At 39.6% G+C, this 56,647-nt stretch carries 69 protein-coding genes and 1 other annotated feature (2 of these 70 only partly in view); of the genes, 19 read left to right on the top strand and 50 right to left on the bottom strand.

What is annotated here, in order from left to right:
* Positions 1-130 (bottom strand) — a binding site (T-box leader); it reaches 102 nt to the left of the window's first position.
* Between the two features lie 55 nt (positions 131-185).
* The gene (locus ACFPZG_RS05310) at positions 186-950 is read right to left on the bottom strand and encodes a TrmH family RNA methyltransferase (protein WP_283732368.1); all 765 of its coding nucleotides are present in this window, start codon (positions 948-950) and stop codon (positions 186-188) included.
* A gap of 92 nt (positions 951-1,042) precedes the next feature.
* Between ACFPZG_RS05310 and sspI the strand changes: the two genes are divergently transcribed.
* Positions 1,043-1,255, top strand: a complete 213-nt coding sequence (gene sspI / locus ACFPZG_RS05305) for a small acid-soluble spore protein SspI (RefSeq protein WP_283732369.1) — start codon at positions 1,043-1,045, stop codon at positions 1,253-1,255.
* A gap of 98 nt (positions 1,256-1,353) precedes the next feature.
* On the opposite strand, the gene ACFPZG_RS05300 is transcribed toward sspI, so the two are convergent.
* Together ACFPZG_RS05300 and argF are read right to left on the bottom strand one after the other, a co-directional pair.
* Positions 1,354-1,692, bottom strand: coding sequence for a hypothetical protein (locus ACFPZG_RS05300; RefSeq protein WP_283732370.1), 339 nt, complete (start codon positions 1,690-1,692; stop codon positions 1,354-1,356).
* Positions 1,693-1,710: 18 nt separating this feature from the next.
* Positions 1,711-2,679, bottom strand: coding sequence for an ornithine carbamoyltransferase (argF, locus tag ACFPZG_RS05295; protein WP_317941148.1), 969 nt, complete (start codon positions 2,677-2,679; stop codon positions 1,711-1,713).
* A 105-nt stretch (positions 2,680-2,784) separates the two neighbouring features.
* Between argF and ACFPZG_RS05290 the strand changes: the two genes are divergently transcribed.
* The gene (locus ACFPZG_RS05290; RefSeq protein ID WP_381426429.1) at positions 2,785-3,039 is read left to right on the top strand and encodes a hypothetical protein; all 255 of its coding nucleotides are present in this window, start codon (positions 2,785-2,787) and stop codon (positions 3,037-3,039) included.
* 5 nt (positions 3,040-3,044) lie between these two features.
* Here ACFPZG_RS05290 and ACFPZG_RS05285 read toward each other — a convergent pair whose 3' ends face one another.
* Positions 3,045-4,133 carry a M42 family metallopeptidase gene (locus ACFPZG_RS05285; protein WP_283732372.1) on the bottom strand — a complete coding sequence of 363 codons (1,089 nt, stop codon included), beginning with the start codon at positions 4,131-4,133 and terminating at the stop codon, positions 3,045-3,047.
* A gap of 68 nt (positions 4,134-4,201) precedes the next feature.
* The gene (locus ACFPZG_RS05280) at positions 4,202-5,185 is read right to left on the bottom strand and encodes a diaminopimelate dehydrogenase (RefSeq protein WP_283732373.1); all 984 of its coding nucleotides are present in this window, start codon (positions 5,183-5,185) and stop codon (positions 4,202-4,204) included.
* Between the two features lie 158 nt (positions 5,186-5,343).
* Between ACFPZG_RS05280 and ACFPZG_RS05275 the strand changes: the two genes are divergently transcribed.
* A complete protein-coding gene (locus tag ACFPZG_RS05275; RefSeq protein ID WP_283732374.1) occupies positions 5,344-6,498 on the top strand; it encodes an MFS transporter in 1,155 nt (384 codons plus the stop codon).
* A 72-nt stretch (positions 6,499-6,570) separates the two neighbouring features.
* Here the strand turns inward: ACFPZG_RS05275 and recQ are convergent, their stop codons facing one another.
* Both recQ and ACFPZG_RS05265 read right to left on the bottom strand, forming a co-directional pair.
* Positions 6,571-8,397, bottom strand: coding sequence for a DNA helicase RecQ (gene recQ, locus ACFPZG_RS05270; RefSeq protein ID WP_283732375.1), 1,827 nt, complete (start codon positions 8,395-8,397; stop codon positions 6,571-6,573).
* A gap of 2 nt (positions 8,398-8,399) precedes the next feature.
* Positions 8,400-8,585 carry a hypothetical protein gene (locus ACFPZG_RS05265; RefSeq protein ID WP_283732376.1) on the bottom strand — a complete coding sequence of 62 codons (186 nt, stop codon included), beginning with the start codon at positions 8,583-8,585 and terminating at the stop codon, positions 8,400-8,402.
* Between the two features lie 300 nt (positions 8,586-8,885).
* On the opposite strand from ACFPZG_RS05265, the gene ACFPZG_RS05260 reads away from it, so the two are divergent.
* Positions 8,886-9,431 (top strand): hypothetical protein, encoded by a 546-nt coding sequence (locus ACFPZG_RS05260; RefSeq protein ID WP_283732377.1) that lies wholly within the window; start codon positions 8,886-8,888, stop codon positions 9,429-9,431.
* An 86-nt stretch (positions 9,432-9,517) separates the two neighbouring features.
* On the opposite strand, the gene ACFPZG_RS05255 is transcribed toward ACFPZG_RS05260, so the two are convergent.
* The 4 genes from ACFPZG_RS05255 to ACFPZG_RS05240 all read right to left on the bottom strand — a co-directional run bounded on the left by ACFPZG_RS05255 (position 9,518) and on the right by ACFPZG_RS05240 (position 12,048).
* Positions 9,518-10,087 (bottom strand): dihydrofolate reductase family protein, encoded by a 570-nt coding sequence (locus tag ACFPZG_RS05255; protein WP_283732378.1) that lies wholly within the window; start codon positions 10,085-10,087, stop codon positions 9,518-9,520.
* A gap of 95 nt (positions 10,088-10,182) precedes the next feature.
* On the bottom strand, positions 10,183-10,617 hold the full coding sequence (locus tag ACFPZG_RS05250; RefSeq protein ID WP_317941142.1) for an SMI1/KNR4 family protein: 435 nt from the start codon (positions 10,615-10,617) through the stop codon (positions 10,183-10,185).
* Positions 10,618-10,719: 102 nt separating this feature from the next.
* Positions 10,720-11,376: a nucleoside/nucleotide kinase family protein gene (locus ACFPZG_RS05245; RefSeq protein ID WP_283732380.1), complete on the bottom strand. Its 657-nt coding sequence runs from the start codon at positions 11,374-11,376 to the stop codon at positions 10,720-10,722.
* A 195-nt stretch (positions 11,377-11,571) separates the two neighbouring features.
* Positions 11,572-12,048 carry a hypothetical protein gene (locus ACFPZG_RS05240; protein WP_283732381.1) on the bottom strand — a complete coding sequence of 159 codons (477 nt, stop codon included), beginning with the start codon at positions 12,046-12,048 and terminating at the stop codon, positions 11,572-11,574.
* Between the two features lie 508 nt (positions 12,049-12,556).
* On the opposite strand from ACFPZG_RS05240, the gene ACFPZG_RS05235 reads away from it, so the two are divergent.
* Positions 12,557-13,573, top strand: a complete 1,017-nt coding sequence (locus tag ACFPZG_RS05235; RefSeq protein ID WP_317941149.1) for an aminoglycoside phosphotransferase family protein — start codon at positions 12,557-12,559, stop codon at positions 13,571-13,573.
* A 505-nt stretch (positions 13,574-14,078) separates the two neighbouring features.
* Here ACFPZG_RS05235 and ACFPZG_RS05230 read toward each other — a convergent pair.
* From ACFPZG_RS05230 to ACFPZG_RS05185, 10 genes are all read right to left on the bottom strand, one after another.
* Positions 14,079-14,924, bottom strand: coding sequence for a pirin family protein (locus ACFPZG_RS05230; protein WP_381426428.1), 846 nt, complete (start codon positions 14,922-14,924; stop codon positions 14,079-14,081).
* Positions 14,925-15,165: 241 nt separating this feature from the next.
* Positions 15,166-15,453 (bottom strand): hypothetical protein, encoded by a 288-nt coding sequence (locus ACFPZG_RS05225; protein WP_283732383.1) that lies wholly within the window; start codon positions 15,451-15,453, stop codon positions 15,166-15,168.
* A gap of 32 nt (positions 15,454-15,485) precedes the next feature.
* A complete protein-coding gene (locus ACFPZG_RS05220; protein ID WP_283732384.1) occupies positions 15,486-15,677 on the bottom strand; it encodes a DUF6366 family protein in 192 nt (63 codons plus the stop codon).
* A 43-nt stretch (positions 15,678-15,720) separates the two neighbouring features.
* Complete coding sequence (locus ACFPZG_RS05215; RefSeq protein ID WP_283732385.1) at positions 15,721-16,254, bottom strand: hypothetical protein; 534 nt, start codon at positions 16,252-16,254, stop codon at positions 15,721-15,723.
* Positions 16,255-16,337: 83 nt separating this feature from the next.
* Positions 16,338-16,481: a hypothetical protein gene (locus tag ACFPZG_RS05210; protein ID WP_283732386.1), complete on the bottom strand. Its 144-nt coding sequence runs from the start codon at positions 16,479-16,481 to the stop codon at positions 16,338-16,340.
* A 176-nt stretch (positions 16,482-16,657) separates the two neighbouring features.
* On the bottom strand, positions 16,658-17,038 hold the full coding sequence (locus tag ACFPZG_RS05205; protein WP_283732387.1) for a hypothetical protein: 381 nt from the start codon (positions 17,036-17,038) through the stop codon (positions 16,658-16,660).
* A gap of 80 nt (positions 17,039-17,118) precedes the next feature.
* A complete protein-coding gene (locus ACFPZG_RS05200) occupies positions 17,119-17,295 on the bottom strand; it encodes a hypothetical protein (protein ID WP_381426427.1) in 177 nt (58 codons plus the stop codon).
* A 306-nt stretch (positions 17,296-17,601) separates the two neighbouring features.
* Complete coding sequence (locus tag ACFPZG_RS05195; RefSeq protein ID WP_283732388.1) at positions 17,602-18,375, bottom strand: Cof-type HAD-IIB family hydrolase; 774 nt, start codon at positions 18,373-18,375, stop codon at positions 17,602-17,604.
* A 93-nt stretch (positions 18,376-18,468) separates the two neighbouring features.
* Positions 18,469-18,717 (bottom strand): hypothetical protein, encoded by a 249-nt coding sequence (locus ACFPZG_RS05190; protein WP_283732389.1) that lies wholly within the window; start codon positions 18,715-18,717, stop codon positions 18,469-18,471.
* A 15-nt stretch (positions 18,718-18,732) separates the two neighbouring features.
* Entirely contained in the window at positions 18,733-19,137 is a 405-nt protein-coding gene (locus ACFPZG_RS05185; RefSeq protein WP_283732390.1) for a GNAT family N-acetyltransferase, read from the bottom strand.
* 103 nt (positions 19,138-19,240) lie between these two features.
* On the opposite strand from ACFPZG_RS05185, the gene ACFPZG_RS05180 reads away from it, so the two are divergent.
* Both ACFPZG_RS05180 and ACFPZG_RS05175 read left to right on the top strand, forming a co-directional pair.
* The gene (locus ACFPZG_RS05180; RefSeq protein WP_283732391.1) at positions 19,241-19,660 is read left to right on the top strand and encodes a DUF3888 domain-containing protein; all 420 of its coding nucleotides are present in this window, start codon (positions 19,241-19,243) and stop codon (positions 19,658-19,660) included.
* A gap of 464 nt (positions 19,661-20,124) precedes the next feature.
* Positions 20,125-20,688, top strand: a complete 564-nt coding sequence (locus tag ACFPZG_RS05175) for a hypothetical protein (protein WP_283732392.1) — start codon at positions 20,125-20,127, stop codon at positions 20,686-20,688.
* A 150-nt stretch (positions 20,689-20,838) separates the two neighbouring features.
* On the opposite strand, the gene ACFPZG_RS05170 is transcribed toward ACFPZG_RS05175, so the two are convergent.
* The 4 genes from ACFPZG_RS05170 to pssA form a co-directional block, all read right to left on the bottom strand.
* A complete protein-coding gene (locus ACFPZG_RS05170; protein ID WP_283732393.1) occupies positions 20,839-21,111 on the bottom strand; it encodes a YesK family protein in 273 nt (90 codons plus the stop codon).
* A gap of 79 nt (positions 21,112-21,190) precedes the next feature.
* Positions 21,191-21,745 carry a hypothetical protein gene (locus ACFPZG_RS05165; protein ID WP_283732394.1) on the bottom strand — a complete coding sequence of 185 codons (555 nt, stop codon included), beginning with the start codon at positions 21,743-21,745 and terminating at the stop codon, positions 21,191-21,193.
* Between the two features lie 252 nt (positions 21,746-21,997).
* Complete coding sequence (locus ACFPZG_RS05160; protein ID WP_283732395.1) at positions 21,998-22,783, bottom strand: helix-turn-helix domain-containing protein; 786 nt, start codon at positions 22,781-22,783, stop codon at positions 21,998-22,000.
* 248 nt (positions 22,784-23,031) lie between these two features.
* A complete protein-coding gene (pssA, locus tag ACFPZG_RS05155) occupies positions 23,032-23,565 on the bottom strand; it encodes a CDP-diacylglycerol--serine O-phosphatidyltransferase (protein ID WP_317941145.1) in 534 nt (177 codons plus the stop codon).
* Positions 23,566-23,585: 20 nt separating this feature from the next.
* On the opposite strand from pssA, the gene ACFPZG_RS05150 reads away from it, so the two are divergent.
* From ACFPZG_RS05150 to ACFPZG_RS05135, 4 genes are all read left to right on the top strand, one after another.
* Positions 23,586-24,413 carry a phosphatidylserine decarboxylase gene (locus ACFPZG_RS05150; RefSeq protein ID WP_381426426.1) on the top strand — a complete coding sequence of 276 codons (828 nt, stop codon included), beginning with the start codon at positions 23,586-23,588 and terminating at the stop codon, positions 24,411-24,413.
* Between the two features lie 35 nt (positions 24,414-24,448).
* Positions 24,449-24,937, top strand: coding sequence for a DedA family protein (locus tag ACFPZG_RS05145; protein ID WP_283732397.1), 489 nt, complete (start codon positions 24,449-24,451; stop codon positions 24,935-24,937).
* A gap of 209 nt (positions 24,938-25,146) precedes the next feature.
* Positions 25,147-26,637, top strand: coding sequence for a catalase (locus tag ACFPZG_RS05140; RefSeq protein WP_283732398.1), 1,491 nt, complete (start codon positions 25,147-25,149; stop codon positions 26,635-26,637).
* A 153-nt stretch (positions 26,638-26,790) separates the two neighbouring features.
* Positions 26,791-27,129 carry a DUF5658 family protein gene (locus ACFPZG_RS05135; protein WP_283732399.1) on the top strand — a complete coding sequence of 113 codons (339 nt, stop codon included), beginning with the start codon at positions 26,791-26,793 and terminating at the stop codon, positions 27,127-27,129.
* Here ACFPZG_RS05135 and ACFPZG_RS05130 read toward each other — a convergent pair.
* Entirely contained in the window at positions 27,122-27,940 is an 819-nt protein-coding gene (locus ACFPZG_RS05130; RefSeq protein ID WP_317941146.1) for a DUF368 domain-containing protein, read from the bottom strand. The genes ACFPZG_RS05135 and ACFPZG_RS05130 overlap by 8 nt on opposite strands.
* 182 nt (positions 27,941-28,122) lie before the next feature.
* Here ACFPZG_RS05130 and ACFPZG_RS05125 point away from each other — a divergent pair, with 182 nt between their 5' ends.
* From ACFPZG_RS05125 to ACFPZG_RS05115, 3 genes are read left to right on the top strand one after another with little or no spacing between them, the layout of a single operon-like run.
* Positions 28,123-28,323, top strand: coding sequence for a helix-turn-helix transcriptional regulator (locus ACFPZG_RS05125; protein ID WP_283732400.1), 201 nt, complete (start codon positions 28,123-28,125; stop codon positions 28,321-28,323).
* A gap of 3 nt (positions 28,324-28,326) precedes the next feature.
* Positions 28,327-28,809: a hypothetical protein gene (locus ACFPZG_RS05120; RefSeq protein WP_317941147.1), complete on the top strand. Its 483-nt coding sequence runs from the start codon at positions 28,327-28,329 to the stop codon at positions 28,807-28,809.
* Between the two features lie 14 nt (positions 28,810-28,823).
* On the top strand, positions 28,824-29,273 hold the full coding sequence (locus tag ACFPZG_RS05115) for a hypothetical protein (protein WP_283732402.1): 450 nt from the start codon (positions 28,824-28,826) through the stop codon (positions 29,271-29,273).
* A 237-nt stretch (positions 29,274-29,510) separates the two neighbouring features.
* Here the strand turns inward: ACFPZG_RS05115 and trhO are convergent, their stop codons facing one another.
* Positions 29,511-30,488, bottom strand: coding sequence for an oxygen-dependent tRNA uridine(34) hydroxylase TrhO (trhO, locus tag ACFPZG_RS05110; RefSeq protein WP_317941240.1), 978 nt, complete (start codon positions 30,486-30,488; stop codon positions 29,511-29,513).
* 171 nt (positions 30,489-30,659) lie between these two features.
* Positions 30,660-30,875, bottom strand: coding sequence for a hypothetical protein (locus ACFPZG_RS05105; protein ID WP_381426425.1), 216 nt, complete (start codon positions 30,873-30,875; stop codon positions 30,660-30,662).
* Positions 30,876-31,021: 146 nt separating this feature from the next.
* Here ACFPZG_RS05105 and ACFPZG_RS05100 point away from each other — a divergent pair, with 146 nt between their 5' ends.
* The 3 genes from ACFPZG_RS05100 to ACFPZG_RS05090 all read left to right on the top strand — a co-directional run bounded on the left by ACFPZG_RS05100 (position 31,022) and on the right by ACFPZG_RS05090 (position 34,104).
* Positions 31,022-32,518: a polysaccharide deacetylase family protein gene (locus ACFPZG_RS05100; RefSeq protein WP_283732403.1), complete on the top strand. Its 1,497-nt coding sequence runs from the start codon at positions 31,022-31,024 to the stop codon at positions 32,516-32,518.
* Positions 32,519-32,605: 87 nt separating this feature from the next.
* On the top strand, positions 32,606-33,001 hold the full coding sequence (locus tag ACFPZG_RS05095; protein ID WP_317941241.1) for a GntR family transcriptional regulator: 396 nt from the start codon (positions 32,606-32,608) through the stop codon (positions 32,999-33,001).
* Positions 32,998-34,104, top strand: coding sequence for a DUF1648 domain-containing protein (locus tag ACFPZG_RS05090; RefSeq protein WP_317941242.1), 1,107 nt, complete (start codon positions 32,998-33,000; stop codon positions 34,102-34,104). The genes ACFPZG_RS05095 and ACFPZG_RS05090 overlap by 4 nt, the downstream gene beginning before the upstream one ends.
* Positions 34,105-34,136: 32 nt before the next feature.
* On the opposite strand, the gene ACFPZG_RS05085 is transcribed toward ACFPZG_RS05090, so the two are convergent.
* From ACFPZG_RS05085 to ACFPZG_RS05075, 3 genes are all read right to left on the bottom strand, one after another.
* Entirely contained in the window at positions 34,137-35,120 is a 984-nt protein-coding gene (locus ACFPZG_RS05085; protein WP_317941243.1) for an NAD(P)/FAD-dependent oxidoreductase, read from the bottom strand.
* A 276-nt stretch (positions 35,121-35,396) separates the two neighbouring features.
* A complete protein-coding gene (locus ACFPZG_RS05080) occupies positions 35,397-35,684 on the bottom strand; it encodes a DUF6509 family protein (RefSeq protein WP_283732407.1) in 288 nt (95 codons plus the stop codon).
* A 39-nt stretch (positions 35,685-35,723) separates the two neighbouring features.
* Positions 35,724-36,191: a hypothetical protein gene (locus ACFPZG_RS05075; RefSeq protein ID WP_317941244.1), complete on the bottom strand. Its 468-nt coding sequence runs from the start codon at positions 36,189-36,191 to the stop codon at positions 35,724-35,726.
* Between the two features lie 104 nt (positions 36,192-36,295).
* Between ACFPZG_RS05075 and ACFPZG_RS05070 the strand changes: the two genes are divergently transcribed.
* Entirely contained in the window at positions 36,296-37,993 is a 1,698-nt protein-coding gene (locus tag ACFPZG_RS05070) for a M3 family oligoendopeptidase (RefSeq protein ID WP_283732409.1), read from the top strand.
* A 39-nt stretch (positions 37,994-38,032) separates the two neighbouring features.
* Here ACFPZG_RS05070 and ACFPZG_RS05065 read toward each other — a convergent pair whose 3' ends face one another.
* The 5 genes from ACFPZG_RS05065 to ACFPZG_RS05045 form a co-directional block, all read right to left on the bottom strand.
* A complete protein-coding gene (locus ACFPZG_RS05065; RefSeq protein WP_317941245.1) occupies positions 38,033-39,577 on the bottom strand; it encodes a GGDEF domain-containing protein in 1,545 nt (514 codons plus the stop codon).
* A gap of 104 nt (positions 39,578-39,681) precedes the next feature.
* The gene (locus ACFPZG_RS05060; RefSeq protein ID WP_317941246.1) at positions 39,682-41,361 is read right to left on the bottom strand and encodes a formate--tetrahydrofolate ligase; all 1,680 of its coding nucleotides are present in this window, start codon (positions 41,359-41,361) and stop codon (positions 39,682-39,684) included.
* A gap of 205 nt (positions 41,362-41,566) precedes the next feature.
* On the bottom strand, positions 41,567-42,301 hold the full coding sequence (locus tag ACFPZG_RS05055; protein ID WP_381426424.1) for a metallophosphoesterase: 735 nt from the start codon (positions 42,299-42,301) through the stop codon (positions 41,567-41,569).
* A gap of 123 nt (positions 42,302-42,424) precedes the next feature.
* A complete protein-coding gene (locus tag ACFPZG_RS05050) occupies positions 42,425-42,919 on the bottom strand; it encodes a helix-turn-helix domain-containing protein (RefSeq protein WP_317941248.1) in 495 nt (164 codons plus the stop codon).
* 84 nt (positions 42,920-43,003) lie between these two features.
* Complete coding sequence (locus ACFPZG_RS05045; RefSeq protein WP_283732414.1) at positions 43,004-43,489, bottom strand: dUTP diphosphatase; 486 nt, start codon at positions 43,487-43,489, stop codon at positions 43,004-43,006.
* A gap of 91 nt (positions 43,490-43,580) precedes the next feature.
* Here ACFPZG_RS05045 and ACFPZG_RS05040 point away from each other — a divergent pair, with 91 nt between their 5' ends.
* On the top strand, positions 43,581-43,964 hold the full coding sequence (locus ACFPZG_RS05040; RefSeq protein ID WP_283732415.1) for a sigma-w pathway protein ysdB: 384 nt from the start codon (positions 43,581-43,583) through the stop codon (positions 43,962-43,964).
* A 22-nt stretch (positions 43,965-43,986) separates the two neighbouring features.
* Here ACFPZG_RS05040 and ACFPZG_RS05035 read toward each other — a convergent pair whose 3' ends face one another.
* The 14 genes from ACFPZG_RS05035 to polA form a co-directional block, all read right to left on the bottom strand.
* Positions 43,987-44,286 (bottom strand): DUF1294 domain-containing protein, encoded by a 300-nt coding sequence (locus ACFPZG_RS05035; protein WP_283732416.1) that lies wholly within the window; start codon positions 44,284-44,286, stop codon positions 43,987-43,989.
* Between the two features lie 139 nt (positions 44,287-44,425).
* The gene (rplT, locus tag ACFPZG_RS05030; protein ID WP_317941249.1) at positions 44,426-44,785 is read right to left on the bottom strand and encodes a 50S ribosomal protein L20; all 360 of its coding nucleotides are present in this window, start codon (positions 44,783-44,785) and stop codon (positions 44,426-44,428) included.
* Positions 44,786-44,834: 49 nt separating this feature from the next.
* Positions 44,835-45,035, bottom strand: coding sequence for a 50S ribosomal protein L35 (gene rpmI, locus ACFPZG_RS05025; RefSeq protein ID WP_041075504.1), 201 nt, complete (start codon positions 45,033-45,035; stop codon positions 44,835-44,837).
* A 26-nt stretch (positions 45,036-45,061) separates the two neighbouring features.
* Positions 45,062-45,568, bottom strand: a complete 507-nt coding sequence (infC, locus tag ACFPZG_RS05020; protein ID WP_283732418.1) for a translation initiation factor IF-3 — start codon at positions 45,566-45,568, stop codon at positions 45,062-45,064.
* A 695-nt stretch (positions 45,569-46,263) separates the two neighbouring features.
* Complete coding sequence (gene thrS, locus ACFPZG_RS05015) at positions 46,264-48,201, bottom strand: threonine--tRNA ligase (RefSeq protein WP_283732419.1); 1,938 nt, start codon at positions 48,199-48,201, stop codon at positions 46,264-46,266.
* Entirely contained in the window at positions 48,179-48,433 is a 255-nt protein-coding gene (locus ACFPZG_RS05010; protein WP_283732420.1) for a hypothetical protein, read from the bottom strand. Before ACFPZG_RS05010 ends, thrS begins: the two co-directional genes overlap by 23 nt.
* A gap of 355 nt (positions 48,434-48,788) precedes the next feature.
* Complete coding sequence (gene dnaI / locus ACFPZG_RS05005) at positions 48,789-49,733, bottom strand: primosomal protein DnaI (protein WP_283732422.1); 945 nt, start codon at positions 49,731-49,733, stop codon at positions 48,789-48,791.
* A gap of 1 nt (position 49,734) precedes the next feature.
* Positions 49,735-51,093 carry a replication initiation and membrane attachment family protein gene (locus ACFPZG_RS05000; protein ID WP_283732423.1) on the bottom strand — a complete coding sequence of 453 codons (1,359 nt, stop codon included), beginning with the start codon at positions 51,091-51,093 and terminating at the stop codon, positions 49,735-49,737.
* A complete protein-coding gene (locus ACFPZG_RS04995; RefSeq protein ID WP_283732425.1) occupies positions 51,023-51,232 on the bottom strand; it encodes a hypothetical protein in 210 nt (69 codons plus the stop codon). Before ACFPZG_RS04995 ends, ACFPZG_RS05000 begins: the two co-directional genes overlap by 71 nt.
* Entirely contained in the window at positions 51,229-51,699 is a 471-nt protein-coding gene (nrdR, locus tag ACFPZG_RS04990) for a transcriptional regulator NrdR (protein ID WP_283732427.1), read from the bottom strand. The genes ACFPZG_RS04995 and nrdR overlap by 4 nt, the downstream gene beginning before the upstream one ends.
* 177 nt (positions 51,700-51,876) lie before the next feature.
* Positions 51,877-52,887, bottom strand: a complete 1,011-nt coding sequence (locus tag ACFPZG_RS04985) for a glyceraldehyde-3-phosphate dehydrogenase (protein WP_283732428.1) — start codon at positions 52,885-52,887, stop codon at positions 51,877-51,879.
* A 127-nt stretch (positions 52,888-53,014) separates the two neighbouring features.
* Positions 53,015-53,611 carry a dephospho-CoA kinase gene (coaE, locus tag ACFPZG_RS04980; protein WP_283732430.1) on the bottom strand — a complete coding sequence of 199 codons (597 nt, stop codon included), beginning with the start codon at positions 53,609-53,611 and terminating at the stop codon, positions 53,015-53,017.
* Between the two features lie 13 nt (positions 53,612-53,624).
* Positions 53,625-54,497 carry a bifunctional DNA-formamidopyrimidine glycosylase/DNA-(apurinic or apyrimidinic site) lyase gene (gene mutM / locus ACFPZG_RS04975; protein ID WP_283732431.1) on the bottom strand — a complete coding sequence of 291 codons (873 nt, stop codon included), beginning with the start codon at positions 54,495-54,497 and terminating at the stop codon, positions 53,625-53,627.
* 9 nt (positions 54,498-54,506) lie between these two features.
* Positions 54,507-56,647: the 3' portion of a DNA polymerase I gene (gene polA, locus ACFPZG_RS04970; RefSeq protein ID WP_283732432.1), read on the bottom strand. 484 nt of this gene lie beyond the right edge of the window; 2,141 of the gene's 2,625 nt are visible here — the last part of the coding sequence; the start codon falls outside the window, past its right edge; it ends in the stop codon at positions 54,507-54,509.

Here is a 56,647-nt window from a genome sequence, read left to right as displayed (position 1 = left end):
AGTAAAAACTGGTCCAAGCGGCAGCTCTCGGGGTGAACTTCAACGGTCATTCGCCTATCTGCACTCTCAGTCACGGTGCAAATTTCCTGTTGGTTGCAAACTGTCTACTTTTCCCGGTCACAGCTTTTAATTTTATTTACAGCATTACTATACCCGATTTCCTTCAATACTTCAACTTGCCAAAATCATTTCTTGCCATAAGCGTAGAGAAGAATTCCTGTAGCGATGGCTACATTTAATGATTCAGCTTTACCGTAAATCGGGATTTTAACGATCTCATCTGATTTCGACAAATAGTCAGCAGAGACGCCACTTCCTTCATTTCCAACGATTATCGCAAATTCATCTAATGGCCCAACGCTATAATGGTCAACGGCGTTTTGCAAACCAGTGCCGATAAGTTTAATATTGGCTGATTTCACTATTTCTATCCAATCGCCGAGTTCTCCTTTTACGATTGGAAGATGGAAATGGGATCCCTGGGCAGAGCGGACGGTTTTCGGATTGTAAGGATCCGCACAACCTTTCCCTAAAATTACGGCATCAATCCCTGCAGCATCGGCAGTTCTGATCATTGTCCCTATATTGCCAGGATCTTGGACAGCATCGATGAACAAATATTTTTTCCATGAATCCGTTGTAGCTTCTGAATAGTTAGGTTGGCGGCAATGAGCGAAAACTCCTTGCGATTGTTCTGTTTCCACTAATTCTTTCGCAACCGCCTTAGTCACTTCAATCATTTGAAGGTTATCAGTTTTCCAATTGGTCGGAAGTTCAACGTCCTCCCTTACGATCAAATGAATCACAGTGCCTTCGGATTTAATAGCTTCTTCGACGAGATGAAATCCTTCAACGAGGAATTCTTCCGATTTATCTCGGTCTTTTTTAGAGGTTGCAAGTTTTTTCCAATGCTTAACAAGTGCGTTTTGAGTCGATTCGATTCTTTTCATTTATTTCAAGACATCCTTTTTCTTTTCAGTGTAACAAATGTCCGTATAGTTGGCGATCATTGTGTCCAAAATGAGTGCAGGAGGATGATATCATGAATTTTCAAATACGCGACGCAATTACTGCAAACATGACGAATAACTCAGCGACTGATATACGCAACGTCGTGGAAGATGCACTGCAGCGTGGAGAAGAGCATTTACTGCCAGGTCTTGGTGTGTTTTTTGAAAAGTTGTGGGTCAATGCGGATGAGCAAGAGAAAACTAAAATTACCGGCGAACTTGCACAAGCATTTGCAGGACGATGAATATGTAATGATAAAAGAGCTGTCCAGGTAGTCGACTGGACAGCTTTTTTTGTCCTATCTTGTGTTAATGAGAACTTTACAATGAAGAATGAGAACTCTTAATTCATGAACGAGAACTTTTCATCGAAGAACGAGAACTCAAAGCTTGTAAACGAGAACTCTTTAATGAAGAATGACAACTCCAAGCGCTTAAACGAGAACTCTTCACGAATAAATGAGAACTTCAAGCGCTTAAACGAGAACTCTTCACGAATTAATGAGAACTCCAAGCGCTTAAACGAGAACTCTTCACGAATTAATGAGAACTCCAAGCGCTTAAACGAGAACTCTTTACGAATTAATGAGAACTCCAAGCGCTTAAACGAGAACTCTTCACGAATTAATGAGAACTCTAATCGTGTAAACGAGAACTCCCACGCTACTACAGGTTCCTCCACATTCCGGTCACTTCTCTTTTATTTCAAAAGCGTAGCTAATACAGCCTTCTGTGCATGCAACCGATTGCCTGCCTGTTGGAAAACATAGGAATTCGGGCCGTCGATTACGGAAGCGGAAACCTCTTCCTCACGATGTGCAGGTAGGCAGTGTAAAAACATGTAATCCTTTTTCGCATGACCGACCAGTTTGTCATTAATTTGAAAATCCTTAAAGACCTCCAGTCGATGAGCCGACTCTTCTTCTTGCCCCATGCTGGTCCAGACGTCCGTATAAACAACATCCGCATTTTCGACAGCCTCAACCGGATCGTAAGTTTGAATAACCGACCCACCGTTTGCGGCCGCTATTTTTTGCACCATTGCGAAAAGCTTTTGATTGAACTCGTATCCAGCAGGTGTTGCAACCGCAATATGCATTCCCATGTTCGCTGCGCCGATGACTAATGAGTGTGCCACATTATTTCCGTCTCCTACGTAAGCGATTCTTTTACCGACAATTGAGCCTTTCACTTCAATCATTGTCAATAAATCCGCAAGTGCCTGACATGGATGGAAAAGATCCGTTAATCCATTGATGATTGGAATAGATGCATGCTTCGCAAGTTCCTCAACGGATTCATGGGAATTTGCACGTATCATAACCCCATCGAGGAATTCGGATAATACTTTTCCTGTGTCATGTATCGACTCGCCACGGCCAATTTGTAAATCTCTTGCATTCATGTACATTGCATGCCCGCCAAGCTGAACCATACCGACTTCGAAAGAAATCCTTGTTCTTGTGGAATGTTTTTCAAAAATCATGCCGAGAGTTTTCCCCGGTAAAATGGGGGGCATTTTGCCTGATAGTGTTTCTTTTTTCATGACTAATGCTTTGTGCAATAAATAAGTGATTTCCTCATTCGTATAATCTAACAACGTTAACATGTCGCGTCCTTTAAGCTGATCTTCTATATTGTGCCCGATATTCACTGCCGATAAATGCATTTTCACCAATTTGATCATCTCCATTCCTTATAATGTGATGTTAGAAATAGTATATTCATGCATAAATATAAAGTCAAATGAATTTTTATGAAATTTTAAGCATAAATGTTTCATGCGGTCCTATTGGAACTCTTCATGCATCTACAGGAAGTCAACACAGTTCTATGGGAACTCAACATGCATCTATGGGAAGTCCACCCGGTTCTACGGGAACTCCAAACACTTCTATGGGAAGTCCACCCGGTTCTACGGGAACTCCAAACACTTCTATGGGAAGTCCACCCAGTTCTACGGGAAGTAAAAACTAAAACGACACAATACAAAAAACCGCACCCTCGTCAAAAGGGTGCGGTCTTTTAAAAAACTTATTCAAATGTAATACGGTGTACAGTGTCCTTATCAAGCTTTTTAATGACTTCAACAATCAGTTTCACTGCATTTTCGTAATCATCTCTATGCAACATTGCCGCATGAGAGTGGATATACCGTGTAGCGATACAGATTGCGAGTGAAGGAACTCCGTTTCCGCTCACATGGATTGACCCAGCATCTGTTCCGCCGCCAGGGATCACGTCGAATTGATAAGGGATGCCGTGCTCTTCCGCTGTGTCAACGACAAGATCACGTAAACCTTTATGGGATACCATTGAAGCGTCAAAAAGAAGAATCTGAGGACCATCGCCCATTTTACTTGACGCTTCTTTAGAAGTCACTCCAGGTGTATCTCCAGCAACACCAACATCAACTGCAAACGCAATATCCGGCTTGACTTTCGCAGCGGCTGTTTTCGCGCCACGCAATCCGATTTCCTCTTGGACAGCGCCAACACCGAATACGACATTCGGGTGGTTCTCGTCTTTCAATGCTTTCATGACATCAATTGCAATTGCACAGCCGATTCGGTTATCCCATGCTTTTGCAAGCAAATATTTGTCATTGTTCATGACTGTGAATTCAAAGTAAGGAACGACCATGTCTCCAGGCATTACTCCCCACTCCATAACTTCCTCTTTGGAAGTGGCACCGATATCGATGAACATGTCCTTAATATCAACCGGCTTCTTACGCGCTTCCGGAGAAAGGATATGTGGTGGCTTCGAACCGATAATACCAGTCACCGTATCTCCTTTACGCGTCACGATTGTAACCCGTTGAGCAAGCATAACTTGGGACCACCATCCGCCAACAGTTTGGAAGGAAAGGAATCCTTTGTCGTCAATCTTAGAAATCATAAAACCAACTTCATCCAAATGACCTGTAACCATTACTTTTGGACCTTCGGCAACACCTGTTTTTTTAGCAATTAAAGAACCAAGTCCATCATATTCGATTTCATCAGCAAACGGCTCGATATATTTCTTCATTACTTCGCGAGGCTCGCGTTCATTCCCAGGAATTCCTTTCGCGTCCGTCAAGTCTTTTAACATCACTAATGTTTCGTCAAGTTTCCCCATTCATTTCGCCCTCCTAAATAAAAACCACATTTTCAGTATAGATGAAATAACAGATATTTGAAAGAAATTTATAGCAACTCTTTTCGAAGTTCGTGAGCACTCTTCGGTGATAGTAATCCGGGTGCAACGTCGAACACAGTTCTTGCGCCGGTTTCTCCGTTTTTATTCATCTTATAAGCCGCACGTGCATAAGCAACAAGGACACTCGAAGTGAATTCAGGATTACTTTCCAACGTTAGGGAAAATTCCATTACCTGATTGTTAGACTCGCCTGTTTTGCCGCTTCGAATGACAAAACCGCCATGTGGCATTGCTGCATGCTCCTCTTTCAATTGCGCTTCGCTTATGAAATTCACTGTTGTGTCATAGTCCGCAAAGTAATCAGGCATTGTCACGATGGCCTGTTCAACTTGAGCAGCATCCGCCCCTTCTTCAAGAACAACAAAGCATTCACGTGTATGTTTTTCACGAGTGGAGAGTTCAGGTTGGGAGCCACTTCTCACTTTATCCACCGCTGCCTCTACAGGGATTGTATACTGGACAGCTCCTTTAACTCCTTTAATCCTTCTGACAGCATCCGAATGACCTTGGCTTAAACCTTTACCCCAGAATGTGTAGGTTGCACCCTCTGGAAGAATTGATTCACCATATAGGCGATTGATGGAAAATAATCCTGGATCCCAACCAACAGAAATGATTGCAGTTTTTCCGTTCGGTTTGGCTGAAGCGTCGACTGCTTCAAAATACTCAGGAATTTTCGCATGCGTGTCGAAGCTATCAACTGTATTAAATAATTTAGAAAGCGCAGGACCTTGTTCCGGCAAATCATTTTTAGATCCACCGCAAAGAATTAATACATCGATGTCATTTACATAGCTTTCAATGTCATCCAATGGGAGAACTGGGACACCGCTATGCACTTTCAGCTCTGCAGGATTCCTTCTTGTAAAAACAGCTGTAAGTGTTAAATCATCATTTTGAGAAATCGCTGATTCTACACCTTTACCTAAATTGCCGTATCCAACAATTCCAATTCTTGTTTTTGTATCCATTTTTAACAACATCCCTTTCGCCCAAAGTATTCTTACATTTTAACGTTACTCCTATTAATTTGCTAATTTTTCTTTTGTCAAAATCTATCCTTTTATCTATTTCGATTTAAATGGTACAGTAGTAGGGTAGATATAACTAAATGGAATGAGGATTTCATATGCGTGCGTTTGTTTATTTAATCGTTTTCTTCTCATTTTTTGATTTGTTTTCACAGCTTCCGATAATGAGTCCATTCGCGTTTTCGTTAGGCGCATCGTCTTTCATGACCGGTCTCGCAGTGGGTATGTATTCATTTTCAAATACAATCGGAAATGTCATTTCAGGTTTTCTGACAGATAAAAGAGGACCTTTCATCATCCTTTTGGTCGGTTTGTTTGCGTCGGGAGCATCGCTGCTACTATATACATTTGCCATCGGACCTACCTCGCTTTTAGGTATCCGATTTGTCCATGGATTTATGGAAGGGTTAATCGTTCCTGCAGCTTTTACATTTCTTGCAAATCGTGCAGAAGAATCTAAGAGAGGTAGAAGTGTTGCAATTTCTGGTGCGTTTGTTGGAATGGCGGCGATTTTCGGACCAGCTTATAGTGGAATTGTTGCTACGAAAACAAGTGCTCCTTTCATCATGTCAGTGAATGGTGTTATTATGTTCATTCTTGCCATTGCAGCTTTTTTCCTATTACGTTCATTTACATACGAGAAAAAACAGCATTCAAAGTCGACGAAGCATTTCAGGGTGCGGTATCTATTCAAACATCCAGGAATGGTAAGAGCATTTGCAGGAGCCTTCTTCCTGATGTTTTCGCAAGGGGTATTGGCATTGATACTTCCCTTGAAAGTTGAAGCGCTTGGATTTGATACAAAAACGACAGGTATGCTGCTTAGTACGTTCGGTGTCGTTGCTATACTGATTTTCCTATTGCCGATTAACCGTATTTTTGACAAAGTACGTCCAATGATCACATTGGCATTCGGAATTTCCATGATGGGCTTGAGCATGCTATTCCTAAGTCAGATTACGGAACTTTCACTTCACTATGTAGCTATGATGCTATACGGAATCGGTTTTTCTTTCCTATTCCCATCGATTAATTCCTTACTGATCGACTCATCTTCCGCCGAATTCCGCGGGAAAGCCTATGGCTATTTTTATGCATTCTTTTCGATCGGCGTCGTTGCAGGCTCAAGTTTAATCGGTTACTTGGATTTAACGTTCAAAGGCGCGTTCATGCTTACTGGCATAATCCTATTGGCCGTGGCACTGTATACGATACTTGGTATGAAAAGAAACCTACAATTGACATCAGAATGATAGGCTTAACTTGATTAATCTAAAAAACAGGTGGAGGGAACTATTCCCTTCACCTGTTTTTTCTTTTTCATATTATACCAGTTCTGCAGAATAGGATTTGATCTCCTCCATGAATACTTCCCCATATCTTTCGAGTTTTGCAGCCCCTACTCCGTTGACTTCCAAAAACGCTTCTTCTGTGACAGGCATTTTTGCAGCCATATCACGTAATGTCTTATCGGAAAAGACAACAAAAGGAGGTACCCCTGCTTCTTGGGCAAGTTTCATGCGAAGTGCGCGCAATTGATTGAACAACGGATCTTCCTTTGTAATCTGTTTAGTTTCAACGGATCCTTTACGGAAAACCTTCACTTTGCCGGTCAATACATCCTTCCCTTGCTCAGTGACGTATATAATCGGAAATTGACCATTCTCCACGCCTAAAAAGTTTTCGGAGATGATGAATTCGATAAAATCGGAAACATCCTTTGCATTCCGTTCTTTCATCAAACCATATGTTGTCAGTTTGTCAAAACCGAATTCCAACACTTTCTTGTTACGGGAGCCAGTCAACACTTGAGCAATCATCGTCTTACCGAATCGCTGCCCCATTCGTATCACACATGAGAGTACTTTCTGAACCTCAACAGTCACTTCGAAGCGTTCCCGTGTATCCGTACAATTTGCACAGCGGCCGCAATCTTCAATTTCGCTTTCACCAAAATAGGCGATGATGAATTTTTGCAAGCAGGATTCAGTATGGCAATAGTCGATCATCGACTGTAGTTTTTCAAGTTCCGCGGGGATTCGTTGGCTATCCTGCGATTGGTCAATCAGAAAACGCTGTGTTATAACGTCTTGTGAAGAAAATAAGAGCGTACATTCACTATCAAGTCCATCCCTACCGGCACGACCTGCTTCCTGATAGTAGCTTTCCATATTTTTTGGCATTTGATAATGAATGACATATCTTATATTACTTTTGTCAATTCCCATCCCAAAGGCATTTGTCGCTACCATGACAGTCGCTTCATCCATTAAGAACCGATCCTGCTCCGTTTGCCGGAAAACATCCGAGAGGCCAGCATGATACCTTGCCACCTTCACCCCGGTCCGTTCGAGCATCGCATGAACTTGGTCTACGGCTTTACGAGTGGCGGCGTAAATAATACCCGCTTCCCCTTCATTTTTCTTCACATAGTCTTTAACAAACTTTTCTCGATCTTGACCCTTAATGACGGAAAAGGTAAGATTGCTCCGTTCAAATCCGGTCATTACAGTATGATCGCTTTCGATATGCAACTGTTCGCAAATATCGTCACGGACGGCTGGTGTCGCTGTAGCAGTCAGCGCTAAAACAACTGGTCTTTTTTCAAATGATTGAATGACTCTGCTCATCATCCGATAACTTGGTCTGAAATCATGACCCCATTGAGAAATACAGTGTGCCTCGTCAATCGCGATCATAGGAATTTTCATTCTGTTAATTTGCTGTACGAAGGATTGGGACTCAAACCGTTCAGGAGCAACGTATAGCAGACGATATCCACCCTCCGCAGCAATTTCCATCGTACCGAAATATTCCTCTGTTGATAATGTGCTATTTATATATGCTGCAGGGATTCCAATTTGATGGAGCGCATCGACTTGGTCCTTCATCAATGAAATTAAAGGGGATACGACTAAAACAGTTCCCTCCATAACCAAAGCCGGAACTTGATAACAAACGGATTTTCCACCGCCTGTCGGCATGACGCAAAGTGTATCCTTTCCTTCCAAAACATTATTAATGGCATTTTCCTGGCCTGTCCGAAAGGAAGTATATCCAAAATAAGAAGATAATATGGACAATGCTTTATCGATCGGGATCACCTCTTTCAATTCATCAAAGAAAAAAGCACCTTCGCTGGCGCTTTTCATTTTTATTTTTCAAGCAGCAATCGTTCTTCGTCGCGGCTATGTATTTCATTGACAACTAATAATGCATAGAATTTCTGCAGAACAGTTGGGCTGATTTTCTCTGGTTCACGTAGCTCTTCTATATCTTTTACAATTATCCTGATTAAATCATGATCTCTCGTAAGTTGGATGATCGCTTCTCCTTTCAACTAGATGCTTTTCCTATAGAATAACAGAGATTTGCTAAAGGCACCAAGGGAATGAATTAATCGGGTGAAATCGTTGATTTTCGTTTTAGGCGGACGCTTTCCCAGGGCGGGCGGAGTCGCCGCCTTCCACTACAATCAACTAAGTGAGCGCTTCTAAATGTAATTACGCCTGATTATGCAATACCATATTAGATGAGGAATCTATGCTAAAATAAATTAAAGTTTGAGAAACGATGCCCAACACCCAACGGGGCAGGTTAACATATTTCAGCGTTATAACATAAATAAGGTGGTGGGAAAGTGGATAATCAAATAAAATTGGCATTTAATAAATCTAAATCGGGCGATAAAGATGAGCGTTATGAAGCCTATCAAATTATTTTAAAAGCAACTGATCAACAAGTTGATTGGGCTTACGAAGTATGGAATCAACTAATAAAGGACTTAACTCATAAAGATAACCATCAACGCTCTCGTGCAGCACAATATTTAGCCAATCTAGCTAAAAGCGACCCCGAGATGAGAATTATGAAGGATTTCCCTGAATTGTGGAAGGTAACTAAAGATGAAAAATTTGTTACAGCTAGACATAGTCTCCAATCTATATGGAAAGTCGGAATTGCAGGTACAGCCCAACTAAAAATGGTTATGGAATTTATGGTTGAGCGCTTTAAAAAATGTGAAGATGAAAAAAATTTCACTTTAATTCGTAATGACATTATTCAAAACATGAAAAATTTATTTGACTATTACAATGATGAGTTTATTAAACAAACGGCACTGGATTTAATTGATATAGTTGACGACAAAAAATACAAAAAAAAATATATGGATATATGGAAGTAGTTTAGCCCTTCATAGATTATAAAGCTGAATATTTGAGTGTATTCGGCTTTATAATCATCTTAATTTAATCTATCGTGTAGTACAATTTAATTTCTTTTCAAATGGTAGATTAGTTGAACAACTCCGGAGGAGAAAGTTCTTGTATTAATTAATTCCAAATTCAATCTCTGTTTAATATCAATAAACATCGGTCTTCCCTCTCCCAAAACCACAGGATGTACAGATAGTCTAAATTCATCAACAAGGTCTAAATTGATAAAGGTGGATATAAGATTTGCTCCACCATATAACCAGATGTCTTTACCGGGCTTATTCTTTATTTTATTTACTTCTTCAAGAATATCTTCATTTATGAATACTGCTTTTTCGTCAGTCCCTTTTTGCGTTTTTGAAAAAACATATTTAACTTTACTGTGAACTAATCCCCACATTTCTTTTTCAGCTTCAGTATCTTCAATTGTCGGAGTATATTGTCCCCACAAATCGTAACTTTTTCTTCCATATAAAATAGTATCTATTTGATTTAGGAAATTAGTAAACCCCATCTCAGAGTCCATTATGCACCAATCAACTTCACCATTTTTCCCTTCAATAAATCCATCTAAGGTTACTGCTAAATCTAAAATTATTTTCCTTGACCTTACTTCATTGGACATTATTTTCCCTCCCTTGGTTGAAGAAAAAAGAGCCGACTAAGCCCTACGATCTTCAGGTAAAGCACCTTGTTACTATAATAAGCAAATACCTTTATCTAAGTAGTAATTTCACCAGTAATCCAACCTTTTATAAATACTTCCAATGATGAAGCAACCCACGTTCTGCTGTCATCTTCGTGGTTCCATACATAAATATCTTCTGTTTGAATGCTACCATTTAATATTTTAAAGCCAAATAGGTCACCACAGCCGTTATCTGAAAAAAATAACAAGTGGTCAAATGGCATATAAATATCTTTATAGTCACCAAAATTCCTAAAAAACAAATTATCTTTTACTATTTGTGAAGTTGACCATATTAAAGGACAGTCGAAACTATCGAACACTCCATTTGTTTCATTATATAATTCAAACATTTTTTTTGATATTTCCACGTTTAGTTCCTTTGTAATTTGAATTATTTCAGCCTTAGTTGCCGGTGGTTTGAAAGAATAATCTTTTGATATTGAACTTATATAGTCCTTCCACATCTATTTATCACCATCCTTAAAAACATCTATTGGATAATAATTCACCATTAATAATAGACATTCCTTCTTCAACTAAAGCACCTGTTGAAGTATAAATTTCTTTTAAACAATAAATGGGTTATCTAAATCATTATTATTTATAACTATATCTGCATCAAGTTGCGGTGTGTGTTGTTCTAAATAGAGTTTCGAAGCAACGTGATACCTATTTAGGAACATTTCCTCTGCTTTTGTAAAACTTCCAAATGCCTGTTCTTCTCTCTTAGCTCCTCTTTTTCTGGCTAACTCAAAGTCAGTTTCAACAAATATTTTAACATCGAATAGGTTATATAAATCCTTTTTAAATAAGAAAGTTCCATCAATAATAAAAATCATATCTATATTTGCTGTTTTTATTTCTGGGTTCACATATTCATCCGTTGCCAAATCTAAAGATTTTATTTGATAATGAAGGTTTCCTCCGGGACCTAAAGGTATTAAGAGTTTCTGTTTAAAGGAATCATAATCGTGAGCATCTTCGTAATAACCAATAGCTGATTCCCTTCCTTGTCTGTATCGAATAATTCTTGGATTATGAAAATTGTCTATGCTAATCCTAATTACATCCACCTTTCTACTTCGAAGTTCTTCCATAAGCTCATTAGCAAACGTTGTCTTTCCAGATGCCGTTATTCCACTTACTCCTACTCTAATTGGATGGAGCCTTTTTAAACTTAAGATTCTATTTGCTATATTTGAAACAAGTACACTCCTTTCCATATATCTCCCCACTTTCCTATCATATCTTTTTAGAACTTTTCAATTTAAATAAGGATACCCCTTGCCAAAAGTGTACAGCGCTAAGTTCTGTTAACTGTTTTTAATTTCACTCCAAATTTTGACTGCAATTGGATAACAATTATTAATCGAATGCGCTTCGCTTATTCCTTAAAGATTATTGTTGTTGCAGAAGAGTCATTCATTTTTCGTTAGAAGAATAACGTTATCCCCTCTTATAACCTGAAAAATCAAATCATCTTCAAAACTAAGTACAGAAGCAGAAGTCGAAACGTCTTTACTTTTGCTGTGAAAGAAAATTCCATAACCATTATTTGCGGGATAACCATATACATAGCAAACCACTTTTTTATCTTTCATAAAAACTAATTGATTCATACCACCGTTTATCGTTTCACTAATTGAATCCCACTTATAGCCAACGGTTCGATAAATTGTATCTTTAGATGTGTACGGGTCAAAAGAATACACTAAATCCCACTCAAATGGAGTGACATCGGATAAATTTACTAACTCGTTGGAAACACCAATATTCATTACCTCTTGTTTCAAAAGTTCTTCATTAGCATCCCATACGTCTTTTTTTAATACTTTCATTAAAATAATTGATAACATAATCGCGGCAACTACTATAATAGTTTTTCTTCTTGTCATTTGGTTACCCCTTTCATTATCAAAGCAGTGGAATCTTTACATAAATTCAAACGAATTCTATACAAGAAGGTTACATAACTGATTCAACTAAATACCTGCGCCGTCGGGAATTGATTTACTTTTCAAAACGAGTTATTCTATAGATAGCTTAGCAAAAGCCAAGTTCCTGACACGAAGGGAGATGTGTTTAAATGGCAACTACTTATATGGTGGTTTGGTCTTAAAACTGAATAGTAGGCATTCGCGAAAATGCGGGAAACGCCCGTATTATTTGGTATGCCATCCAAAGTAACCTTTCGTGAATATTGCTGTTTGCGAGATACGATATAGGTCGTATCTTTTTTGCGTCCTGATGCCGCGCGACACAGCTTCTATAGAGGCTGCTTGTCCGTGGCATTTTTGCGTCCGAAAATCAACATTAAATGAGCTACTTTATCGACAAGAGGGGTCCAAACAAAATGTTCACCATGTGGAGCGAGCAAACGAAGAAAACGGGGGAATAGAAGAAATGATTATTAAATACGAAACGCTGATCTATGCCTTAAGCCAACAATTCAAAAAGGAAATCGTTTATGCCGACTATCAAACCACACAGTTACAGGGCGGAACTGTGGGAAATGTATATCTAATAACGGGGATCGCCGAAACCGCGGATGGTGAAAAATCGCCGTACAGTACAGTACTGAAAATCCAGAAGAAATGGGAGCGTTACGGAGATTTAGGTTCATGGCGACGGGAATATGATCTATATGAGTCCGACTTAGAAGCGACGTTCTCGGATTCCTTCCGCTGGCCACTTTGTTATCACGCCAAGATGAATGCCGAAGAAAATGAATTTCAGCTGTGGCTGGAATATATCGACGGCGTAACCGGTTTAGACTTGACCGGTGACATGTATGAACAAGCAGCACTTGAGTTAGGACGCTACCAAGGTAAACTGTATGCGGAACAGCCCGCTGCACTACAAAGTCTGAACAACCTGAGCCATGCAGATCTGATGAAGAATACGTATCTGCATTACCGGTCATGGCCGGTCGTCTACAATTATATACGCTCGGAAGACTGCGAATTGCCGCAGCACTTGCGGCAAATGCTCATTGACATCGATAAGTACGCAGACGAGATACTATCCCGCATCGAGAGACTGCCCCTCGTGCTTTGCCACCGGGACTTCTGGGTGACCAATCTGATCTATGCCGACGGGAAAATTGCACTTATTGATTGGGACACATCTGGATGGGGGTACTTGGGAGAGGATCTCGCGAGCTTGATTGCGGATGAAGCGGATATCAATCACATGGTTGAATACTACCAGCGATGCGTTCCCGCGTATTATAAAGGCTTTTCGGAGTATGTAGATGTATCCCATATCGCTGATCATTGCGTCTACGAGATGATCCTTCTCATATTCGGATACAGGCTTGTGGAATCGTACCTTTACGCAGAGGACGAAGACGAGAAGACAAATCTTGTTACTACGCTCCAAAAAATTAATGAAATGAAGGCCATCTCTGTGCAGGTTTGACTTCTAAAAAAGAAACTCCAAAAACCCTAAATTGTAGTGGGTTTTTGGAGTTTCTTTCATTACTCCCATTCGAACGTCGCCGGCGGCTTGCTCACGATGTCCTAAACACCGCTGAAGGGTATTTCTGAGAAGACTTGGTTGGACTATCTTGATATTATGGAAGCTCACGGCGATACTCAGTTGATTATGCTACACAAGATTTAGTCAGGTCGAATGAAATAGGCTATGGTTGGAAGTAAAATTATGACGAATATACTTTGGAAAAAAGTTAAGATTATATCCTTCCTCCAAGTATTTTTGGGGTAGCGATTCGCAAGCCGTTGAAAAAATAGCAAAGCTATCCACCAAAACAACCAACCTAAAACTATCGAACTGAAACTACCATAGAAATCATTGTACATTTATAGCCCCCTCTCCCCCCATGATTTTCAACAATCCGACCCAATTGTTGTAACGGGAAGCGCGAATTAGTATTTTTAGACCCTTTTGCCTTTAATTCCCTGCATTAGTCCAGGAATGTCCCATTTCTATAATCAGCGAAGGCTTGAAGAATTTCTTCTTCTGTATTCATAACGAATGGACCTCTTGCTGCAACAGGTTCGCCAATCGGTTCTCCTGCATACAGCATGACATGCATATCTTCTTCAGCTTTGATTTTAATATCACTTATTTCTGCAGATTTACCTAAACCAAGCCACAATACCTCACCAGCTTTACCAGGTGTATGCTCTGAACCAAAAGTGCCTGAACCTTTTACAACATATAAGAATCCATTATAAGACCCTGGAATTTCTGGGGTACTTTCACTTCCTGCTGCAATTTTAAATTCAACCATCGTAACTGGTGTTATATTCAATGTTGGTGCAGTTAAACCATTTACTGAGCCTGAAAACACCTTAGTAGATACACCATTTTCCACTTTTTGTGGCATGGAGTCTTTTCGAAGGTCTTGATACCGAGCTGCCGTCATTTTTTGCTTTGCTGGAATGTTGACCCAGAGTTGAAGCAGGTTAACCAATTCCCCAGGAGCAGCATCTTCAACATGCTCAACGCCTCGTCCTGCTGTCATCCATTGTGCATCCCCAGGATGAAGGACCCCTGTACCGTGTTTGCTATCATAATGATTTAGGTTACCGTCAATCATATATGTTACTGTTTCAATTCCACGGTGGGGGTGTACTCCGAAGACACCGCTTCGCATCTGGTCATGTGCCATAACCAAAAAGGGATCATGTTGCTCCCATTGTTCTGGTTCAATTACCCAAGCCATTGTATGAATATCACTATTACGTTGGAATTCAGGGGTGTATTTATGACTAATTGTTCTATTGTAAATTTTGCTATTCAACATTAATTCCTCCCTTTAATTTGTTTGTGTCTATGGAACCTATTATCTACCCTAACCCTCAGAATGTTAAGTACGCACTTTAAGGTGGCGTAGTTTCTTTTAAGAAACTATGGATTACGTAGGAAGTTTTAGGCAATAAAAACTTTAATTTTCATTGGAAAAGGTTAGCTTTTAAAGATGTTTGCAAATAAAAAAGCAATCCTTCTTAATGAAGAACCGCAATATCTCTCTATTAAAATGTATTTTATTGAGTTATTACAACGTAACCAAGCCAGCCAAATACTAATAGTACTGGCAGGATTAACAAAACCGATAACCACATAATATTTTTCCTAAGCGATAAAGCTGAACCAAGATAAAAAAACGGCAGGATTAACCCCCACCATTTAAATAGCGGTGTTGCAGCTAAGTAAAGTGAAAATGGTATGATTAACAAGAAAGAAATAACGAGAAACAACGGCTTTTTCTTACTTAAGGCAATTAATGAAAAGACAATTGAAGCGAGCATGAAAGGCCAAAAAAGTAAAAACACATTCTTCCTCCTTTCTTTAAAAAGTATCCTTGTTAACGGAAAAATATGGAGTACATTACAAAACCAACTATTAATACAAGAATCATTATTCCAGTACCCTTCAACCCTAAACCACCAACAAGATCAGACAGGTTACTTCCGCGAATACTACTGGAGGGATGCTTTAATTCTTTTTGCCTTAGCCTCTCTCTTCTTTTTTCAGGAGTTTCGTTATCTCTACCCATGTCCTTCCTCCAGTGCCTTTCGTTTTCCTTTTAAAGCGCCCGTTCAATGCCAACCATTCTTTTCTGTTCCGTCCATATAATTGACTTTTACTTCGGGATCATAATTAATTGGGAGCTTCGAAAAGCAATACCAAATTCGTCCCTTACTTGTTTCTATGATTGTAGCCTCGGCAAAATCTTTGTCTTTATATTTAATCTCAAGTGACTCTATCAAAGGATCATTAATTACCCCGAAAGTCAGGGATATTAGTTCTTTATTCGATTTTTGATTAGTGGACTCTATGTTACTAAACGCCCTTGTCAACATTCTATCCTCTTCATTGAATAGCTTACTTCCCGCCCCAAACACCCACCGATAGCCGAGAAGGGTCTTTTCAATTGATGCCACAGATAAAACATCACCATCGCCATAAAAAATAATCTTGTAATCATCAAAGTCAATAGTATGGAAAACCTCATCAACTTGAACATTCGATTCGCTGATAGCTTCATCAAAATCCTTATAGTTTACCTTATAGTAAATGAAAATAATGAAAGTCATTAATAGCAAAAATAAAACAGTTAATTTTGTTTTCATATACTATCCCCCTATTGTAGTAGGGCCGCACATCCTTGTTCCGGAATTGCGCCCGTTTCGCGAAAGCCAGTCATAAATACAGGTTATATTTTTCTTTTAGCTATTCCATCTAATAGAATGCCAATGCCAAACAAGATGATGCCTATCGCGAATGCGTATTGGAAATAAATTGAATCAGATACTCCGAGCTTATAAAGTAAACCTACCAAACTTAATACTATCCCCAATAGAATACATAAATCCCCTATAGATTTCATACTTTCCCTTCAAATACACCATATTTGCTGTAATAATTATCCCTGCAACTTGTTCTAATCCCCGTGTATCATCCTACAGTTGTTTTCACAATTAGGTTACATCAGCATTTTAACTTTTGGCCATATTGCAATATATTATTGGCCTTTTATTCACTAAAAGGAAGGCGCGGTTTTTCATCTTTATATCTGGAGTATGTCCATTCACCATTTTCCATTGTCTCGCATTCCTTACTGCTACAAGAGAATATGAATGTTTGTTTATCAGTCCGGACACTAACACCGAAATAATAAGGGAACTTCCCACCTTTTCTCTTGTCCATACTCGCTTCTATAGCCACTATATTCTCATCTTCAGCAATCCTCTTAAAGTCTTCGCTCTCGACTGTCTTTTGGATCATTTCGCTTAAAATAATCTTTTCCTCTGAAGATGGTGTATACCATTGCTCAATTAGTAACCATTTTCCTAAAATAAACAAATTCAGAGCTATGCTGAGCATCAATAGAGTCACGACTAATTTAAATTTCAACTGACAAACACTCCTGACAAAATGGCCCGCATGAGGCGCAACTGATTTGCGACAACTGCACCCGTTTGCTTAATTATGTTTTATGAAGAATATTTATTCTTGCTCATTCCCACGATTGAAAGAATTAGACCTAAAATAACAATACTGTACTCATATCCATTAAAGTCTATATTGTCATCGAGAACTAATATTCCACCAATCAATGAAACTTGTATTCCGAACAGAATATACTTTTTCCCTGAATCAGTGTTCTTCAACATTACAAAAATCAGGTAAGCTGAATAGATAAACATAGGTATTACTATTAAAACAAAAATAAAAATATTGACGATTGGACTCATATTCATTCCCCCATCTATTTATCATTTATAGAAGAATCGAGTTGAATAAGATTCAAACTAACCGAGCGGCCTACCTCGTTTTATTTTATTGATATTGAATGCGCTCTCAAGACTTCTTTGATTTACGAAAAGTCAGCATTTATCAGACCATTCAATCCATTCGTCTCTAACTTGCCAATTATATTTAAACAATTCATATAACATTGATCCAATCCCCCGATATTAGATTAATTGAAGATAGCGTAATGCAAATTCAATTCCATCTTCATTTGACTTTTTCGTTACGAAGTCAGCACTCTTTTTTAATTTATCACTTCCATTTCCCATGGAAATACCATAGCCTACCATTTCTAACATATCGATATCGTTATCCCCATCACCAAATGCGATTGCCTCGCTATAATGTATATTGAAATACTTCAACACCTCTTTAATGGCAATTGATTTTGACACATCCTCATGCAAAACATTGACGATATGTGGATGCCAGCGTTGAAATATTAAATTTGGGAATTGTATTTCATAATCTCGGATGATTTCTTCTCCGGCATATAAACACATTAAGTATATCTCTTCATTATGATTTTCTTCATTTAGCTTAGGATATTCCGTTAATGAAAGTGTCTCACTCATCGCTTGGAAGGTAAGAGGACTCTGTATTCCGTTCATTGTTAATTCTTCTGTAAAAAAAGAAAGACTTTGTTTATTTTCTTCCGCGATTTCTTTTACGGAATGAACAATGTGTTTTGGTAATGGTATTTTATGAATCACTTCATCTTGGTGTTTAGTATACGCACCATTCGCTGTGATAAAGGTTTCTATTCCTAAAGTTTTTAACTCCTGACACATCGATAATGGTCTACCGGTTGCTGCTACTAATTTGATTCCTTTACTTTTCAGCGTTCGTATAGCGTTCTTTGTACTTGTAGAAATACAACCATCTTCATAATTTATAAGTGTTCCATCAACATCAAAAAATATAATCTTATAATTCATCGTAAACTCCTTTTGAATTATTTCGCCGTGAATTTCCACAAGAATACTATGAAATTTATGTCATTACCGCAATATGGACTGATTATATAAAGATTAGATAGTAGTTTCCTTTTTACGTTTTAATTCCTCATACTCTCCCCATGCGATATATAAAATACCTACAAGTAAAGACAATAGACTAAAAATGTTTAAAGTATTTCCAACATAAGAGAGCATCGCATCAAATAACCCCTTATCCCAACTTGCAACTCCAGAACCAAAAATTGCAGCACTTATATACTTAACCGATATTAAAAAAGCAGATATCGCAATAAATGCAATTCCAGCACCACGTTTTGCCATCTTAACGTCCCCCTACTATCGATTTATTTTTCGCGACATACCAACAGTAAACTTCTCAAATCCAAAATTTTCATAATAGGACTCTAAATGCTCTTCACACATGAGTTGGGGAATAACCCGATTACATTCACAATGTTGAATTAGACGATTCAATATTGCTTTGCCTATACCATTGCGCTGATATTTCGGTAGAACGCCTAATCCACAGATGATTCCAGTAATCACACCATCCGATATGACGCGTCCCGTCCCCACTAATTGTTCCCCTTCAAAGGCATAAATTGTATACCAACTTCCGAGACACATTTGTTTTAGCTCGCTAATCGTCAAATTAATTGAGTTCCATCCCAGTGATTCATATAGGGATTGCATTTGCTTGAAATCTTCAGGGGGTTCGATTGTATAGTCTATTGTTTGCATATGAACACTTCCTCTTAATTTAGTAACCTCTGATTACGATATTCACCCGATAAGCATAAGCGCCGTCATTTAGGGAATTATATCTCAAAAGGTGGTGTTCCGGATGAATAAAACTATGCTCCCCGCAATAATTCTTACATTTCTTCTGCTCAGTTTCGGTGGGACTCCAAAAGCAACTGCAGATACTGAAATAATCCCTCAAGATCAATTTCCAAGTTTATTGGAAGGGGCATTTCTGAGAAGTCTTGGTTGGACAATCCTTGATATTATGGAAGCTCACGGCGATACTCAGTTATTCGAAAACGAAAGAATTGAAAAAATATCCCAAAATAATGGCCAATACGATGTCACATTACGGGTCATCGGATTCGAAGGTGCACATAGTCCACCCTACAAGTTAATTCGCATGACGATTCGTTTCCCTGGTAACGGGGGGAATGCCAATTATAGTGTTATATCGTATTCTCATCGGATTATCTCGGACAAGGAATTTGAGGAGTTAACGAAAAATGCCATGAAGTAAGTGGCTATAGGCGCTGATTCTAATTCAAGAATCGCGTCTTTTTATTTTTATTGATTGGAAGGATGGTTCCCTCAAATAATGTGCGAATTATGCATAGGTAACGCTCCCTTAAAATTCCTTTAAGCTATTATATCATGAGTGTTACACCTGATTTCAAAATCTTCATTTAAAACAAAAAAACACACCTTCACAAACCAAAGAAGATGCATGACTACCGCAACTCAATATTCAAAAGTTACAACAACCCTGCTAAATTCCTCCTATCTTTTGATGATGGCTGGTACACTAATCTATAGAATGGAAATCGAATTCGTTACATGAAGTGCCAAATTGTTTTCATAAAAATTAAAAAAGCATATTATAGCTGTTAGACGGTACTTTTCTTGTTCAACTATTGGAGTAGGATTGTTCTATAAGAAGAACGGAATTGTTATCAAAAGCAAAATTGAAGGGGGATGGGAGTTTTGAAACGACAATCTGTTTTGCTTATTAGACTCTTGATCATGATGACCATTGTACTCCTGCTGACGGGCTGCAGCAAGACAAGTACGGATATCGATGAGTACCTGAACACGGGTACCGCAATGGATGCGGAAGCAAAAGACGTGATGCCCGCTCTTGACGAATTGCCAACATACAAGGACATCGAATACCGACATACGCAAAAAAAGATATTCTTCTTCGAGGCCAACTCGGTAGTGCTTGTGATCGAATATGACATGCAAACCTATGAAAGAGAAAAAGGGAAACTCGCAGAAGACTACGTGATCTCCAACCTAAAAGCCACGTCTGAAACGAGCGTTGATACAAGTAGTCCGGATGTTGATTTCTCACTAAACAGCTATGTGTTCCGAGTGTTGGAAGGAAACGGCTATCTGAAATCCTTTGGGATGATTGGTACTTCCGATGAACACCAACGTATCGCGTATTTGTACTTCTATGATTTTGATTTGGACCAAATTGGCGAACCAGATGACAGAAACCGCATGTCTAAATTCGTGAAAAGCTATTTCGAATATGATTTCTGATGTCTTATTGCAAGTATTCCTATTTCTATATACCTTGTAATTAAACCATCTCTGAAACAATTCGAAATTCAACGAGGATCTTGCACCTCACACTTACTGAGAGGAGAATTTCAACTTCCGCGGTTAGTGAAAATGGGGCGCAATTCATCTTCAGTTATCTCGCCTAATAATTTGATATTCCCTGTCACTTTTTAGAGCAATAATGATACCAGTAAGAATCACAAAAATTAACATTCCTAAACTAACAACCCCTATCCCCATTCCCACCCAAGAACCTATAATAATAGAGACAAATAAAACCACTAAAAAGGCAATTAAGCAAATTAATAATGACCGTTCATTTTTTTGTCTTAAACTTTTAGATACTAAAAAGACAACTAAATTTACAGCAATTCCAAAACCAATAGGCAATAAAATATCCATTATAAAACCTCCAAAGTCCCGGTTGGACAATCCTTGATATTATGTACATTTATTCAGCTACTGGTCCGTTTGTTAAAAGTCAATTACTTGTTTGAATTTCCTCAATTACATCCCCTTCAAAAGAAATCGCCATGATGGTAGCACCTAAAAGTTCCTCTCCATTTGAAATTAGGAACCAAAAACTATCATCATCATTATTATATTTTCTTACTGTAGCTTGATATTTTATTCCGTTCTTTGTAATAACATTAACTCTTTCTATCTTAGGGTCGGTTATTTTCCCTCTTAGTAAATCTGTATAATTCGATAAATTATCTCGCAGATCTAAATGTCCCCAATTTACCTTTGATTCCTCTAACAGATACAAACTTCCTCCGTTAATTATCTCCCAACCTAAAAGTCCTTTTTTTAAGAGTACACTCCCAAATGAAGATTCTTCACCACGACCCCATTCATAAAACGCTACCGCGCTATTTTTTTCAAGTAGTTCAATATGGGCTACCCTTAACTCTGGTTTCTCTAATGAAACAACAACTTTTCTAATTTCAACCATATCGTCTTTGGATGCTACATTTAAAAGATAAATACCTACAACACTAACAATAAATACAAGTATTATTATTATTTTCTTCACTGTACAAATCCCCTTTGAATTACCACAATATATCCAACCTGTAAACTTTAATTAAGGTAGCAACATCTTTTTTAGAGCTGATATTGATGCCGATTACCACTACCTTAAAAATCCATTAGTCATTTATTATAACATGAATCAACCTTTCAATTTCAAAAGGTTCAGTCAAAAGCAATAAATATACTTTCTAAACCAAGGATGGAAGACATTACGGCTACCCAGTCATTCAGCAGAGGCTAAGCTATATCCTTTTCAGTTCCATACCGGCTTATCATATAGCATGAAAATGTCCTTGAAATATGTTTCATCGATCAATTTATCTAAAACACCCTTGAAATACCCCGGCAAATTATGGATTACTTTCTTCTTCGTTGCCATCACTGTGATCATCAATGCACGATAAGCAAGGTCTTCGAATACATGTCCATCTTCTTGATAAATTTCATATTTCATCATCCGTCCGGAGATAGCCCTGTGAATTCCGAAGAACTCACGGGCTAATTTACTTTCACCAATTGTTCCAGCAAGCAAATCTTTCATCCGACCAAATAGACTTGTGGATAACCTTGACGGTTCTTGCTGAGACGTGTAGTTAAGATCTTTAGATTTTAATAGAGATTTAGAAAGAAGAGCTTGACCCTCTGAAATCCCCTTGGTTTCCTCGTCCTCATGCGGTTTGTCGTCATGGTCACGGTCGTCCATTTTCCCCTGTTCATCGAAAGGCAAAATGATGTAAATGTTAGCGCCGAGTCCGCTCATTACTGGGCGGATAAAGTGGATTTTATCAATGATGCCTAAGCTTACAAGCTTGCTTATGGCGCGCCTCACCGTCACGTTCGCTTTACCGATAATCTCCTCGATTGTTCTGTGTTTCAAATGTGCTGCGCCATATTTTACCGAATACCGACGAATCACTTCGAGAACCTGACGATCTGATTTCGTCAGTTCATCCCAATGTTTCATTAAATGCTGTTCGGTAGCTGCGTCCATTTCTTCAATTGTTGAGAAGCGTGCGTATTCCTTTAGATAGTATGTCATTCATGACTCCCCCTTCACCATCTATATAGATAGAAAAGATCAAAAGGGATACTCAACTTGGAATGTTTTTTAAAACAGGCCTAAATGCTCATTTCGATCAACAATGGGACGAGCAGCAACGATTCCTGAACCTACTCTCGGATTTCCCTAGCGCAAGTTTTTTGACGGTTAGTTGATATCGTCATTTAAAATTAGGTATACGAGTACACAAAAAAACAGGCGAAGGAAATTCCCTCCGCCTGTCAATGTTATACTTTAGCAATACGGATATTACTTATCATCGCAAATCCAAGAACGACCATGATGATTACGAAAAACTGAGGTCCGATGTATGGACTCAGGAAGTAACATAATGTTAAGAGTACACCCGCCACTGTAATCGGCACACCATAAAACGCACCGTCGAATTCCTTGACGTTATATCGAGCTAATCTGATAGCACCCGCAACAATATAAAATACAGTAGCTGCAATCCCTACCCATAGCATCTCGGATAAGTCAGTCATATAGATTAGAAGCGCCGGGGCAACACCAAAAGAAACTAAATCGCTTAACGAATCAAGTTCTTTACCGAACAAAGACTCGGAATGGAAATGACGTGCGACCATTCCATCGAAACGATCGAAAAGAGCAGCGAGGAAGATGAAAACTAAACTCATATGACTAAGTTCACGTGCAATAAGGATAATCGCTATTATTCCAAAGCTGAGATTTATAACAGTAATTGCATTAGCCAATTGACCTTTAATTTTAGTATAATCTAAGTATCTCGATAAAAACATAATGATTCCTCCATCTTAGTATGGTTGATTTATTTAAAGCATTGGAGACTGATGGAATGAAAAAAGCATTGTTCAAATACTTTGTAGAACTAACCGGGCATCCTGTTTCTTCTTCGCTATTAAAGTCCGTGACAAGCTCTCGGTTTAGTCGAAAGCTGATAAAACCTTTCGCTCGGACATATACTATCAATGAGGAAGAAGCTGAGTTTCCTATTGAACATTATGATAGCCTTCAAGCCTATTTTACGCGAAATTTAAAACAAGGTGCACGTCCAATCGACTTTCAAGATGAAATATTGATATCCCCGGTAGATGGAATTCTGAGTGCTTCCGGTACAATCGAGCGAGATCAGACTTTCATGATCAAAGATTATCTATATAGTATAAAACAAATTTTGGGAGATGACCAGATAGCAAATGTCTATGAAGGTGGATTCTTTTATGTATTTTACCTTTCACCAAGAGATTATCATCATTTCCACTATCCATACGACGGCAAATTGTTATCTCGATACGCTCTTGGCACAACTTCATTTCCAGTAAATGATTTAGGGCTGCGTCTTGGCAATCAACCTTTCGCTACAAATTATCGGCTCATTTCTGAACTATCGACTTCGCACGGCAAAATCGCAATGATTAAGGTGGGTGCCCTTAATGTCAATAGCATCCACATAAATGATTCATCGAAGGAATGCCGAAAAGGAGAGGAGTTCGGTTACTTTTCTTTTGGTTCTACAGTCATTTTATTACTTGAGAATAAAAACGCATTCCAATCTACCATCTCGACAAATTCTGAGGTAAGATTGGGACAGTCGATTGGAGAATGGAAGCTTACTCCCCGCACCTAAGAATCACGGAAATCTTCACAAGAAGGGGGAAAGATATGCTACAATTCAATGATTTTATTCTTCATTATGGTTATTTTGCTGTTTACTTCTTTTTAGCTTTAGGCATATTCGGATTACCCCTTCCCGACGAACTCGTAGTTGCATTCATTGGACATTTAACTTCGATTGGGACATTAAATTATCCTGCCGCATTAATTATTACCATTTTAGGTGTGATGACAGGAACAGTTTTCACCTATGCTTTGGGTAGAAATCTAGGAAAGCCTTTATTGACTAAATATGGAAAATGGTTCAGACTATCCCCTAACCGGCTTCAGCGTGTGGATCGATGGTTTGAAAAATATGGACCATGGGCAGTAACTTTGGGGTATTTTGTACCTGGGATGAGACATATCATCTGTTATTTATCAGGAAGTGCTGAAATGGATATGCGGCGATATTTGATTTTCGCATCAATTGGTACTGGTGTTTCAACGGTTATTTGTTTATCAATTGGTTATTGGATCAAATTTCCATTTCAGTAAATAAAGAAGCGATTTAGCGAAGGTACCCTTTGGTTGGGTACCTTCATTTTTTATCATCCTATAATTGATAACTCTTGGACTTCCTATTATTCAGATATAAATAGCCATTCTTTATCGATAATTATTATAAATAACTGTAGTATTCATATACTACATATGCTATAGTTGGAGGTGAAGATACAAGACTATTAGTCAAGGAGGCATTATCAATGACGAATAATGATAATCATTCTCAAAGAAGGTTGACTACCGCAGCTGGTGCTCCAGTAGTCGACAACCAAAACTCTATGACAGCAGGTCCACGCGGTCCAGTCCTTTTACAGGATGTATGGCTACTTGAAAAACTTGCCCACTTTGATCGCGAAGTCATTCCTGAGCGCCGCATGCACGCAAAAGGTTCAGGTGCATATGGAACATTTACGGTAACTAATGATATTTCTAAATATACAAAGGCCAAGCTCTTCTCTGAAGTTGGAAAACAAACAGAGATGTTTGCCCGCTTCTCTACTGTAGCCGGCGAACGTGGTGCGGCTGATGCTGAACGTGATATCCGTGGTTTCGCTCTTAAGTTCTATACAGAAGAAGGTAACTGGGATTTAGTCGGAAACAACACACCGGTTTTTTTCTTCAGGGATCCACTTCAATTCCCTGACTTGAACCATGCCGTTAAACGGGATCCACGTACAAATATGCGTAGTGCAACAAACAACTGGGATTTCTGGACATCCCTGCCTGAGGCACTACACCAAATTACAATCGTCATGAGTGACCGCGGAATTCCACAAACATATCGTCATATGCATGGATTCGGCAGCCACACATACAGTATGATCAATGCTGATAACGAGCGTGTATGGATCAAGTTCCATTTCCGTTCCCAACAAGGAATTGAAAATCTGACTGACGAACAAGCTACAGAGTTGATCGGTACTGACCGTGAAACACACCAACGCGACCTGCTTGAAGCAATCGACAATGGGGACTTCCCGAAATGGAAGATGTATATCCAAGTAATGACAGAGGACGAAGCATTGAACATGCCTTATAATCCATTTGACTTAACTAAAGTTTGGTATAAAGGTGACTTCCCTCTTATTGAAGTTGGTGAGTTCGAATTGAATCGTAATCCTAACAACTACTTTGCAGAAGTTGAACAAGCAGCATTTACTCCTGCAGCTATCGTGCCTGGGATCGGTTTCTCACCAGATAAGATGTTGCAAGCAAGATTGTTCTCATATGGCGACGCACAAAGATACCGTCTTGGTGTAAACCATCACCAAATTCCTGTAAACGCACCGAAGTGCCCATTCCATAGTTTCCACCGCGATGGAGCAATGCGTGTTGACGGAAATCACGGAGGCAGAACTTCTTATGAGCCAAATAGCTTCGGCGAATGGAGAGAGCAACCGGACTTCAAAGAGCCACCACTTAAAGTATATGGAGATGCCGCACATTGGGATTTCCGTGAAGACGATGATGACTACTTCACACAACCTGGTAAATTGTTCAACTTGATGGACGATGATCAGAAGGAAAGACTTTTCGGAAATACTGCACGTAATTTAGGTGATGCACCTAAGGAAATTAAGTACAAACATATTCGACACTGCTATCTTGCTGATCCGGCTTACGGAGAAGGAGTCGCGAATGCATTAGGCATTCCGATGAGTGATGTTTTAGAACAAGAAACTGTAAAATAAGAAAACGCCAACGTACGGGGAGCCTCTCCCCTATCGTTGGCGTTTTCTTTAATTTATCTTCTTGCCAAATAATTGGCCCGCATGGAATAAAACCCTCTTCCACTTCATATCCTAACAGTTATAGAAAGTTACAAAACAGGAGAGATGATGAAGATGGAAACAGCAAAAACTCTTCCACAATCCAAGGATCGATTATTGAATACATGTTTTCTTCTTTTTTGTTTATGTTTGATGGATGCCCTCTTCACTGATCTTGGATTGCGCAATGGTCATATCCAAGAATCGAATCCATTCGTTAGATACATATACGATTTAAGCATTGTTCTTTTTTATTTTGTAAAATTAAGTCTGCCATTTTTCTTATTCACATTAATGCGTTTCGTAAAACCATCATCTAATTTGAAAAACTTAATCGTCATAGCGATTATCGTCTATGTTGTGGTAATTAGCATTCATATTTCCTGGATTGTAATTATGACAGCTTTCATTTAGATGAAGGACTTGCTGAATTGAAGATATTGGCAACAATCAGCCCCGTGATGAGTGCAATAATGCTCATCACGAACGGGGTTCCGCTTTCCGGTATCCCAGGATAGATGACAAATATTGATCCAATGATCAAACCAATAATGCTTGCGAATGTTGCATAGGTATAGTTTTCCAACAGAAAACGAATTACTTTACTGCTGACAATAAAACCAACTATAACACCAGTCCCAATGACAATGATAATGGGGATGTTGAGCGTAGAAAGCGCATTGATCGCAGTCGAATATACACCAAGCAGGAGTAAGATAAAAGAGCCGCTAACACCAGGTAAGAGCATTGCCATGCTACCTAACCATCCTGCAAAGAAAAGGCCCAACACATTTTTCAACGTCAATGAAGTAATTACTGTAGAATCAGCCGGACTTATAAAAGAAGTCGAAGCAAGAGCTGCCCCAACAACAAGCAACAAGATATAATGTCCAAACTTAAAATTCTTTTTCATACCCGCCTGTTTCGAGATGAACGGAATAACACCGATGATCAGTCCAAGAAAGAAGAATTGCGTAGGCTGATGATAATTTTTTAATAAGAAGTCGATTACCCGACTAAAGAGCAATAATGTAAGACCAATGCCAATAGCAAGCGGCATTAAAAATCCAATATGTTTTTTCCAGTCCCGGCTGAAAAATCCGCTGATCGCGGTTAATAACCGATCATATATACCAAGTATGAACGCTATTGTTCCTCCGCTCACGCCTGGAATCAAGTCGCTGATTCCCATTAAGAATCCACGATAAATATTTTTCCATTCCATAAATCCATTTCCTCCAGTATTATTTCTGTGATAGTAGTATACCATTTACCCATTGTCGACAACCATTTAAAGTACAGTAGGACTATTTTTATTTTTCTCACATATGTATGGTTGACTTTACATATTGTAAAGTGTACTATACACACAAGTGATAGTTTCCATTCAGCAGAGGAGGCTTCGATTTGATTAAAAATCGTGTGAAAGAGCTACGGGCACGTTTTGATATTACGCAAGGTGAATTGGCAGATTTAGTTGGTGTGACGAGACAAACAATTGTCGCGTTGGAAAAAGGGAGTTACACCCCTTCCCTGCTTTTAGCTATGAACCTGGCTGAAGTTTTCAAACTGCCGATCGAGGAAATATTTTCGAAGGAGGAGAGTTGAAAAATGAAAATGAATATCGCTGTTTTTTTACGGATTATGTTGTTCATTTCACTATCTGTAATGGTTTACGATTATTTAAAGTTAGAGCAAAGTTTTATTCAGATGGAACGAGGGTTTATTGATGGATTCAGCTTGTACATCTCCCCATGGCCTGGTCTATTTGTCATAATAACCACCATACTTTTTTTAGTCGCCAACATTGTCCTAGTGATTATCGTTTGGAGAAATAAAAATGCCGATAAACGTTCATTTCTCACCTTCGAATATGATGTTTCTGACGAAAGGGCTGTCGGCAATACAAGAAAAGCAGTTAGTCATGCGTTTTCTATTCTACTTATCTATTCACTATTAATGATTGGATCATATATGTACATCCCAAATTATTTCGTCGACCATATTTGGTACCCACTCTTTACAACTGCATCAATCCCTATTGTCGGATTGATTTCGTATCTCATTGTTTATAAAGTACTGCAATACAAGTGAAAGGTGAGGTTTCTATGAGAGACTTAACAATTGCGATTGTACTGCGAATCATGTTAATCGTAGCATTCTGCCTGCTTATGTTTAGTGTTCTTCATAATACAGGTGCAAACCATAATAGTTCTCATCTTTACTTTCAAGCATTTGTCCTACTTTCCTTGTTATTAATCTATTTCCATCAAAGGAAACATATCAAGAAAAATGGCGGAAGAATCGCCTTCTACGGGCATCTCATCCCGGAATTCAATCCGAAAGATGAACGGGAACAACAAATTAGCGGAGACGCTTATAAAATCGCCTTTTCTACAATGCTTGTTATCTCTGTTGTCGTCATTTCGAGCGTTGCCTTCTTTCAAATATTTGATGGTATATTGCAGCCGCTCTTCATATTTTTAAGTATCGGCTTTATTCCGATATCTGGCTTGCTCGCGTACTTCTTCTCCTACCGGCATCATTATAAAAAATAATCGGGGCTTGCTTTGGACGTGGGAGTTTCTGAAACCGCTTGTTTATTCTTGAATCCGCTCGTTAATTCTTGAATCCGCTCGTTTATTCCTGAATCCGCTCGTTTATTCCTGAATCCGCTCGTTTATTTCTGAATCCGCTCGTTTATTCTTGAATCCGCTCGTTTATTTCTGAATCCGCTCGTTTATTACAAAAAAACTGTCCATAAAGTCGTTATATCGACTTTATGAACAGTCCCATTAATTTGCAATCTTTTCTTCATTACGACGTTTTTCGATTTCTTCCATACGTGCATCGAACTCTTCCACCGTCATATTCAGCTCAACAAAATAGCGGTTGCGCGGATGGACACGACACTCGTCCGAACAACTGCGCATATACAAACGCTCATTTTCTTCAGAGCTAAGGATCTTCTTATTACATTCAGGATTCGCACAGTTCACATAGCGTTCGCAAGGTGTACCGTCAAAATGATCGCGGCCGACGATAACATGCTCAACCTGGTTCACAGGTACAGCAATCCTTTCGTCAAATACATAACATTGACCGTCCCATAGTTGGCCTTTCGCCACAGGGTCTTTACCGTACGTTACGATTCCGCCTTCCAAGTGCGCAACGTCTTCAAACCCTTCACGCTTCATCCAGCCTGTGAATTTCTCACATCTGATTCCACCCGTGCAATAGGCAAGGACTTTTTTACCTTCAAAAAGTTCTTTATTTTCACGAACCCATTCAGGAAGATCGCGGAAATTTTCAATATCAGGACGAATCGCCCCTCTGAAATGTCCAAGATCATATTCATAATCATTTCTTGTGTCAAACACAACTGTGTTTTCGTCTTGCATAGCTTTTAAGAATTCTTCAGGCTTCAAATATTGTCCTGTCAATTCCAGAGGATTGACATCCTCTTCAAGGCTTAAGTTCACAATTTCATCTCTATGACGCACGTGCATTTTTTTGAATGCATGTCCGTCAGTCTCATCGATTTTGAACCAAAGATCTTTGAAGCGCTCATCGCTATGCATCATAGCCATATACGCATCGGTTTGTTCAATAGTGCCTGAACAAGTTCCGTTTATGCCTTCGGTTCCGACAAGAATACGACCTTTCAATCCATTTTCTTTACAAAACGCCAAATGTTCGGCAGCAAATGTTTCTGGGTCTTCGATGTGTACGTATTTATAGTACAACAATACCCGATATGCTCCTTTTTCCATTTCTTCGACCACCTTCTGTTTGTTTTCTTTGCAGTAGAATTAACAGCCTGATCGGTTTTACAACTATTTAATTGTAAACACATGACAGCTCGCCCGTATTTGCAAGATCCGGGCCTCAGACATTATATCACAAAACCCGATATTGAAAAAGTATTTAATTAATACATCTGATTATATGTTAAAGGTATTTCTTGTTGCTTGAAGTGTAGGGCGGCGACTCCTGCGAACGCCGTAACGAAGGACGGCGTTTGCGAGCAAAAGCGCAGCGTTGCGAGCAATGTTTATTGCGACCCCAAGGGAGCAGGAATGCCAGAACGGATGCCCGCGGAAAGCAACTACTTTTTTTATAAAATCATAATCTTTTCCTTTTAAATCTAATTGTTTCATAGCAAGGATGGTGTATACTATGAGTATCGAAGATTCGACATTTTTTTTGAGAGTCTGAAACTATCTATCATATCTTCACGTCTAACAAAATAGAAGGCCTGATTAATTAGGTTCCATTGAAATAATGATAAAGGGAGTCCCGCATTATGAAAAAGCTACGCCACAAAACTCGGTCCATTTGGATTGATATTATCTTTTCCTCGACGATAATTCTATTAACCGTTACTGCGATTCTTTTAATCTTATCATCAAATAAAAATCACACTGCTTCAACTCCCATTGTTAATGAAGAAGAACCAACTGTGGCTTCATCAATAGAAACAGAAGTGATAGATTCCAATTATCCAGGTATTAAAATTGTAACCAAAACATCAAATGACAAAAAAGCCCCTTTTGCTATCCAATATCCCCAAAGTACAATTGATTCTTTTAATGAAAGAGTTCTAAATTATGTAATGAACGTTCAAGAAGAATATAAGGAAACAATGAACAACAAAAGTCTTCTCGATGAAAATACAAAAGGTGAATTGAATATATCCTATGAAACACTTGCGCATTCTTCAGGAAACTATTCTTTTGTACTTGTAAACAACAGTAATTTCAGTGATTCACCTAAAGGATCTACGGAAATCCGTACCTTCCATGTTAATCCCGAAACGGGAGATAGCTATTCCATATCTGATTTATTAGAGGGAGATATTGATCGATTAAGCCAATTATCTTCATTGGTGATAATGGAAATCCAAAAAGACGAAACGTTAACAGGTCATCTTCACCTTCACGAAGTTGAGCTATATACAGAACCAAATTGGAAAAATTTCCAGAACTACGCAATTACCGACGATTCACTGATCTTTTACTTCGATGAAAATACAATAGCCGATGATTCCGTAGGACCTCCTATCATCTCTATATCTATGGTGAAAACAGCCAACCTTCTGATGGATGCTTTTAAACCGCAAGTTGAAGATATTGAAATTCCGAAAACTGAAACGCCCATTATTGATGAAAAAAAGGAAGATTCAACTGACGATACTGAATCTGATGACCCGATTGAAGATGGAGATTCTGAAGAATCAACGGAAACTATCACTAATGGTAAAAAAGTAGCTTTAACGTTTGATGACGGTCCTGATCCGAAGGTAACTATACAGATCCTAAATATACTCGAAAAGCACAATGCAAAAGCAACATTTTTCATGTTAGGCAGTCGAGTGGAATATTACCCAGAGCTTACGAAGGAAATCTTCGACGCAGGCCATGAGTTGGCAGGCCATACTTGGAATCATGCTGATTTAACAAAATTGACTCCTGAACGTATTGCAAAAGAAATTAACGATACATCTGCGATTATTGAAGAGGTGACTGGAGCAAAAGTCAAAGCATACAGACCTCCATACGGTGCTGTGAATGAAAAGGTTCGTAAGCAATCCGATCTCCCCATCATTTTATGGGATGTTGACACACGCGACTGGGAACATCGCAATTCACAAAAACTGATTCAGAATGTTAAACAAAACACAAAAGACGGCAGCATCATTCTTATGCATGACATCCACCAATCGACAGCGGACGGCCTTGACGCTATACTCACTTTCTTAGAGGATGAAGGCTATCAATTCGTTACTGTATCAGATTTATGAGTCCCTACCCTTGAACAATTCGTTCAAGGGTTTTTCTATCTTTTCCGGAAAACCTCTGTTATAATGAAGTTAGAACAGATTGGAGGGATGAAATTGTTCATTCAAATTGAACCGACATCGGAAATCCCGATATATACTCAATTGGCTAATCAATTAATCGAGTTGATAGCAACTGGAACATTACAACCTTCCGAAGCTTTGCCATCGGTCCGTTCCCTGGCGGCAGACCTCGGCGTTAACATGCATACAGTGAATAAGGCATATCATGAACTTGAACGGAAAAACATCATTCAAATCATTCCTAAGTCGGGAGCAGTCATTAATTCAATTTCAAACACTGGACCAAGCGTGTCCCAAGTCGAACTTATTAAACAATTCATGAAGCCCCTAATTGCAGAATCGATTGTCTACGGAATGGATGAGAAACAAATTTTATCAATGGCAACATCAATCATTTCAGATATTCGGAGGGAAGAAGAATGATAGTATCCATATTTCTTGCAATCATTATTTTCTTAACACTGATTCAAGCCGCAATTCCACGATTGCTTAAAAAAACTATTGTTTTCGGTGTGACGATTCCAGAATTGTATGTTGAAGATGAGAAACTGTCCAGCTATAAAAAAATCTATTCGACAATTACACTATTAGTTGGTTTGCTTGGTATACTTCTATTAGCATTTTGGGGTTTTGGCAGCCAATTACGAGAAGAAACGTTCGTCATTATCGGACTGATTATCCAGTTCAGTATTCTTATTACAAGCATGATTCTATATTTGTATTTCCATATACAAACGACTAAAAGAAAACGAGAGATGAAATGGGGAGAAAATCTTAAAAAGGTTAGGGTTGCTGATTTAGCCAGCCGGTCCAATGATGAAATGCTTCCTTCATTCATTTTCGCATTGCCTATGGCGATTACGATAGGTTTGATCGTTTATACAGTTAGCCAATATTCAGCAATGCCAGACATGATTCCCACACACTGGGGACCTAATGGGCAACCCGATGCTTTCAGTGAAAAAAGTCCATTCTCCGTCATTGCACTTTTACTAATCTTACTTGTCGTGCAGGGGATGATGGTAGCCATCAATACGTTCACGAAGAAATCCGGGGTGAAGTTAAATGCTGCAAGAAGAAATTCGTCCCGCATCCAACAATTATCCTTTAGGAAGTATACAAGTTGGTTTATGTTTTTAACGACTGTATTATTAACAATCCTTTTCGGCTTCCTTCAACTGACAACAATCCATGGTGAATTTGCAGGCTCAATGATGATGATGGTATTGCCACTTGGTTTCTTCCTTATCATCTTACTTGCAACAGCATTTTACGCATTCAAAGTCGGTCAGGGAGGTTCTCGTATTAAAACCGAAGTTATCGATGAGGAGACACCGGGCATTACAGATTTAGATGATGACCAATACTGGAAGGCCGGTGTATTTTATGTAAATAAAAACGACCCTTCCATCTTTGTTGAAAAAAGGTTCGGGGTCGGTTGGACGATTAACTTTGGCAATCCGATAGGATATTTGGTTATGATTGGACCACTTCTAATTATATTTGTAATCTCATTTTTATTATAACCCAAACAAAAAACCGGCATTTGCCGGTTTTTTTAGTTAAATACACTAGTACTATGCAATGGTTGAAGTCTTGCTTTCGGGTCGATGAATGCTTTGGCATGGTTTATGGCAGTAGGTGCTTCCCCTAATCCAACAGCAATTAGTTTCACCTTGCCATCATAGCTTGTAACGTCACCCGCAGCATAGATCCCTTCAATATTCGTTTCCATTCTTGAGTTGACAATAATCGAGTTACGATCCATGTCAAGTCCCCATTCTTTTATCGCACCAAGGGATGAAATGTTACCGTAATTGACGATTACATGATCGACCGCCACAGTCGCTTCTTGACCATCCTTTTGTGCAAGAACGACTTCCTTTACAATACCGTCTTCGCCAACAATCGATTTAACAGCGCGCGAAGTAAGCACATTCACTTTTGAAGACATCAGTTGGTTGACACTCGTTTCATGAGCAGTAAACCGTTCGCGTCTATGGACAAGGGACACGTTTGAAGCGATATCTTCAAGCATTAACGCCCAATCTACCGCTGAGTCTCCTCCACCGCAAATAAGTACTTCTTTATCTTTAAATAATGAAAGGTCTTTGATGCCGTAATGCAAAGTGCTTCCTTCAAAGTCACTTTCTTCTGCCAAACCAATTTTACGTGGTTGGAAAGCACCAATCCCTGCAGTTAATAGAATTGTACGTGTTAAATGAGTTCCTTTATCAGTTTTGAGGATGAAATGATCCCCATCACGCTCTGCGGAAATTGCAGTTTCCCCAAGAAGGATTTCAGGTTTAGAATAATGTGCTTGCGTTACAAGATTTGCAACTAAGTCCTTTGCAAGGATTTTTGGAAAACCACCTACATCATAAATATATTTGTCTGGATAAAGTTCGATAAGCTGCCCACCAAGTTGAGGAAGACTATCGATAATTTTAACGGACATTTCCCTCATGCCTGCATAAAAAGAAGCAAAAAGCCCCGTAGGTCCTCCGCCTATAATTGTAATATCGACAATTTCATTGTTCATCTATAAACACTCCAATTTTCTTTGACTTAGGATGCATGCGAAAACTGTTTTGGTGTATCCTCACCTATCTACTCTACACATTATCTACTATTTTTCAAATAAAAACACGCAATTTGATTAAGTAACAAGGGTCATTTATTATAATTTGTCACTAAAATATATTAATTATTAGTTCAAATCATTATATAATATACTACTATTTTATTGATTTAGGAGTTACTATTTGTTTTATCTAAAATGGAGGATGAGCCAAGATTTGAACTCCTCCTCCACTATTTAATCTTCCGTTAAATGTTCTACACAGAAAGCTGCAATTTCGGCTTCTTCGTCTTCCTCAAGTGCAAAGTCGAGTACCTTATCGTTTGCCCGTTCAAACAGATTGTAGGATACAACTTTCCCTTCCTCACCTTCCATTGCATAGATAACTCTGATACCTGTCCCTTGCTCTGTGTAAAGCTCATCTTCCTCATCGAACTTAACATAAATACGGAATTCAAAACGTCTTCCTGAAAGTATCCCTGTCGGATCGATTAGTTCATTCATGCTGTATTCAATAACTTCCATTTCGCTCACCCTTACATTATTTATTCCCCTTATTTTACATCAAACTGGAATGCGGAGCACAACTAATGTCTTTTCAAGTGACATCCCGTAGAAATGCCGCGACTTCCCATAGAACCACCACGACTTCCCATTGAACCAACACGACTTCCCATAGAACCGCCACGACTTCCCATTGAACACGCGAAACTTCCCATTAGAGCACGCGCGACTTCCCATTGAACCACAGCAACTTCCCATTGAACCGCCACGACTTCCCATTGAACCGCCACGACTTCCCATTGAACACGCGAAACTTCCCATTAGAGCACGCGCGACTTCCCATTGAACCACAGCAACTTCCCGTTGAACCGCCACGACTTCCCATAGAACCGCCACGACTTCCCATAGAACCGCCACGACTTCCCATAGAACCGCCACGACTTCCCGTAGAACCGCCATGACTTCCCGTAGAACCGCCATGACCTCCCATAGAACGATGCATACCTCCCTCTCCGATCTCCCATTCATTAATTAAATCCTACTTTACCAATATTTCTTTTGCATTTTCTGATTGATTGTTGAACAATGAAGATAGTGAAAAATTTTCACATTAATTAAACGGGGGTAGGAGTATGCTGAAATTTGAAGAGTACCAGTACACAAGACCGGACATGGAAAGCATCAAAAGTGAATTTAATGGATTGCTTGAACATTTCCGTTCCGCAAGTTCGTTTGAAGAACAGAACGAAGTTATCGCAAAGCTAAATGCCATCGGAAGTAATTATTCCACACATGCAAACCTGGCCTATATCCGCTCGTCCATCAACACGAATGACGAGTTCTATCAAAAAGAACGTGAATTCTTTGATGAAATCGGACCAAAATTCCAGGAGCTTGGAACATCCTTCTACAAAGAGTTGGTCGCCACTCCTTTCCGTAAGCAACTTGAAGATAAATGGGGATCGCAATTATTTGCACTGGCAGACAATGCAATCAAATCTTTCTCACCTGAGGTCCTCCCATTACTTCAAAAGGAAAATAAGCTGACTACTGAGTATGCGAAACTTGTTGCATCTGCTCAAATAGAATTCGATGGGAAAACATTAACCCTTGCACAAATCGGACCTTATGCGGAATCCACAGATCGGGATGTAAGGAAAGCAGCAATGACAGCGTCCTACTCGTTCTACGCTGAAAACGGTGAAGCGTTCGACCGTATTTATGACGATCTCGTCAAAGTCAGACATGAAATTGCAACGAAGCTTGGATTTGATAACTTTGTTGAGTTAGGTTATGCACGTATGAACAGAATTGGTTATAATGCCGAAATGGTAAAGAATTTCCGTGACCAAGTCCGAGACCATATTGTGCCACTTGCAACAAAGTTGTATAAGCGCCAAGCGGACCGTATCGGCGTAGATGAATTAAAGTTCTACGACCAATCCCTTAACTTCCTAAGCGGAAATGCAACACCGAAGGGCACGCCTGAGTGGATCATAGAAAACGGCAAAAAGATGTATGCTGAGCTTTCTACTGAAACCAATGAATTCTTCACCTATATGACGGACAAGCATCTTCTTGACCTTGAAGCAAAGAAAGGAAAAGAGACAGGCGGTTATTGCACATTCATCGATGATTATGATTCTCCATTCATCTTTTCGAACTTCAATGGAACATCCGGTGACATCGATGTTCTAACGCACGAAGCCGGTCACGCTTTCCAAGTATATTCCAGCCGTAATATCGGGATTCCGGAATATGTTTGGCCAACTCACGAAGGCGCAGAAATCCATTCCATGAGTATGGAGTTCTTCACATGGCCATGGATGGAGCTGTTCTTTGAAGATGAAACGGAAAAATACAAGTTCGCACACTTAAGCAGTGGACTGTTATTTTTACCGTACGGAGTTGCAGTTGATGAATTCCAGCACATCGTTTATGAAAACCCAGAAATGACGCCTGCTGAACGTAAGGCTGCATGGAAAAAAATCGAGAAAACGTACTTGCCAATGCGAGATTACGACGGCAATCCATATCTTGAAGCAGGTTCAATTTGGCAACGTCAATCACATATTTATGAATCGCCATTCTATTATATTGATTATACATTGGCTCAAATATGTGCTTTCCAATTCTGGAAGCGTTCATTCGAAAATCGCGAGGAAGCATGGAATGATTACTTGCACCTCTGCAAGTTAGGCGGTTCAAAAAAATTCACTGAGCTTGTTGCAGAAGCAAACCTCATTTCACCATTTGAAGACGGCTGTGTCGAATCGGTAGTCGGTTCCATCGAAGACTGGCTCAACCAAGTTGATGATAAAGCATTATAATACTAAAGGGCTGCCATTTTTCTGGCAGCCCTTTACGTTTTAACTAAAAGCAGATTCATAAAAATTGAATTGATTTTTACCTCTATCTTTTGATTCGTATAATGCCATATCCGCCTTTTTGTACAATGACTCAAATGTATCGGTTTCAGTTGCAACTACTACACCAATACTAATGGAAGTTCGGATTTTTTCATCCGATAGTTGAGCATCCATGCGTTCATTCATTGTTTGAAGTAGATGATTTGCAATGGCTTCCACGTTGGGACTGTTTTTCATATCAACCAACACCACAAATTCATCTCCTCCGACTCTCGCCGCAAAATTATCTGCTCCGATTACTTCATCGATTGTCGCGGCGGCAATTTTCAATATCCGATCGCCTTCCCCATGCCCCAATTCATCATTTACACATTTGAAATTATCCAAGTCAATCATCATCAGACCAAAACTTCTATCCTTCTGTTCAAGCCGCCTACTAATTTCATCTTCAAACGCATGACGATTATTCAGGCCCGTCAAACTATCATGGAAGGCCATATGGATTGGTTGAGATACAAGTCGTGCGATAAAGAATGACAAGCCGACAGAACCGAATAGGATAACTAACAACTGTAGAATAAATTGATTCTTATATTCTTTAAGCAGTCCTGCCATTTCTTGATTATTATAGGCAATTTCGACAACACGCTCAGTTGAAAATCCCTTTTTCTCATCTGCCGAATAAGGGATGTATCTATACGTCACCCGACCGCCATCTTCGTGCAAAACAAGTTCGTCAGGTTTGGCGCTTCCCCGTACTTTTTCAAACACTTCCTTATGTGGCGATTGAATAAACCTTTGTTCAAAGTTTTCCGTTTTAACACCAATTGGGGTTCCACCTGAGTTGTATACTGTTATCGAATTGATGGTATCATTCTCTTTCACAAGTTCGTCGATTGTATCGAGAAAATTAAACTGATTAAAAATGTCTTGGTCCTCTAACAGGAAGCCTAACTCGATAAGGTATTTATTGTCTGGCGTTGGCATATAACTGAACTTTTTAACCTCGCCGGTTCTTGACTGAATGTCCATGCCGTCAGTGGTAAACAGTGTACATTGCCGACGCTCATCCAATAGATTTGAAAACCTAGGGCAACACTCTTCGAAGTTCGTGCCAACATCTTCGACAAAACTGCTATGTATAATCGTATTTGTATGATCGAGAATGAATACATCCATCTCAAATTCTTCTTTCAACATTTCGAAATCCCAATTTCTAAAATCGGGATTATCCTCATATCGTTCAAGTAATTCCATCGTGTTGGCTTGCATCACTTCAGAGGTTTGTTCGTCAAATAGTTCGTAGATCTTGTCAATCGTTGATAAATTACCAATGATTTTATCTTCTGCCATAGAAATTTGTGTTTCCTGGGCAGTCATTATCGTTTTACGTAATTTCGTATAATCAAACACTGCGATAATGATAGAAATAATAAGTGAAAAAACGATCAGGATAATCGTAAGTTTTAATCTGAAGTTATTTAACAACTTAGAGTTTCCTTTCCATGACAATTGAATTATGCCTTTTGTATCATTATATACCATTCCAATCCTACCATCCAGGAAATTCCGCTTATATGACGAATAGAAAAGAACCGCCTTTTTTTAAAAAAAAGCGGTTCTCCTTGTTTATTAAGTTGGTATCCCTATTACATTAATCCTACTGCATTTCCTTTTTCATCTATATCCATGTTAAGTGCCGCCGGAGTTTTCGGCAAGCCAGGCATAGTCATAATATCCCCCGTTAGGCAAACAAGGAATCCAGCTCCAAGTTTTGGGATGATTTCACGAATTGTAATCGTGAAATCTTCAGGTCTTCCAAGCTTTTTAGGGTCATCTGAAAATGAGTATTGCGTCTTTGCCATGCAGACGGGAAGGATATCCCACCCATTTTGTTCTATCTGTATAAGGTCTTTTCGCGCTTTATCCGTCAAGACAATTCCTTTACCACCATACACTTTTTGAACGATAGTCGTAATTTTTTCAACTACGGACTGTTCGACATTATAAAGTGGCGCAAAGTCATTTGGTTCATCGATAAGCTCTAAAACTTGTTTAGCGAGGTCTAACCCACCTTCGCCTCCAAGTCCCCATACATCTGTCAATGCCGCACGTACGCCCTTATCCTTACACCATTTTAGAACATAATCAAGTTCCGCTGAAGAATCAGTGATAAAGCGATTCAATGCAACAACTGGTTGAACCCCGAAAGCCCTAACTGTTTCCAAATGTTTTTCCAAGTTGACGATTCCATCCATTACTGCTTGGACATTTTCTGCACCAAGATCCGATTTAGCTACCCCGCCATGCATTTTCAATGCACGGATTGTCGTTACAACTACGACTGCATCTGGTGCAAATCCACCTTTACGGGCTTTAATATCCATGAACTTCTCGGCACCTAAATCCGATCCGAAGCCAGCTTCCGTCACAACGATATCTGCGAGTTGCCTTGCAGTGTTTGTAGCCATCAACGAGTTACAACCATGTGCGATATTTGCGAATGGACCTCCATGGATTAAAGCAGGAGTTCCTTCAATTGTTTGTACGAGATTCGGTTTGAAGGCCTCCTTCAACAATAATGTAAGAGCTCCTTCAACACCGAGGTCCCTAACCGTTACTGCCTCTTTCTGATAGGTATATCCGATCACCATTTGTGATAGACGTTCTTTCAAATCTGGCAGGCTTGTTGCCAAACAGAATACAGCCATGATTTCTGAAGCTACCGTAATATCAAATCCGTCTTCCCTCGGAACTCCCTGTGTAGGACCGCCAAGACCAATTGTAATATGCCTCAATGCACGATCGTTCATATCAAGTGCACGTTTCCAAGTGATCCTTCTTGGGTCAATCCCGAGTGTATTCCCCTGATGAATATGATTATCTATAAGTGCACTAAGTGCATTATTTGCCGTTGTAATTGCATGAATATCGCCGTTGAAATGAAGGTTGATTTCCTCCATTGGCAATACTTGTGCATACCCACCCCCTGCTGCGCCGCCTTTCATGCCCATGACTGGTCCAAGTGATGGCTCACGCAAAGCAATCATCGACTTCTCACCTAATCTTGACAATGCATCAGCCAAGCCGACAGTTACAGTGGACTTCCCTTCACCCGCCGGTGTCGGACTTGTTGCCGTCACTAAAACCACCTTCCCAAACGATTGGGTAACAGGCAATTTGTTTACATCGATTTTCGCTTTGTAGCGGCCATATTGTTCCACTGCCTCTTCAGGAATACCCGCATTTTCTGCGATTTCTAGAATAGGCTTCATGACTGCTGCGTTTGCAATTGCTAAATCTGTCAATGGTTTTGCTTTTTCCGTCAAAATGACCCCAACCCTTCCCTTTTACTCTCAGTATAGATTAAATTCTTAACTTTGACCCTTATTCTATTAACTTAATCATGACAATTCAAATATATATTATTCATTAAATTGTCTGCAATTCTATCATACAACATTACCGAATTATTTTCATACTAATAACAAAAAACGCAAAGACTATTCTTTGCGCTTATGACTATGATTATGCTTATTCAGTTGAAAGCGACTTTAATGTAACAACCACTATTTCAGGTTGATTGAATACCCGTATTGGAATAATACTATTTCCAAGGCCACGGCTAATTACCAAATGGGTTCCGCTTTTTTCATGAATACCTGAAGTATATTCAGGGAACCATCCTTGTCCGGGGGCAATAAGAGCACCAATCCCCGGAATTCTAATCTGCCCTCCATGTGCATGGCCACTGAAAACAAGATCAATTCTTTTAGTCACATAGCTATCTAATTCATAAGGACGGTGTGATAGTAGCATTTTAAACATATCTTCCGGGACATCTTCAAAAGCTTTCTCCAATGCCTCTTCCACATACTGCTCCTCAGCTAACGAACTGGATAACGGATCATCTATGCCTCCAATGGCAATTTTTACTTCGTCACCAATTATTATGGATTCATTGGTCAATACATGTACACCTAACTCGTCTAACTTTCCTTTGATAAACTCGACATCATTCGTGGAAATTTCGTGATTACCTGTCACATAAAAGAAAGGTGCAACAGCTTGTAACTGTCTAATGATTTTTAGGCTTTGTTCCAGATCATATCGATTTCCATCGATAAAATCTCCAGTGATAAATATTGCGTTTGGAGATAGTTGTTTCACTTTATTCACAAGCTTCGAGTTGTCTTCACCGAATTCCGAGTCGTGAATATCCGACAATTGAACGATTCGATAATTATCGAAGGACGTTGGTATCCTCAATGACTCTATTTCGAGGAAGGTGACTCCTATCGAGGAATTTTCTTTATATAGATATAGGCCAACTAACAATGTAAGTATGAAAATAATAAGTATTGCTTTTAATTTCCCTCGTATCACTAATCTTTAAATCCAACGCTTCTTAATCTTGGCAAGCTCCAATAATTCTAAAACATCTTTTTTAGGTAATTCTGTCAAGATTGTAAGTAGTTCACGCTCTGCCAGCCGTCTACCTCTACCGCTTCGATACCGATCCTTATTCATCGCATCGACTGAACTATATAATTCTGTTAAGTTTCCATCTTGCTCATCTTCAACATTTCCAATGCTTAGATTTTCACGTAATCGTTCATAGAGCATATCCACATTTGAAGTACTATTTGTAGTAAATGCACGGGATGTATTTGGGTCCCCTAAAATCAGTTCATCAGTTGAAATATTAAACCTGTCTGAGATTTTTGCAATCCAGGCAGCTGAGGGGGCATTCTTACCTTTCTCCCAATCTTTAATCCTACTTGCTGATGTACCAATTGCCGCGCCAAAGGCCATCATTGATAAGCCTCTTTGCTCCCTAAGGGCCTTTAGTCTTACTCCAAAGTCTTCTTTACTCCAATCATTCACGGTAATGCCTCCTCCTATTTACTTATCTCTATAATATTTTCCACAGGTCGCCATGTCAATATTAATTATTTTTCTATTAAATAATTAATAGCCTGTTCGCTGCCGTTTATAATTTTCTTCATTCTTCTCTATATAAGCATTAATTATTTCAGCATAAGAAAAACCGATCTTTGAAGCTATTGAACCATAATGAATCCATACATTTTCATAGTTACCAATTGTAGGCTCATTGATGAATGTCTGAATTGATGTTATCGTACGGATAAAAACTTCCGTTAGTTCGCCATTCACTTCACCCTCTGGCCATTCTTCCAGAGAATCAAAACCCTTTTCTATGCCAAGTGATAAAATAAAATGGATGGAATCCACATATTCCTCTAAGATTACCGCTCGCTCGGATGGACCTTTTGTGCTCCAGAATTTAAAACATCTTGTTTCATTTGCTAACTCCGCAAGCTCTACAACAAGCGCAAGCCCTTTTTCCCTAAATACATCCTGTTTAATGTTCTGATTTGTTTGTATGAAACGATCTAATTCTCGCTGCATCGTGAATAAGGTTGAAAAGTTCATTTAAATCCTCCAAAATAAAAATATCTTGAAACCAATCTGATTCTCATCCGTATAGGTATGAGACTATATCTATTTGTGAGGGGATACTGTTATGGCCTTGATAATCCGTTTTGTCATCATTGCATTCATTGTCTATCTATTCTACCGGGGCATTCGTTATTTAATCGACCCCAAGCGGAAACTGGACGAGGCGTATGAACAAGAGCAATATTATTTTTATGATGATGTTAAAAATGTAAGGAAGAACTTCTTTATCACATATAAGGGTGCCCTCTTTGAAGGTGAAAAGTATTTAGGGACTACAGAAGATTCCTTTGAAGTCGTTTCAATCTTTGTCTGGGTAAAGGATGAAACAAAGTTACAAGGATTTTCTAAAGATGACTTCCATTTTTTGTCCTCTGAAATCAATTCGAATTATCCGAAAGCAGATATCAGCTGGAAAAATCCAATTGAAAAGTTAATGAAGGCCCGTTGAGTAGTGACGGGCTTTTTTAATGTTATAAGTTTCGATTATCCATTCCAAATAGATCGATGCCCAGGCTATAAACGATGATGCTTATGTAGATAATCGCTAATACTAAAAATCCGATGCGAAAATTTGTATGTCTCGTTTTATGATTGAAAACCATCATTCCGATATACGCACCAATGCCTCCTCCAAAGATTGCCAGCAGCCAAAGGTTTTTCTCCGGAATTCTTCTTCCTTTTCTTTTTGCCTGTCTTTTATCATAGCCCATTGCTGCAAATGTCCATACGGATAGGAATATAATCCAACTAATTATCACTGCCTGCATCATTCTCAACTCCCCTACCCCTATTCTACACTTTATTGAATAGACAAAGGAAGAAGAACTATTATTACTTTTATTTTTATTATTAAGACGCTAAAAAACCTCGCATCCGATAATTCGGCGCGAGGTTTTGAGGTTAAATCAATTATTTTGCAACTGATTTTTTTGCTGTTTCTGCAAGTTGTGCAAATGCTTGCGCATCTGTTACTGCAAGGTCAGCAAGCATTTTACGGTTCACTTCGATGCCAGCCAATTTAAGACCGTGCATCATTGTGCTGTATGAAAGACCATTCATACGTGCAGCCGCGTTGATACGTGTGATCCAAAGTTTACGGAAATCACGTTTTTTATTACGGCGGTCACGGTATGCATAGTTGAATGATTTCATGACCTGTTGGTTTGCTACTTTGTAAAGTCTATGTTTTGATCCAAAATAGCCTTTAGCTAATTTCAATACTCGATTACGGCGCTTGCGCGACACTGTTCCACCTTTTACGCGTGGCATAGTTCATTACCTCCTGCTATTCCTAAAGAATGTTTTAATTGTTTAAAGATTATTTCATGTATGTGATCATTTCACGGATACGTTTGTAGTCGCCTGAAGAAACAAGTGAAGCTTTACGCAAGTGGCGTTTCGCTTTTGTTGACTTGTTAGCAAAAAGGTGACTTGTATAAGCACGGCCGCGTTTCACTTTACCAGTGGCAGTTTTTTTGAAACGTTTCGCGGATCCGCGGTGAGTTTTCATTTTTGGCATGATCTGTTCCTCCTAAATCGTTCGTGTTACTTTTTTTCGGCAGTCGGGGCAAGTATTAGGAACATGCTCCGGCCTTCCATTTTCGGTTTCACTTCAACCGTTGAGACTTCTTTGCATAGTTCTGCGAAGCGGTCCAACACACGTTGTCCAATTTCCTTGTGCGTAATTGCACGACCACGGAAACGGATAGACGCTTTTACTTTGTCGCCTGCTTGCAGGAATTTAATAGCGTTGCGAAGTTTTGTTTGGAAATCATGCTCGTCGATCGTCGGGCTTAAGCGGACTTCTTTGAGGTTGATGATTTTCTGATTCTTTCTTACTTCGCGTTCTTTCTTCTGTTGCTCAAACTTGAATTTACCATAGTCCATGACACGGGCTACTGGTGGCTTTGCTGTTGGAGCGACAAGGACAAGATCCAAATTCGCGCGGGCTGCAATTTCAAGTGCCTCGATGCGGGATTTGATTCCAAGCTGGTCGCCGTTGTGGTCAATCAGGCGAAGCTCGCGGGCACGGATGCCCTCATTTACGTACATGTCTTTGCTAATAGTAATCCACCTCCGAATGTTGTCTCGCGAATACACGGTTTGGGTATACCGTCAGGCATTCCGACGGTCCCATAGTTCATTCGTTAATAAGAGCCGGACAATAAAAAAAGTAGACAAAAGTAACTTTTGTCTACCCGCTTATGTGTACATGCATTAAATGCACGGCACGTTCACTCATGTGCTAACCTGTCAACAACGTTATGCGTCGATCAGGTGAGAAGCGGGCAGCTCCTTCTTATACCACAAACTGTATTCATTAACCTTATTAAGTCTACCACCTGATTTATTCATTGTCAACATAAAAATTTCACAGTTGATTTACGCTGCAGGCGGACGCTTTCCGTGGGGCGCGGGTGAGCCTCCTCGTCGCTTCGCTCCTGCGGGGTCTCACCATTCGCGCTTAACCCCACAGGAGTCGCCGCCTTTCGCTTCAATCAACGGAGAGTATTAGTATTAAGTGTCGCAGTTAATAATTTCTTTAAAGACGCATAAAACGATTGAAAAGCTTATAAATCACCATAAACACGCATAAGTTTGGCCAGATACGCATAAAGCGGTTCAAACGCTTATAAATGCCTGCAAATACGCATAAACGCATATTTTGAAGGGTTTTTTATTTGTTTAAAGGCACTTGGCGCGATATGGAGTGTTGATTTACTTATTTATTCCCGCGTCCACTAGTATTAGTTTTCGTGGGATACGTCTGCTTGTATTAGTTTCAAGAAGTCATTGAATGGCATGCTTTCGGATTTTTGTTCTCCGTATTTTCGTACGTTTACTTCGCCGGATTCTACTTCTTTATCTCCAAGTACAAGCATGTACGGGATTTTTTGCACTTGTGCTTCGCGGATTTTATATCCGATTTTTTCGTCACGGCTGTCAAGGTCGATACGGAATCCAGCTGCGACTAACTTTTCGCGAACTTCATTTGCATAGTCGAAGTGAGCTTCAGGCGAAACTGGAATAACTTCAACTTGAACTGGTGCAAGCCAAGTCGGGAATGCGCCTTTGTATTCTTCGATCAGGAATGCTACGAAACGTTCCATTGTTGATACAACGCCTCTGTGAATGACGACTGGGCGATGCTGTTTGCCGTCTTCTCCGACGTAAGTGAGGTCGAAACGTTCAGGTAGAAGGAAGTCGAGTTGGACTGTCGATAATGTCTCTTCCATTCCGATTGCTGTTTTCACTTGTACATCGAGTTTCGGACCATAGAATGCAGCTTCACCGTCTGCTTCTACGTATGGAAGTCCAGATTCATCCATTGTTTCTTTTAACATGCTTTGTGCACGTTCCCACATCTCGTCGTCGTCGAAGTACTTCTCAGTATCTTCCGGATCACGGTATGAAAGACGGAAGGAATAATCCTCAATACCGAAGTCTTTGTACACGTCGATGATGAGTTGAACAACACGTTTGAACTCTTCTTTGATTTGATCAGGACGGACGAAAATATGTGCATCGTTTAGTGTCATTCCACGAACACGTTGAAGTCCAGAAAGTGCCCCTGACATTTCATAACGGTGCATCGTTCCTAACTCAGCGATACGTATTGGCAAGTTTCTGTACGAGTGGATGCCGTTTTTGTAGATCATCATATGGTGCGGGCAGTTCATTGGACGAAGAACAAGGTCTTCATTGTCCATGCTCATTACAGGGAACATGCCATCTTGGTAGTGTCCCCAGTGTCCTGAAGTTTTGTATAGTTCTACGCTTCCCAAAACCGGTGTGTAAACATGGTCATAACCAAGTTTCACTTCTTTGTCTACGATATATCTTTCGATGATGCGGCGGATTGTTGCACCTTTTGGTAGCCAAAGTGGAAGACCTTGACCTACTTTTTGGGAGTTCGTGAATAAATTCAATTCTTTCCCGATCTTACGGTGGTCACGTTCTTTGGCTTCTTCTAACATGCGAAGATGTTCTTGAAGTTCTTCTTTTTTGAAGAAAGCTGTTCCGTAAATCCTTTGAAGCATTTTATTTTTGGAATCCCCGCGCCAATAAGCACCTGCGATGCTTAGCAGTTTGAATTCCTTTAGTTTGCCTGTAGACGGTACGTGTATACCACGGCAAAGGTCGAAGAATTCTCCTTGCTCATAAATGGATACTTGTTCCCCTTCTGGAATTGCTTCCAACAGTTCAATTTTATATGGGTCATCAATTTCTTTGAAACGTTTTTCTGCTTCTTCGCGCGATACTTCCACACGTGTTACAGCTTGGTTTTCACCAATGATTCGTTTCATTTCTTTTTCAAGTTCAGGCAGATCCTCAGCTGTAATCGGTGTTGGAGAATCAATGTCATAATAGAAACCGCTGTCGATTACTGGGCCAATTCCTAATTTCGCGTCCGGGAATTTGCGTTTTACGGCTTGTGCCAGTAAATGAGCTGTACTGTGACGTAGAATTTCAAGGGCTTCAGGAGATTGCGGTGTAATGATTGCAATATCTCCATCTTCGTGAATTGGTGTTTTCAGGTCTACTAATTTGTCGCCAATTTTACCTGCCAATGCGCTTTTACGAAGGCCTGGACTGATGGAGCCTGCTACTTCTTCTGTTGTTGTACCTGTTGGGAACTCCTTTATCGCACCATCTGGAAATTTAAAATGAATATTTTCTGCCATTGCAAACACTCCTCATTATTTTATAAAATGTTGATTTCCGCTCCAGGCGGACGCTTTCCGCGGGCACGGCTTCAGCCAATCGAACCACGAAGAGTTCGATTTGCCGTATTTCTGCGCTTTTTGCAGAAATTAAGGCAGCCGTCTTGTCATTCCTGCTCGCAACGCTGCGCTTTTGCTCGCAAACGCCGTTCTTCGTTACGGCGTTCGCAGGAGTCGCCGCTTTCCGCTTCAATCAACGGATCTCCTTTTAATCAATAAAAAAACACAAAAAAGCCCCATCCCAATAAAGGGACGAGGCTGTTGCTCGTGGTTCCACCCTTCTTCCTTCTATCCAGTCATACAAAAAGAAAACTGGAAAGATGAAGCTCGAAACGGCTAACGGGCCGGGTCCGTCATCGGTTACTAAAAGGGTTCGCCGATGCTGCTCCGAGGTGGTAAATCGATCATCTTCACTTCAGGGCTTCCAGCCAAGCGACCCTGTTCTCTGGTAGTGGATTAACCGACTCATGTCCTCTTCAACACATTTTCGAATATAATATCCATTAGTATAAGGAATGTTTAAGAAATTTGCAAGTGGATAATTCAACCTACATGTTTCTTCGATTTTTCCCCTTCAACTGGACAGGTTTCGCAACCGTTTTGATGCGTTCCATAATCCGCGCGGCTTTGACTTCTTCCTTCTCGCCACGTTGTGTATACGTCAAATGGTGCTGCAGTTCATCGAAATTGAAATTCGACGTGATGAACGTAGGAAGCTTCTCCGCCATGCGGTATTGCAATATGGTTCCGATTACTTCATCACGTGCCCAAGCGGACATAGATTCCGCACCAAAATCGTCTAACATGAGCACTTTCGCTCTTTTTACGAAATCGATTTTTTCATTCAATGTCTGATCCTGGATTGATTGCTTCATTTCTCTTAGGAATTCTGGAATATAAACGACAACCGTCCGGATGCGAAGATTGGCAAGCTCATTTGCGAGCGCACCTAAAATAAAGGACTTTCCTGTTCCGAATGGTCCGTAAATGTAAAGGCCTCTTTCGGGTAACTCTCCTGTTTCGCTAATTTCACTTAAAAATTGAGCTGCAGCCTCAACGACAATGATTCTGCTATTATCATGCTCGAGATCCACGTCATGTAGACGTGCTTCCATGACGTCTTTCGGCATGTACATGCTTTCAATCATATTAGACACATTTCGGCGTTCATCATCGACAAGTTTATTCGGACATTTTACATAGTCGAGATCAATGAATCCTTGGCTGAGCACAAGTTTCGGCTCAAATCCTTTCATCACATTGACGCACCCTTCGATATTCGGGCATTTCTCACAATGGTGGGAAGCCGTTGTATATTCATATAATTTCCCCAAACTTTTGTCGACGACCGATTTATCGACTTGATCTGAATGATCGGTGATGAACTGTTGGACGCCCGGAGACTCCATTACTTCATTCTTCAATTGCTCGTACCTTGCGGTTAGTTCTGAGGCGTTAAAAACTCGCTTCAATGTATTTCCAATTCGCTCCAACTCATTTCACCCCACTTCTCATAGCATCGAGTTTTTCAAGCAGTTGACGGCGTTTTTCGTCAATAGACGGATCTACATCGGATACCGGTTGCTGCACTTTTTCCTCATCATTTTGATAAAACCATTCTGGTACCTTCTCTACCCTTGTCGGTTTCCTTTTGGAAGTGGATTTCTTACTTCCTTCATTTTGCCATTTAATGTACTGGTCATGTTCTTTCCGCGATATTTCCATCGCTTCTTTTGCTGTCGCAATTTTTTTATTCGCCCAATGCGAAGCGATTCTTTCCGCATAGTTTTTTGTAATTTTACCGTCGTTGCGAATAATTATATAGTGAAGTAATACATTTACGACGCCAATCGGAAATCCGTGAACAGTCACTAGTCTTTCAGCAAGTTCAACGTCTACAGGAAGCGGTTCATTTCCAGTGTAGTCTTTCAGCATCTCCCGAGGCGCAGTATTTTCCATATAGAAGATGAATTTATCTTCACGCGATTTCGGCTCCTCAATTGGTATAGCTCGTTCTTTCGTAAAGACTTTTTCAATCGTTGGGACGTTTTGCGAAATGTTCGTCTTGTAATAATCGACAGCGGCTTTTCGTACTCTGTTTTCAGGTAACCTTAAATTTTCGTCTAAAGCCATCATGATAACTTTTTGCATATCAATCGGTGTAAGGGAGTAAAGAAAAGCCAATTTCTCGATCAATTCCTTGGAAACCGAAGCAAGGGATGATTTTGGAACCATTTGTTCAGAAAGGCCAGAACGTAATAAGTTAAAATCGAAATCAGAATGAGCAATCTGAATACCTTTCGATTCATTTCGTCCTTTTATATCACCTGTTTCATCCACTTGTTCAGATGCCCCAGAACGAATCGGTTTGTAAACATCTAAAAAAGTACGTGATACTTCTTTATAAGTACCCTCAACTAAATTTTCATCCAAAAAACGATTCCTTAATCCGCGGTACGCTTGCTCTCCAATTTTACTAAAAAGGAATGTAGATAAGAGCGGATCATCGAAAAAGGATTTTGCATCCATTGGTGCAAGCAGTTCGTACACGAAGGAGCGATCATCGCCAACAGTCCTGCAATATGTGCGTAGCAAGCCGATTGCTTCGAGTGAAATCCTAGCTTCGAAAACTTGTCCCAATGGCATGGTTAATAAATTCATTAAGTAATAATGGTTAAACTCATTTTCTTTTTCTCGTTCCGCGTCAGCCCAAAAAGACATGAAAAGACTCATTGCTTGTGGGCCGATTAACGGTTGGTAAAATAGTGTGAGGAGTTGCCGGTCATAGTCCGAAAATGGACTTGCCATCTTTAGTTTGAATGAATCTACTGGTTGCAGTTCTTGATAAAGCAATTCGGAACCCCTCTTTCATCATCAATTGTAAATTTGTTGTTTTTCGCTCAGGCGGACGCTTTCCGCGGGTATCGCCGCCTACTGCTCCAATCATCGGAGCCTCTTGAATACCAACAAGTTCCTTTAAAATATATATCAAAGATTTGTTTCATCTTTTTTGTTTTGGAGGTTTTTTAACTCTTCGATGAAAACTGTTATGTCTTTATATTGTCTGTAAACCGAAGCGAATCGTACATAGGCAACTTCATCGACATCGGCCAATTTTCCCATCACCATTTCACCGACATCTTCGGAATTGATCTCAACAATCCCAGAACTTCTTAATTCTTTTTCTATTAAATAAACAATGTTTTTTAATGCCTCTAACTCAACAGGCCTTTTCTCACACGCTCTTATTAATCCTCTAAGCAATTTTTCTCCATTGAATTCTTCCCGGGACCCATCTTTTTTCACGACGATAAGTGGCATTTCTTCCACTTTCTCAAAAGTTGTGAACCGAAACGCGCATTTTTCACATTCACGGCGTCTTCGAATGGATCGATTCTCTTCAGCCGGTCTGGAATCGACTACCCTTGTGCCATTGTAATGACAAGCTGGACATATCATTTCGTCTTCCTCCGAATTTCCCTATAGTATATTGATTATAACAGAAGTTTGTCGAAAAAATCGAAGGGGATCCTAAAGAAATTACTGATGTGGTTTTTGAGAGGGATGAAAGAAATAAAAATGCCGTCCAAGTCATACAAGAACTTGGACGGCTTTTCATTATTTTAATAGATTCAATTAAGCATTGAGTGCTTTTGCAACTTTTTGAGTTAATTCGACAACACGTGCAGAATAACCCCACTCGTTGTCGTACCAAGCAAGAACTTTCACCTTACGGTCACCCATAACAATTGTAGACAACCCATCAATTGTTGCAGATTCGGTTGTTGTATTGAAATCGACAGAAACTAAAGGTTCAGTTGTGAAACGAAGGATTCCTGAAAGTGCGCCATTTGCCGCCTCTTTAAATGCCTCATTCACTTCTTCAACCGTTACATCTCTTTTTACATCTACAACTAAGTCAACTAACGATACATTTGGAGTCGGAACGCGAAGTGCCATACCATGAATTTTTCCTTCAAGCTCAGGCAATACAAGTGATAACGCTTTTGCAGCACCTGTTGAAGTTGGAATAATCGATTGGGCACATGCACGTGCACGACGAAGATCCTTATGAGGATTATCCAAATTCTTTTGGTCATTTGTATAAGCATGTACAGTAGTCATCAATCCGTTTTCAATGCCGAATGTATCATTAAGCACTTTCGCTACAGGAGCAAGACAGTTTGTCGTGCAGCTTGCATTTGAAATGACATCGTGTTTTTCAATATCGAGCTGATCGTCATTCACACCCAAAACAATTGTAATATCTTCATTCTTACCAGGTGCAGTTAAAATAACTTTTTTCGCACCAGCTTCAAGATGAAGAACAGCTTTTTCACGGGAGTTGAATACTCCAGTTGCTTCAATTACGATATCGACACCAAGGTCAGTCCATGGCAACTTGGATGGATCACGTTCTGCTAATAATTGGACACGTTTCCCATTAACAATCAGAGCATCTTCCTCAACGACGATGTCTCCGTCAAACACTCCATGATTTGTGTCATACTTAATCAGATGGGCCAAAGTTTCAGCCGGATATGATGCGTTTACCGCAACTACATTCACGTCGTCCTCTGTGATAATTTGGCGGAAAACCATACGTCCAATTCTACCAAATCCATTTATCGCTATCGAAGTAGTCATGTAAAAATATCCCCCTGCTTTATGTTATACTTTTTATCATTTATCCGATAATTAGTATAGCACATTTTACTTATGTGGAAAGAGTTTGTGAGGCAATTGAAAATGTTCCACTTTTCAGAGAATATACTTATGGTGATACGAACCATTTTGCTAAAATCGCATCAAGCTGTCGTTCAGTTTCTTCCAAAGTGTCGTTATTATTAATAACGGCATCCGCCCCTTTTTCCTTTTCGGGAATTGGGAGTTGTGAATTGATTCGAGCATCCGCTTCTTCGCCAGTTAAATTATTTCTTGCCATTAAACGCTTTCGTTGAATAGAAGGAGTTGCAGAGACGACAATGATTTTCTCGACATAGGATTGAAGCTTACTTTCAAAGAGTAATGGAATATCCATTATGACCGTATTAAACCCTTTTTCAAGCCATAATTCCTTTTGACGAATCATTTCTTGGCGGACAGCAGGATGCATAATCGCATTCAGTTTTTCACGTTCAAGTTGGTCATTGAATATAAGGCCGCCTAACTTTTCACGGTTAAGCCGACCATCTTGATCAATAATCTCTTTTCCGAATGCATCGGCTATTTTTTCCAACACACTACTTCCCGGCTCTACAACCTGCCTTGAAATTTCATCCGCATCGACAATCGGATAGCCTTTTTCTTTTAACATACGTGAAACGGTGCTTTTACCGGTCGCGATGCTTCCTGTCAAACCAATGATCATTGGATTCACCCTCTCACCTTTGGCATTTTGGACAATAGACGGAAGTTCTTCCGGCTATCTTTAGGCTTTTCGTCGAACTACCACATTGACCACAAACTTTTTTTCCATACATTTTAAGTCGAGTCTGCATTGTACCTGCTTCTCCATTAATATTTCGATAATCAGAAATGGAGCTTCCACCAGCATCAATACTTTCCTGTAAAACCTCAACAATCACTTCGAATAATTCCTTTTTCCTTTTTTCACTGATCCGTTCGGTCGTTCGATTCGGATGTATATTCATTCGAAAAAGAGCCTCAGTTGCATAAATATTACCGCATCCCGAAATAATATGCCCATCCATAATGACTTCCTTTATCGGTTTCCGTGCATATTTAGGAGTGGAAGCCATAGTCAGAAAGTGATCTATAGCTTCCTTAGAGAAAGGTTCCGGTGCCATTTTCAACAACGGAGAATAGTCCTCTTCCTTACCTAATAGGCGCAGTTCCCCAAATCTGCGTATATCGGAATAGACTAACATTCCGCCATCGTCCATCGTGAAAATGACATGGATATGGTTTCTGAACTTTCGTTCCGTCACCTCATCTAAAGAATCCACGACAAACCACGCACCTGACATTCCCAAATGGCTCACCAACAAATGTGGCTGACCTTCTTTTTTAAGATGGAAATAAATATATTTACTTCTTCTTGTAATATCCATAATCGTCATTTGGGAAAGTTCTTCTATAAAATCATCAAGCGTCTTTCCTTTGACAATTGCTTCTTTACCCAATTCCTTAGAACTTCGGATCACATCTGAAACCTTCACTTCAGAAATGGTACGACCTTTTGACGCAGGTGCCAATTCACGGACAACACCTTCAACCTCAGGTAGTTCCGGCATACTAATTCCTCACTTCGTTTCATACCAGGATAGTCCATACGCCCACTCGACTTTCAAAGGAACATCAAGTGTTAACGCGAATTCCATCACTTCAGGTACAATTTCCTTTAATTTCTCTATTTCATCTTCTGGTGCTTCAAAAATCAATTCATCATGTACTTGAAGAAGCATCCTTGTTTGAAGGCCTTCTTCTTTCAATCTTGCATCCATGTCAATCATCGCTTTTTTGATGATGTCTGCGGCTGTTCCTTGGATTGGCGTATTCATCGCCGTTCTTTCTGCAAAACTTCTTAGATTAAAATTAGAACTTGTTATGTCAGGTAAATAGCGTCTTCTATTCATCATTGTAACGACATAACCTTTCATTTTCGCATCTGCAACAATATCTTCCATATATTGTTTAACTCCAGGGAACGTCTCCAAATACGTATCGATGAATTTCCCTGCTTCTTTACGGGTTATATTCAAACTTTGAGAAAGGCCATAGTCACTGATGCCATAGACAATGCCGAAGTTGACCGCCTTAGCAGTCCGTCTCATATCTGAGGAAACTCCATCCTTATCTACGCCGAACACATCCATCGCTGTTTTTGTATGAATATCCTCGCCTTCTTGGAAAGCTGCTATCATTTTTTCGTCTTGAGACATATGGGCAAGGACACGCAGTTCAATTTGCGAATAATCCGCTGCAAACATTAGCCAGCCTGGTTCGGATGGAACAAATGCTGCTCGTATTTTCCTGCCTTCCTCCAAACGGATTGGGATGTTTTGCAGATTTGGATTAATCGAGCTCAAACGACCTGTTTGGGTTAAGGCTTGTTGAAAACGAGTATGAATTTTACCATCTTCGTGGATTTCCTTAGTTAGTCCTTCAATATAAGTTGAATTCAGCTTTCCAAGCTGTCTGTACGTCAAGATGAAACCGATAATTTCGTGTTCGCTTTCAAGTTTCTCCAATACATCAGCAGCAGTAGAATATCCCGTCTTTGTTTTCTTAATTGGTGTCAGACCGATTTTTTCGAACAGAATTTCACCAAGTTGCTTGGGCGAATTAATATTGAATTTTTGTCCCGCCATTTCATAGATGATCGATTCCAACTCTAAAAGCCTCGCAGATAAATCAATTCCGATTTGACGCAGGATGCCTAAGTCAGTCTTGACTCCCGTTGTTTCCACCTTCCCAAGGATTTTAGCTAATGGCATTTCAAGCTCACGGTACAACTCAAATTGCTCATTATCACGAAGCTTGTCTTCCAGTATCGGCTTCAGTTTCCAGACAGCTTGGGCTTTCCTTCCGGCGTGATCTGCAAGTGTTTCTTCTCCCGGTAATGCCTTTTTGGCACCTTTTCCATAAACAACCTCGTCTGATTGGATATCGAAGTAGTTGAATTCTTTGGCAACAGATGCAACATCTGTGTAACTGGAAGAAGGGTTTGCAATATAGGTCGCCAATAATAAATCAAATTCAAAACCATTCACTTCGATACCATGTCTTAGCAAAGATGCATATGATGCTTTTGAATCAGTTGCGAACTTTCTCTTTTGTTCGTCCTGGAACCATTTTTTCAACTTATCCGACTTAATGACGACTTCAAACGGAATAAAGATGATGGTTTCACCGTCGGTCATACCGATGCCTGAAATTTCAGAGGCTAAATAATTCTCATCGATCATTTCAACATGAAGTGCCATTTCGTCTGCAAGTTCAATGGTATCCGGATCAGTTACGATATGAACGTTGATTTCCTTAATCGGTTCACTTTCAGTTTGTGGAGCCATTTTTTCAAGCAGCGTTTTAAACTGCAATTCTTCATAAAGTGCTTTTACGTTTTCCTCGTCAGGTCCAGGATAATCCAAATTCTTAATCGAAATGGTAATGGGTGCATTCACTTCAATCGTAGCGAGTCTTTTGCTCATGAATGCTTTTTCTTCATTCTCAGTCAAATTCTCTTTCAGTTTTTTACCAGAAACCTTATCCAATGATTCGTAAACTTTCTCGACTGAACCGTATTCCTTCAATAGTTTAATGGCAGTTTTTTCTCCAACTCCAGGCACACCAGGAATATTGTCTGAAGGGTCTCCCATAAGGCCTTTCATATCAATGATTTGTAATGGTGAAAGTCCGTACTTGTCCATCACATGTGCAGGTG

This window comes from Sporosarcina thermotolerans, from assembly GCF_042658975.1.
In the GTDB taxonomy this organism is placed as follows: Bacteria; Bacillota; Bacilli; order Bacillales_A; family Planococcaceae; genus Sporosarcina; species Sporosarcina thermotolerans.
Note: the sequence above shows the minus strand (reverse complement) of the source record. Positions and strands in the feature narration are given on the sequence as shown.

Bases quoted from the DNA above. Each gene is read 5' to 3' on its own strand.
- ACFPZG_RS05130 (WP_317941146.1), bottom strand. From the start codon at position 27,940: ATGGAATGGAAAAATATTTATCGTGGATTCTTAATGGGAATCAGCGAC.
- thrS (WP_283732419.1), bottom strand. From the start codon at position 48,201: ATGGCAGAAAATATTCATTTTAAATTTCCAGATGGTGCGATAAAGGAG.
- rpmI (WP_041075504.1), bottom strand. From the start codon at position 45,035: ATGCCAAAAATGAAAACTCACCGCGGATCCGCGAAACGTTTCAAAAAA.
- ACFPZG_RS05255 (WP_283732378.1), bottom strand. From the start codon at position 10,087: ATGTCCAATGAAGTAAGGTCAAGGAAAATAATTTTAGATTTAGCAGTA.
- ACFPZG_RS05235 (WP_317941149.1), top strand. From the start codon at position 12,557: ATGATTATTAAATACGAAACGCTGATCTATGCCTTAAGCCAACAATTC.
- ACFPZG_RS05120 (WP_317941147.1), top strand. From the start codon at position 28,327: ATGAAAATGAATATCGCTGTTTTTTTACGGATTATGTTGTTCATTTCA.
- nrdR (WP_283732427.1), bottom strand. From the start codon at position 51,699: ATGATATGTCCAGCTTGTCATTACAATGGCACAAGGGTAGTCGATTCC.
- ACFPZG_RS05100 (WP_283732403.1), top strand. From the start codon at position 31,022: ATGAAAAAGCTACGCCACAAAACTCGGTCCATTTGGATTGATATTATC.
- ACFPZG_RS05275 (WP_283732374.1), top strand. From the start codon at position 5,344: ATGCGTGCGTTTGTTTATTTAATCGTTTTCTTCTCATTTTTTGATTTG.
- recQ (WP_283732375.1), bottom strand. From the start codon at position 8,397: ATGAAAAGCGCCAGCGAAGGTGCTTTTTTCTTTGATGAATTGAAAGAG.
- ACFPZG_RS05215 (WP_283732385.1), bottom strand. From the start codon at position 16,254: ATGAAAACAAAATTAACTGTTTTATTTTTGCTATTAATGACTTTCATT.
- rplT (WP_317941249.1), bottom strand. From the start codon at position 44,785: ATGCCACGCGTAAAAGGTGGAACAGTGTCGCGCAAGCGCCGTAATCGA.
- ACFPZG_RS05135 (WP_283732399.1), top strand. From the start codon at position 26,791: ATGGAAACAGCAAAAACTCTTCCACAATCCAAGGATCGATTATTGAAT.
- ACFPZG_RS05180 (WP_283732391.1), top strand. From the start codon at position 19,241: ATGAATAAAACTATGCTCCCCGCAATAATTCTTACATTTCTTCTGCTC.
- ACFPZG_RS05115 (WP_283732402.1), top strand. From the start codon at position 28,824: ATGAGAGACTTAACAATTGCGATTGTACTGCGAATCATGTTAATCGTA.
- trhO (WP_317941240.1), bottom strand. From the start codon at position 30,488: ATGGAAAAAGGAGCATATCGGGTATTGTTGTACTATAAATACGTACAC.
- coaE (WP_283732430.1), bottom strand. From the start codon at position 53,611: ATGATCATTGGTTTGACAGGAAGCATCGCGACCGGTAAAAGCACCGTT.
- pssA (WP_317941145.1), bottom strand. From the start codon at position 23,565: ATGTTTTTATCGAGATACTTAGATTATACTAAAATTAAAGGTCAATTG.
- ACFPZG_RS05085 (WP_317941243.1), bottom strand. From the start codon at position 35,120: ATGAACAATGAAATTGTCGATATTACAATTATAGGCGGAGGACCTACG.
- ACFPZG_RS05035 (WP_283732416.1), bottom strand. From the start codon at position 44,286: ATGATGCAGGCAGTGATAATTAGTTGGATTATATTCCTATCCGTATGG.
- ACFPZG_RS05160 (WP_283732395.1), bottom strand. From the start codon at position 22,783: ATGACATACTATCTAAAGGAATACGCACGCTTCTCAACAATTGAAGAA.
- ACFPZG_RS05065 (WP_317941245.1), bottom strand. From the start codon at position 39,577: ATGGTATATAATGATACAAAAGGCATAATTCAATTGTCATGGAAAGGA.
- ACFPZG_RS05245 (WP_283732380.1), bottom strand. From the start codon at position 11,376: ATGGAAAGGAGTGTACTTGTTTCAAATATAGCAAATAGAATCTTAAGT.
- ACFPZG_RS05240 (WP_283732381.1), bottom strand. From the start codon at position 12,048: ATGACAAGAAGAAAAACTATTATAGTAGTTGCCGCGATTATGTTATCA.
- sspI (WP_283732369.1), top strand. From the start codon at position 1,043: ATGAATTTTCAAATACGCGACGCAATTACTGCAAACATGACGAATAAC.
- ACFPZG_RS05105 (WP_381426425.1), bottom strand. From the start codon at position 30,875: ATGAAACAATTAGATTTAAAAGGAAAAGATTATGATTTTATAAAAAAA.
- ACFPZG_RS05040 (WP_283732415.1), top strand. From the start codon at position 43,581: ATGGCCTTGATAATCCGTTTTGTCATCATTGCATTCATTGTCTATCTA.
- ACFPZG_RS05195 (WP_283732388.1), bottom strand. From the start codon at position 18,375: ATGAATTATAAGATTATATTTTTTGATGTTGATGGAACACTTATAAAT.
- ACFPZG_RS05095 (WP_317941241.1), top strand. From the start codon at position 32,606: ATGAAATTGTTCATTCAAATTGAACCGACATCGGAAATCCCGATATAT.
- ACFPZG_RS05145 (WP_283732397.1), top strand. From the start codon at position 24,449: ATGCTACAATTCAATGATTTTATTCTTCATTATGGTTATTTTGCTGTT.
- ACFPZG_RS05190 (WP_283732389.1), bottom strand. From the start codon at position 18,717: ATGGCAAAACGTGGTGCTGGAATTGCATTTATTGCGATATCTGCTTTT.
- argF (WP_317941148.1), bottom strand. From the start codon at position 2,679: ATGCATTTATCGGCAGTGAATATCGGGCACAATATAGAAGATCAGCTT.
- ACFPZG_RS05220 (WP_283732384.1), bottom strand. From the start codon at position 15,677: ATGGGTAGAGATAACGAAACTCCTGAAAAAAGAAGAGAGAGGCTAAGG.
- ACFPZG_RS05285 (WP_283732372.1), bottom strand. From the start codon at position 4,133: ATGGGGAAACTTGACGAAACATTAGTGATGTTAAAAGACTTGACGGAC.
- ACFPZG_RS05230 (WP_381426428.1), bottom strand. From the start codon at position 14,924: ATGTTGAATAGCAAAATTTACAATAGAACAATTAGTCATAAATACACC.
- ACFPZG_RS05290 (WP_381426429.1), top strand. From the start codon at position 2,785: ATGTTTCATGCGGTCCTATTGGAACTCTTCATGCATCTACAGGAAGTC.
- ACFPZG_RS05185 (WP_283732390.1), bottom strand. From the start codon at position 19,137: ATGCAAACAATAGACTATACAATCGAACCCCCTGAAGATTTCAAGCAA.
- ACFPZG_RS05250 (WP_317941142.1), bottom strand. From the start codon at position 10,617: ATGTGGAAGGACTATATAAGTTCAATATCAAAAGATTATTCTTTCAAA.
- ACFPZG_RS05070 (WP_283732409.1), top strand. From the start codon at position 36,296: ATGCTGAAATTTGAAGAGTACCAGTACACAAGACCGGACATGGAAAGC.
- ACFPZG_RS05140 (WP_283732398.1), top strand. From the start codon at position 25,147: ATGACGAATAATGATAATCATTCTCAAAGAAGGTTGACTACCGCAGCT.
- ACFPZG_RS04985 (WP_283732428.1), bottom strand. From the start codon at position 52,887: ATGACTACTTCGATAGCGATAAATGGATTTGGTAGAATTGGACGTATG.
- ACFPZG_RS05045 (WP_283732414.1), bottom strand. From the start codon at position 43,489: ATGAACTTTTCAACCTTATTCACGATGCAGCGAGAATTAGATCGTTTC.
- ACFPZG_RS05150 (WP_381426426.1), top strand. From the start codon at position 23,586: ATGGTTGATTTATTTAAAGCATTGGAGACTGATGGAATGAAAAAAGCA.
- ACFPZG_RS05090 (WP_317941242.1), top strand. From the start codon at position 32,998: ATGATAGTATCCATATTTCTTGCAATCATTATTTTCTTAACACTGATT.
- ACFPZG_RS05080 (WP_283732407.1), bottom strand. From the start codon at position 35,684: ATGGAAGTTATTGAATACAGCATGAATGAACTAATCGATCCGACAGGG.
- infC (WP_283732418.1), bottom strand. From the start codon at position 45,568: ATGTACGTAAATGAGGGCATCCGTGCCCGCGAGCTTCGCCTGATTGAC.
- mutM (WP_283732431.1), bottom strand. From the start codon at position 54,497: ATGCCGGAACTACCTGAGGTTGAAGGTGTTGTCCGTGAATTGGCACCT.
- ACFPZG_RS05310 (WP_283732368.1), bottom strand. From the start codon at position 950: ATGAAAAGAATCGAATCGACTCAAAACGCACTTGTTAAGCATTGGAAA.
- ACFPZG_RS05170 (WP_283732393.1), bottom strand. From the start codon at position 21,111: ATGGATATTTTATTGCCTATTGGTTTTGGAATTGCTGTAAATTTAGTT.
- ACFPZG_RS05075 (WP_317941244.1), bottom strand. From the start codon at position 36,191: ATGAATGGGAGATCGGAGAGGGAGGTATGCATCGTTCTATGGGAGGTC.
- ACFPZG_RS05280 (WP_283732373.1), bottom strand. From the start codon at position 5,185: ATGGATACAAAAACAAGAATTGGAATTGTTGGATACGGCAATTTAGGT.